The sequence below is a fragment of the Candidatus Poseidonia alphae genome (assembly GCF_943787815.1).
Classification (GTDB): Archaea; Thermoplasmatota; Poseidoniia; order Poseidoniales; family Poseidoniaceae; genus Poseidonia; species Poseidonia alphae.
On record NZ_CALSNW010000006.1, the window covers coordinates 1 to 57671 of the forward strand.

56 protein-coding genes (1 of these 56 running past the window's edge) are annotated in these 57671 nt (G+C 49.5%); 21 read left to right on the forward strand and 35 right to left on the reverse strand.

From position 1 onward, the window contains the following. The first annotated feature begins 146 nt into the window (after positions 1 to 146). From AAA857_RS08350 to AAA857_RS08360, 3 genes are all read left to right on the forward strand, one after another. Positions 147 to 2585 (forward strand): hypothetical protein, encoded by a 2439-nt coding sequence (locus AAA857_RS08350; protein ID WP_338174504.1) that lies wholly within the window; start codon positions 147 to 149, stop codon positions 2583 to 2585. A 303-nt stretch (positions 2586 to 2888) separates the two neighbouring features. Further along, positions 2889 to 3518, forward strand: a complete 630-nt coding sequence (locus AAA857_RS08355) for a PmeII family type II restriction endonuclease (protein WP_338174505.1) — start codon at positions 2889 to 2891, stop codon at positions 3516 to 3518. 318 nt (positions 3519 to 3836) lie between these two features. Then, the gene (locus AAA857_RS08360) at positions 3837 to 4325 is read left to right on the forward strand and encodes a hypothetical protein (RefSeq protein ID WP_338174506.1); all 489 of its coding nucleotides are present in this window, start codon (positions 3837 to 3839) and stop codon (positions 4323 to 4325) included. A gap of 135 nt (positions 4326 to 4460) precedes the next feature. Here AAA857_RS08360 and AAA857_RS08365 read toward each other — a convergent pair whose 3' ends face one another. Next, a complete protein-coding gene (locus AAA857_RS08365) occupies positions 4461 to 5576 on the reverse strand; it encodes a DUF1996 domain-containing protein (protein ID WP_338174507.1) in 1116 nt (371 codons plus the stop codon). Between the two features lie 838 nt (positions 5577 to 6414). Between AAA857_RS08365 and AAA857_RS08370 the strand changes: the two genes are divergently transcribed. After that, positions 6415 to 6666, forward strand: a complete 252-nt coding sequence (locus AAA857_RS08370; protein WP_338174508.1) for a hypothetical protein — start codon at positions 6415 to 6417, stop codon at positions 6664 to 6666. Then, on the forward strand, positions 6641 to 8566 hold the full coding sequence (locus AAA857_RS08375) for a hypothetical protein (RefSeq protein WP_338174509.1): 1926 nt from the start codon (positions 6641 to 6643) through the stop codon (positions 8564 to 8566). Before AAA857_RS08370 ends, AAA857_RS08375 begins: the two co-directional genes overlap by 26 nt. A 69-nt stretch (positions 8567 to 8635) precedes the next feature. Here AAA857_RS08375 and AAA857_RS08380 read toward each other — a convergent pair whose 3' ends face one another. Next, the gene (locus AAA857_RS08380; RefSeq protein ID WP_338174510.1) at positions 8636 to 8782 is read right to left on the reverse strand and encodes a hypothetical protein; all 147 of its coding nucleotides are present in this window, start codon (positions 8780 to 8782) and stop codon (positions 8636 to 8638) included. A gap of 178 nt (positions 8783 to 8960) precedes the next feature. Here AAA857_RS08380 and AAA857_RS08385 point away from each other — a divergent pair, with 178 nt between their 5' ends. Continuing rightward, entirely contained in the window at positions 8961 to 9887 is a 927-nt protein-coding gene (locus tag AAA857_RS08385; protein WP_338170829.1) for a transcription initiation factor IIB, read from the forward strand. Between the two features lie 38 nt (positions 9888 to 9925). Continuing rightward, the gene (locus tag AAA857_RS08390; RefSeq protein WP_338174512.1) at positions 9926 to 11407 is read left to right on the forward strand and encodes a hypothetical protein; all 1482 of its coding nucleotides are present in this window, start codon (positions 9926 to 9928) and stop codon (positions 11405 to 11407) included. On the opposite strand, the gene AAA857_RS08395 is transcribed toward AAA857_RS08390, so the two are convergent. After that, a complete protein-coding gene (locus AAA857_RS08395; protein ID WP_338174513.1) occupies positions 11408 to 11827 on the reverse strand; it encodes a hypothetical protein in 420 nt (139 codons plus the stop codon). Between the two features lie 52 nt (positions 11828 to 11879). Here AAA857_RS08395 and AAA857_RS08400 point away from each other — a divergent pair, with 52 nt between their 5' ends. Further along, positions 11880 to 12743 carry a sugar phosphate nucleotidyltransferase gene (locus AAA857_RS08400; protein ID WP_338174514.1) on the forward strand — a complete coding sequence of 288 codons (864 nt, stop codon included), beginning with the start codon at positions 11880 to 11882 and terminating at the stop codon, positions 12741 to 12743. Here AAA857_RS08400 and AAA857_RS08405 read toward each other — a convergent pair. From AAA857_RS08405 to AAA857_RS08435, 7 genes are all read right to left on the reverse strand, one after another. Continuing rightward, a complete protein-coding gene (locus tag AAA857_RS08405) occupies positions 12740 to 13279 on the reverse strand; it encodes an RNase H family protein (protein ID WP_338174515.1) in 540 nt (179 codons plus the stop codon). The genes AAA857_RS08400 and AAA857_RS08405 overlap by 4 nt on opposite strands. Positions 13280 to 13284: 5 nt before the next feature. Then, entirely contained in the window at positions 13285 to 13668 is a 384-nt protein-coding gene (gene gcvH, locus AAA857_RS08410; protein WP_338174517.1) for a glycine cleavage system protein GcvH, read from the reverse strand. A 60-nt stretch (positions 13669 to 13728) separates the two neighbouring features. Next, positions 13729 to 14070 carry a hypothetical protein gene (locus AAA857_RS08415; RefSeq protein WP_338174518.1) on the reverse strand — a complete coding sequence of 114 codons (342 nt, stop codon included), beginning with the start codon at positions 14068 to 14070 and terminating at the stop codon, positions 13729 to 13731. 51 nt (positions 14071 to 14121) lie between these two features. Next, complete coding sequence (locus tag AAA857_RS08420; protein WP_338174519.1) at positions 14122 to 14703, reverse strand: nucleoside-triphosphatase; 582 nt, start codon at positions 14701 to 14703, stop codon at positions 14122 to 14124. Between the two features lie 109 nt (positions 14704 to 14812). Further along, entirely contained in the window at positions 14813 to 16819 is a 2007-nt protein-coding gene (locus AAA857_RS08425) for a hypothetical protein (protein WP_338174520.1), read from the reverse strand. Between the two features lie 68 nt (positions 16820 to 16887). Further along, the gene (locus AAA857_RS08430; protein WP_338174521.1) at positions 16888 to 17304 is read right to left on the reverse strand and encodes a hypothetical protein; all 417 of its coding nucleotides are present in this window, start codon (positions 17302 to 17304) and stop codon (positions 16888 to 16890) included. A gap of 3 nt (positions 17305 to 17307) precedes the next feature. Then, positions 17308 to 17739, reverse strand: coding sequence for a TerB family tellurite resistance protein (locus tag AAA857_RS08435; RefSeq protein ID WP_338174522.1), 432 nt, complete (start codon positions 17737 to 17739; stop codon positions 17308 to 17310). Between the two features lie 94 nt (positions 17740 to 17833). Between AAA857_RS08435 and AAA857_RS08440 the strand changes: the two genes are divergently transcribed. Then, entirely contained in the window at positions 17834 to 18166 is a 333-nt protein-coding gene (locus tag AAA857_RS08440) for a glutaredoxin domain-containing protein (RefSeq protein ID WP_338174523.1), read from the forward strand. 45 nt (positions 18167 to 18211) lie between these two features. Beyond that, the gene (locus AAA857_RS08445) at positions 18212 to 18574 is read left to right on the forward strand and encodes a DUF2237 domain-containing protein (protein ID WP_338174524.1); all 363 of its coding nucleotides are present in this window, start codon (positions 18212 to 18214) and stop codon (positions 18572 to 18574) included. On the opposite strand, the gene AAA857_RS08450 is transcribed toward AAA857_RS08445, so the two are convergent. The 7 genes from AAA857_RS08450 to AAA857_RS08480 are packed head-to-tail and all read right to left on the reverse strand — an operon-like array spanning position 18562 to position 23002. Then, positions 18562 to 19011: a hypothetical protein gene (locus AAA857_RS08450; RefSeq protein WP_338174525.1), complete on the reverse strand. Its 450-nt coding sequence runs from the start codon at positions 19009 to 19011 to the stop codon at positions 18562 to 18564. The two genes, AAA857_RS08445 and AAA857_RS08450, sit on opposite strands and share 13 nt — an antisense overlap. Beyond that, a complete protein-coding gene (locus tag AAA857_RS08455; protein ID WP_338174526.1) occupies positions 19001 to 19825 on the reverse strand; it encodes a hypothetical protein in 825 nt (274 codons plus the stop codon). Before AAA857_RS08455 ends, AAA857_RS08450 begins: the two co-directional genes overlap by 11 nt. A 12-nt stretch (positions 19826 to 19837) precedes the next feature. Then, on the reverse strand, positions 19838 to 20584 hold the full coding sequence (locus tag AAA857_RS08460; protein ID WP_338174527.1) for a sugar phosphate nucleotidyltransferase: 747 nt from the start codon (positions 20582 to 20584) through the stop codon (positions 19838 to 19840). A 45-nt stretch (positions 20585 to 20629) separates the two neighbouring features. Continuing rightward, the gene (locus AAA857_RS08465; RefSeq protein ID WP_338174528.1) at positions 20630 to 21316 is read right to left on the reverse strand and encodes a hypothetical protein; all 687 of its coding nucleotides are present in this window, start codon (positions 21314 to 21316) and stop codon (positions 20630 to 20632) included. A 9-nt stretch (positions 21317 to 21325) separates the two neighbouring features. Next, positions 21326 to 21634 carry a hypothetical protein gene (locus tag AAA857_RS08470; protein WP_338174529.1) on the reverse strand — a complete coding sequence of 103 codons (309 nt, stop codon included), beginning with the start codon at positions 21632 to 21634 and terminating at the stop codon, positions 21326 to 21328. Positions 21635 to 21662: 28 nt separating this feature from the next. Further along, positions 21663 to 22289: a hypothetical protein gene (locus tag AAA857_RS08475; protein ID WP_338174530.1), complete on the reverse strand. Its 627-nt coding sequence runs from the start codon at positions 22287 to 22289 to the stop codon at positions 21663 to 21665. A gap of 59 nt (positions 22290 to 22348) precedes the next feature. Further along, positions 22349 to 23002 carry a hypothetical protein gene (locus AAA857_RS08480; protein WP_338174532.1) on the reverse strand — a complete coding sequence of 218 codons (654 nt, stop codon included), beginning with the start codon at positions 23000 to 23002 and terminating at the stop codon, positions 22349 to 22351. A 198-nt stretch (positions 23003 to 23200) separates the two neighbouring features. On the opposite strand from AAA857_RS08480, the gene AAA857_RS08485 reads away from it, so the two are divergent. After that, on the forward strand, positions 23201 to 24385 hold the full coding sequence (locus AAA857_RS08485) for an isocitrate/isopropylmalate family dehydrogenase (protein ID WP_338174533.1): 1185 nt from the start codon (positions 23201 to 23203) through the stop codon (positions 24383 to 24385). Positions 24386 to 24400: 15 nt separating this feature from the next. Here the strand turns inward: AAA857_RS08485 and AAA857_RS08490 are convergent, their stop codons facing one another. Continuing rightward, positions 24401 to 25150 carry a phosphopantothenate/pantothenate synthetase gene (locus tag AAA857_RS08490; RefSeq protein ID WP_338174534.1) on the reverse strand — a complete coding sequence of 250 codons (750 nt, stop codon included), beginning with the start codon at positions 25148 to 25150 and terminating at the stop codon, positions 24401 to 24403. A 9-nt stretch (positions 25151 to 25159) separates the two neighbouring features. After that, positions 25160 to 26101 (reverse strand): hypothetical protein, encoded by a 942-nt coding sequence (locus AAA857_RS08495; protein ID WP_338174535.1) that lies wholly within the window; start codon positions 26099 to 26101, stop codon positions 25160 to 25162. A gap of 78 nt (positions 26102 to 26179) precedes the next feature. Between AAA857_RS08495 and AAA857_RS08500 the strand changes: the two genes are divergently transcribed. Together AAA857_RS08500 and AAA857_RS08505 are read left to right on the forward strand one after the other, a co-directional pair. Then, entirely contained in the window at positions 26180 to 27280 is a 1101-nt protein-coding gene (locus AAA857_RS08500; RefSeq protein WP_338174536.1) for an FAD-binding oxidoreductase, read from the forward strand. 33 nt (positions 27281 to 27313) lie between these two features. Continuing rightward, a complete protein-coding gene (locus AAA857_RS08505; protein WP_338174537.1) occupies positions 27314 to 28093 on the forward strand; it encodes an exodeoxyribonuclease III in 780 nt (259 codons plus the stop codon). Positions 28094 to 28098: 5 nt separating this feature from the next. On the opposite strand, the gene AAA857_RS08510 is transcribed toward AAA857_RS08505, so the two are convergent. Continuing rightward, entirely contained in the window at positions 28099 to 28449 is a 351-nt protein-coding gene (locus AAA857_RS08510) for a DCC1-like thiol-disulfide oxidoreductase family protein (protein ID WP_338174538.1), read from the reverse strand. Between the two features lies 1 nt (position 28450). Then, complete coding sequence (locus AAA857_RS08515) at positions 28451 to 28684, reverse strand: hypothetical protein (RefSeq protein ID WP_338174539.1); 234 nt, start codon at positions 28682 to 28684, stop codon at positions 28451 to 28453. A gap of 48 nt (positions 28685 to 28732) precedes the next feature. Between AAA857_RS08515 and AAA857_RS08520 the strand changes: the two genes are divergently transcribed. Then, positions 28733 to 30139: a GTPase gene (locus AAA857_RS08520; protein WP_338174540.1), complete on the forward strand. Its 1407-nt coding sequence runs from the start codon at positions 28733 to 28735 to the stop codon at positions 30137 to 30139. 20 nt (positions 30140 to 30159) lie between these two features. After that, positions 30160 to 31047 carry a carboxypeptidase-like regulatory domain-containing protein gene (locus AAA857_RS08525; protein ID WP_338174541.1) on the forward strand — a complete coding sequence of 296 codons (888 nt, stop codon included), beginning with the start codon at positions 30160 to 30162 and terminating at the stop codon, positions 31045 to 31047. A gap of 8 nt (positions 31048 to 31055) precedes the next feature. Here the strand turns inward: AAA857_RS08525 and AAA857_RS08530 are convergent, their stop codons facing one another. Then, positions 31056 to 31553 carry a carbonic anhydrase gene (locus AAA857_RS08530; protein ID WP_338174542.1) on the reverse strand — a complete coding sequence of 166 codons (498 nt, stop codon included), beginning with the start codon at positions 31551 to 31553 and terminating at the stop codon, positions 31056 to 31058. 128 nt (positions 31554 to 31681) lie between these two features. Here AAA857_RS08530 and AAA857_RS08535 point away from each other — a divergent pair, with 128 nt between their 5' ends. Continuing rightward, a complete protein-coding gene (locus tag AAA857_RS08535) occupies positions 31682 to 32764 on the forward strand; it encodes a PQQ-binding-like beta-propeller repeat protein (RefSeq protein WP_338174543.1) in 1083 nt (360 codons plus the stop codon). Positions 32765 to 32791: 27 nt separating this feature from the next. On the opposite strand, the gene AAA857_RS08540 is transcribed toward AAA857_RS08535, so the two are convergent. The 8 genes from AAA857_RS08540 to AAA857_RS08575 form a co-directional block, all read right to left on the reverse strand. Continuing rightward, positions 32792 to 33421 (reverse strand): biotin transporter BioY, encoded by a 630-nt coding sequence (locus AAA857_RS08540; protein ID WP_338174544.1) that lies wholly within the window; start codon positions 33419 to 33421, stop codon positions 32792 to 32794. Between the two features lie 127 nt (positions 33422 to 33548). Further along, positions 33549 to 33830, reverse strand: a complete 282-nt coding sequence (locus AAA857_RS08545) for a hypothetical protein (protein ID WP_338174545.1) — start codon at positions 33828 to 33830, stop codon at positions 33549 to 33551. Between the two features lie 231 nt (positions 33831 to 34061). Continuing rightward, positions 34062 to 34256 carry a hypothetical protein gene (locus AAA857_RS08550; RefSeq protein ID WP_338174546.1) on the reverse strand — a complete coding sequence of 65 codons (195 nt, stop codon included), beginning with the start codon at positions 34254 to 34256 and terminating at the stop codon, positions 34062 to 34064. Between the two features lie 223 nt (positions 34257 to 34479). Further along, positions 34480 to 34791, reverse strand: a complete 312-nt coding sequence (locus tag AAA857_RS08555; protein ID WP_338174547.1) for a transglutaminase domain-containing protein — start codon at positions 34789 to 34791, stop codon at positions 34480 to 34482. Between the two features lie 24 nt (positions 34792 to 34815). Then, positions 34816 to 35064, reverse strand: a complete 249-nt coding sequence (locus AAA857_RS08560; protein WP_338174548.1) for a DUF2892 domain-containing protein — start codon at positions 35062 to 35064, stop codon at positions 34816 to 34818. A gap of 164 nt (positions 35065 to 35228) precedes the next feature. Next, the gene (gene fumC, locus AAA857_RS08565) at positions 35229 to 36620 is read right to left on the reverse strand and encodes a class II fumarate hydratase (RefSeq protein WP_338174549.1); all 1392 of its coding nucleotides are present in this window, start codon (positions 36618 to 36620) and stop codon (positions 35229 to 35231) included. Between the two features lie 43 nt (positions 36621 to 36663). Next, on the reverse strand, positions 36664 to 37830 hold the full coding sequence (locus tag AAA857_RS08570) for a hypothetical protein (protein ID WP_338174550.1): 1167 nt from the start codon (positions 37828 to 37830) through the stop codon (positions 36664 to 36666). Positions 37831 to 37908: 78 nt separating this feature from the next. Further along, the gene (locus AAA857_RS08575) at positions 37909 to 38397 is read right to left on the reverse strand and encodes a peptidylprolyl isomerase (protein ID WP_338174551.1); all 489 of its coding nucleotides are present in this window, start codon (positions 38395 to 38397) and stop codon (positions 37909 to 37911) included. Positions 38398 to 38485: 88 nt separating this feature from the next. On the opposite strand from AAA857_RS08575, the gene AAA857_RS08580 reads away from it, so the two are divergent. Together AAA857_RS08580 and AAA857_RS08585 are read left to right on the forward strand one after the other, a co-directional pair. Beyond that, on the forward strand, positions 38486 to 38938 hold the full coding sequence (locus AAA857_RS08580) for a glutathione peroxidase (protein ID WP_338174552.1): 453 nt from the start codon (positions 38486 to 38488) through the stop codon (positions 38936 to 38938). A gap of 39 nt (positions 38939 to 38977) precedes the next feature. Continuing rightward, a complete protein-coding gene (locus tag AAA857_RS08585; protein WP_338174553.1) occupies positions 38978 to 40522 on the forward strand; it encodes a hypothetical protein in 1545 nt (514 codons plus the stop codon). 7 nt (positions 40523 to 40529) lie between these two features. Here the strand turns inward: AAA857_RS08585 and pckA are convergent, their stop codons facing one another. Further along, positions 40530 to 42176, reverse strand: a complete 1647-nt coding sequence (gene pckA / locus AAA857_RS08590) for a phosphoenolpyruvate carboxykinase (ATP) (protein WP_338174554.1) — start codon at positions 42174 to 42176, stop codon at positions 40530 to 40532. Between the two features lie 145 nt (positions 42177 to 42321). On the opposite strand from pckA, the gene AAA857_RS08595 reads away from it, so the two are divergent. After that, the gene (locus AAA857_RS08595) at positions 42322 to 46149 is read left to right on the forward strand and encodes a hypothetical protein (RefSeq protein ID WP_338174555.1); all 3828 of its coding nucleotides are present in this window, start codon (positions 42322 to 42324) and stop codon (positions 46147 to 46149) included. A 3-nt stretch (positions 46150 to 46152) separates the two neighbouring features. On the opposite strand, the gene AAA857_RS08600 is transcribed toward AAA857_RS08595, so the two are convergent. The 4 genes from AAA857_RS08600 to AAA857_RS08615 all read right to left on the reverse strand — a co-directional run bounded on the left by AAA857_RS08600 (position 46153) and on the right by AAA857_RS08615 (position 49818). Next, complete coding sequence (locus AAA857_RS08600; protein WP_338174557.1) at positions 46153 to 47781, reverse strand: hypothetical protein; 1629 nt, start codon at positions 47779 to 47781, stop codon at positions 46153 to 46155. Positions 47782 to 47791: 10 nt separating this feature from the next. Continuing rightward, positions 47792 to 48469, reverse strand: a complete 678-nt coding sequence (locus AAA857_RS08605) for a hypothetical protein (RefSeq protein WP_338174558.1) — start codon at positions 48467 to 48469, stop codon at positions 47792 to 47794. 42 nt (positions 48470 to 48511) lie between these two features. Continuing rightward, on the reverse strand, positions 48512 to 48763 hold the full coding sequence (locus AAA857_RS08610; RefSeq protein ID WP_338171911.1) for a hypothetical protein: 252 nt from the start codon (positions 48761 to 48763) through the stop codon (positions 48512 to 48514). Positions 48764 to 48930: 167 nt separating this feature from the next. After that, the gene (locus AAA857_RS08615; protein WP_338174560.1) at positions 48931 to 49818 is read right to left on the reverse strand and encodes a hypothetical protein; all 888 of its coding nucleotides are present in this window, start codon (positions 49816 to 49818) and stop codon (positions 48931 to 48933) included. A gap of 474 nt (positions 49819 to 50292) precedes the next feature. Between AAA857_RS08615 and AAA857_RS08620 the strand changes: the two genes are divergently transcribed. Both AAA857_RS08620 and AAA857_RS08625 read left to right on the forward strand, forming a co-directional pair. Further along, positions 50293 to 50985: a hypothetical protein gene (locus AAA857_RS08620; protein ID WP_338174561.1), complete on the forward strand. Its 693-nt coding sequence runs from the start codon at positions 50293 to 50295 to the stop codon at positions 50983 to 50985. Between the two features lie 64 nt (positions 50986 to 51049). Then, a protein-coding gene (locus AAA857_RS08625) for a hypothetical protein (protein ID WP_338174562.1) crosses the window boundary here: on the forward strand, positions 51050 to 57671 show its 5' portion. 5333 nt of this gene lie beyond the right edge of the window; only the first 6622 of its 11955 coding nucleotides appear in the window; its start codon is at positions 51050 to 51052; its stop codon lies off the right edge, out of view.

Sequence of the window (57671 nt, forward strand, 5' to 3'; positions counted from 1 at the left end):
AGTCCACGACCTTCGCAGCGCAGTCCCTGTAATAAGCAAGGTAGTTGTAACCGAGAAACGAAGTCCCATAGAGGGGGTGGAGATGTATTAGATTACATTAAAGGCGATAGAATAAATTTCTATACTGGTGGGATAAAAGACAATTCATGGACATGATGAAATGTCACTTTTTGTTGTTCTTGATTCTTACTATGCCTATGGCTGGTTGCCTTGGAGGTGAGACAAGCCAACCCGATCTCCTCTACGAAACGGAACTGGAATCTAAAAACGAAACAATCCTAATCATTCAATACGAATTAGAGGAATCTTTGTCCTTCATTGAATCCCTCCAAAATGGATGGGAGGAAACAAATCAATCCTTGTTAAACGCTGTCAATACAGCAGATTTGGCTCAAATAGAAATCTTGGAACTCCAGATGGGCTGGCAGAGCGCAAACCAAACTTTGCTGCAATTTGAGAAGGAATGGGCCGCTTACAATTCCTCCATCAACGAATACCTCCTTGAGTGGAGTCAAGCAAACGGTACAATTGTAGAACTTGAAAACAACTTGCGAGACGCAAATCAAACCATAATTAATCTTCAAACAGGTTGGGATGCAACCAACCAAACTTTGAGGAGTTTCAATCTCGGATGGGATAATGCAAATGCAACGATTGCATCCTTTAGGAATGGATGGTACGTTACAAACCAAACCTTACAAGACCTACAGTACCAATGGCTAACCATGAATGAATCGTTGATACCATCCATGCCGGGCTTGATCGGTTCTTGGACAAATCCGATTTTCAGCAGCGATCCAAATAGAACAAATCTGTACAGCTGCCAGGACAATATAGGTTGGAAATCAGCGGATGGAAACAACACCTTGAACGCTTTAACAAATACTTCGCAAAACCTCTACCTTTACACCATCAAAGCCAAGGTTGCAAATTCGTCTGATTGTGAATGGCAGAATTTTGATCGGTTATTGAGTGCGTTTGACAACAGTACTGAGGAAATTACAACGATGACGGTCTTCAGAGACAGTTTGAATCTGACAACATATTTGGCGCAGATTAACAATACCAAAGAACGAGCGCTGGTTTACAACAAAGATATTGGTATAACAGTCGATGACTTTCATGAAGCCTTGCAATCTCCAACCACGCTTTACAACGATTCTGGTTTGAATGTAAGCGATGTCACACAGATGCGCGATACTGCCCATGTTGCATCATCTAACCAAAGCCCCATTGATTTCATGCCGTACATACCCGCTGAGGCTCTTCCGATTTACTATGCAAATGATGGAATTATGATGGGTACCGCGGGTTGTAACTCAAACCATTGCTCGCTGACGGATGGAACGGTTGGTGTGGATGGAGATTTCTACCTTTATCCCGAAGATACGCTCGAGATGAACATGACATTTGACACGCCACCTCAATTTGCCAATTTACAAGCAAATCTTTCGTTTATCATCCAAGAAATGTTGATGTCTGTACCCTACACCATGGATCTTGTGATTGAGGTAAACGGTCAACAAGTAGGTGTGCATTCTATGGCCAACGCCCAAGGAGATGAGTCAACGATTTTTGAGGTAAAGTTTTCCACTCCAATCTTGCCTGAATCAGGTACAAACCACATCAAATTCAGTATAGACACTGGAACTTCTTCGGTTACAAAGTATACTGAAAAAGTGGCATATATGTGGGATTTTCGTTTGGGGGATCAAGGACAGGACGGTGATCGAGTTGAGTTGTCGAACCTCAGTGCAACAATTGACCGTGGAGTTGTACAAAACAGACCTGTGCACTCTACCGATTCTTTCATTGCACAAACCAATGAAAATTGGACTATCACACATATTGTAGACGGTATTTTGTTCAAGTATCCTCAACGAGAAGGCCATTATGATCCAGATTTACAAGATAGATATGTCTCCTCAATTTGTGAAATTGCACATGGTTTAGGGCAAACTTGCATGGAAGTATTTTGGGCAAACGATCAATGGACAGGCGATGTCGTAGGCTCAGTTGATACACCAGATATCACCCCCTATCTCGATAACGCTGCGAGATACACCGATGGAATTATTTTCTGGGCACTCGACCTCAATCTTTACGACAGAAACCTTGGAAAATACTCCATCCGGGACCCATGGACCTCAGGTTTTGAAACCGCAGTTGGCTTTCCTGCAACGGTTAGTCCACAACCTAATTATTACCACCGATGGCAGCTTGATGTGCCCAAAACCTGCAATTACACCGTCGATTGGAATATTGAAACGAATCTTGGTCCTGGGAAGGTTGTACATATTGTGAAAATTAATGGGTTTCAAGTATCTTACTTTGATGTTGATGAAGGAGATCATAGGGTCTATCTCCACAACCTTAGCCGGAACTCAAATCTAGAACTTGAGATTAAACTTATTGATGGCTATTCATCTCGAGCTTATGCAAGTCAATTTTACATCAGCGATGATTGTGGTGATCGTCTAGACCTTGGTGAAGCAGCGCACACGACAGGACTCAGCACTAGTACGGAATTGATGTACATTCAATTTACTGAACGAATGATACTCTCTCGGATGTATGATTCATAGTGGAATTGAATAAGGGTCACACTCGCTATCTAAGTGTATCGAAAATTGATTTAGATGAACACTCACTGAACCCTGTTGTGCCTAACGTTGAGATGAACCGTGAATATATGGGGGCCCCTTGCGAACACCCGCATTCGGAAGGGTAGCGTTGTGAATAGGACCCACTGCAGAACCCATGTGAATCTAATTTATGTACAAGGGTGTTAGCATGACCCCCTGTGAACATATGCTATTCATTTATCCCCTTCACTAAATTACTTTATTTTGATGCCTAAGGTGTGGAGAAGATGATAAATAGTAATTATGCAAGCCCCTTTTATGCCTAAATTTAGCAAAGGGACATCTGATAAAATCATCAAAATTCTTGCAGAACTAGAAGAAGGCCTTCATAAAAAAATTGAAAATATTACAGTTGACATTATCAACAACAAACCAGTAGATGAAGCATTATATTTTGGAAGAAAGAATGAACAAATCTTTTATCGAGTGGTGCAAACGGTTTCAACCTCTTTTTCCACGAGACTAGGTCAAAAAATGGAAGAAATTGCATTATGTGTTCTTGAGGCTGGCGGTAGTACTGATATCAAAACCAAAAAAGAGGCAAAGCCAGTTGATCTTAAGTTTACTCATCCCGACGGGCACGAGTATTGGATTGAGATGAAATCGATTTTCGGCCAAAATAAAAGTAATAATGCCACAATAGAAAAAGAGAAGAAAAAGGCAAAGAAAGCAGGAAAAAAATTTCTTCTGTGTGTGTACAACGAAGACAAAGAGGACGGTGATGAAACTAAATCCGGACGGGACTTTTGGAATTTCATTGGCCATGACGATGATACATGGGCTAATTTATCAAAAATCCTTACAGATGAAGGGGAAAGGTTCAATCTAAGCGAGATTATCCGAAATAAAATTGATGAGTTAACAAAACCTTGATGACAAAAATAGAGGGATGTATTGTCTATTATACACAAGGGGGCCCCTCGTGTATGTATGTGCCTTCATGGGTAGCCATGAATAGGACGGACTGAGAACCCTTGTCAACGGACTAATTGTGTACAAGGGTGTTCAGCGATACCCGTTGTGTATATATGTAAATCACTTATTCGCTTGACAAGGCTTGATTAAATGGATTGAGTACATTTCAATATGGCCCACTGCGAACCCTTGTGAATTTCCTATCCATACACGAGGACTACGATGAAGCCTTTGTGAACTTGGTGAATTGAACTGGATAGAATTAAATAACAATGAATGAATCCAACAAACATGTTTAGCGACCCCCATCACGACCACATTGTTCACAACATCGACAACCAGAATCATCTCATTGCCTGTTTTGAAGATGCGATGATGAATAATCTAGATATTGAGAATTGTTTTGGAAACTATGGACAGGAAGTAGCCGTTTGGGCTGATGGGCACCACTATGGGCACTGCTGTCAAACCCTCGTCATTAAAGCAGATTTTTGGTGGAATTATCATATGCACCCACAGCATTTAGTTCATCAAATTAGGGATTACATCAGAAATTGTCCAGCCGTTGAGAGAATAATTGTACAAGGGTCCGAATTTTCCATGAAATCCATGAAATTAATCACAAGCAAGGGACGAATTGATTCCAAATTTTCAGCGTTTATTGCAGGCATCAACGTGCTCAAAGGACCGCCAGTTGTTTTGACTTGTATGACCTTACGAGGAGCAGGCCCTACTCAACACGTAGTAACTGATCACTGTATTTGATAAATATTGTAAAACTGTCTGAAAGGGGTGCCGTTGTGCACGCATACGATGCCATGGGTACCCATGTGAATGCAGACGTGCATAAGGGGGCCCGTTGTGTATAATGTTTGAATTTGACAATCTGGGATTGATATCTCACTCTACTTCTTGAAGTCGTGTGCCGTCTCCAAGAAGGCCAACACTGCAATCGTACCCGGGATTAATGCAATTGTTGATGATGAGGTCCATGATGTCCGGGTCCCATCCATTCATCCAGTCGCCATGCAAAGATGAGCCGCTCGGGTGTGATGCATTCATGTCTGATGAGAGATACCATGTGTCCGATGGACCGGTCTCTTCCGTGACCCAGAATGCAAATTTGTACGATATTTCAGGAATGGCTACGGGGTGTGAGTCCGGGCAATATCCCGTGCCTGTGTTTGGTGCCTCAGCGAGGATAGGATAGGACATGTGGCTGCGCTGATTTTCTGAGGTGAGATTTTGTCCATCCCAACATTGTGGAAAAACGACCCTAAACTCGAGTAATTCACCTGGTTGACATTCAGGCAAATACGGCACATGATCCATTGGATCTCCCTCATCGAATTGAGGAGAAGGAGCCTCCCAATGTTCGCAACGATACTTCGCACTTATCACGTCTTGCGGTTCTGGTCTGTCATGACCTGCAATCATCACCAAGCCTTCAGGTGGGGCTTGAATAAGCTCCGCAGGAATATGGTAGCCGCTTTTGTAGTAAAAGAGAGGTTCAACATATTCCAGCCTGGTTCCATCTGCTGAAAACAATGATGGCACCCAATAAGCGGCTTGATTCAAAGCCACTCCTTCGCAAGTCGTTTGATCTGTTGCGTTCCTCAGTTGTTCCGTCGTGGTGTTTGCATCCGTTTCAGGGAACCCAAAGAAAACATGCTCGTGAGCAGCCCCTGTTTGTCCGGGATATACGAGAGGGTCGTCATTGTTGACATGGGATTCTGTGCAGTGTGTACGAAAATTCCCGGTTCCGTCTTCGTTGATGTAGATGTTTTCATCAGAATAAATTCTGCCTGGCTGTAGGTCGATCTCAGGAGGAGGGTTCGTCTTTACGAGATCGCTTTCATCCTCACCATCTTCGTCTCCCTCAAACCAATCGAAGGCATCAATGGCGATGATGCTTGCAACAATCATTAGAAGAATAGAAAAGGACGTGATTTTGGTGCCGAAGAACTTCGCTGACGTAGCAACATCGACTTCTCGGAAATTCTCAGTTTCCTCCACGAGGCTCTCTCGTGTTGGTTATTGATAAGGTATCGTACATCTTGATTTCAGAATCAAGGAAATCAAAATTCCAACATAAGTTTCATGAAAATTGTTCATTAGCATAATCCCGATATTGAGGATTTTCATTTGCCAATCTCCAAGGGCCTCTTCACTGACCCACGGAGATAAGATTCGAATTCACAAGGGTTCGCAGTGGGCCGTATTCGTGCGTACCAATAGCAACGACGCCATATACAAGGGGCTCCCTTGTGTATACCCCTCTCTATTCTGTTAGAAATTCTGGTTCCCAGAAAATGACAAATCCGGCAAGCAAATAGAATCCGATTTCGACATAGAGAAAGAATCGAGTCTCGGGTTTCAATTCCTCCATTTCCCCCTTGAACCACTTCAGCAGTGTCCTCAAGATTGTTAACATTGTGCTCCCTCATTTACGGCAATCATTCGATACCTTGCCGATTGCAACTGCCAAACAATAACATGATCAATCTTCATGAACAGGCCTATTCATTCAAATGAATAAACTAATCCCAAGAATAAGTGGTTATGGAGATTACACAAGGGTTTATGCTCAAACCCATGTGTTCAAAGTTGGTGTTCATAAGGTCTTTCAGTGGGTGCTATTCGTCGCTACCCTTGCAACTTGAAAACATTCGCGAAATAGATGACAGCATCAGCGTCACAATTGTGTTGTTTTCGGAATCAGGAAAGATGGTTGCAAACAAACATCGATGAATTTTTCATCGTTGTTCGGGAGAATGAAATCGATGTGGAAACCTTGCGCAACTTCATTTGAGGACCGCAACAACAACAACCTCAACCCAAACCGTTTGAAACAATGGACAGGGAGTTGATTGACGTTGACGCCTTTGAGCGGTGGTTTCTGTTCGCTCCAATGGTGGTGTTGATTTTTGCATGGTTGCAATTGAATCTCATTCTCCTTGGTTACAATTCATCGGTCTTTTCTGCTCTGCTTTTGTTGCCTTTGAGTTTGTTCATTGTTCAACGGTTTGCCCCAAAGGCATCAAGAGAATCCACCTCATCCCATCTGGTACTTCTTACGCTTGTCAGTCGTCATCGTCATCTGTGAACTGATCCGGCCCGCAAAAGGCTATCCTGTCCACTACGATGGCGCTTACCATATTCTGCAGGCGTCAACCTATGCTAATATCTTGGATTTCGATGCCTTCAGTAATCGAATTTTTCGACCTCCGTTGCTGCCAGTGCTCCTTAGTACTGCACTTGCTTTTGACGAAGGAGGCTCGCTATCGTTAGTTTTGATGCGTTTCATCGTGTTGCTCTTTGGCTTACAGACGTATGTTCTCGGTAAAAGACTGGGAGCATCAACGGTTTCAGCCACGCTTTTTGCCGTTGCTGCCATCACTTCGCCGGTTGTCATTGATTGGGGTCCAAAATACTATCATGGAATCTTTGCAGCTATGTTGGCGACTACGGTTATGAATCTCCTCTTGAATATTGATTGGAAAAAACCCTCACCGATATTGATGCTCTTCATTGGCTTTTCATCGGGAGGCGTGGCCCTGGCTAGGTATTCATTCACCTATTTGTTAGGCGTTGTTGGATTTTCAGGATTGATGGCTAGAAGGGTGAAGCCGATGATGTGGTTCCTTCTCGCATGGTCATTAGCCGTTCTTCCCTTTATGCTCAACGATTGGATGGAGACAGGCGACGTGTTGGCTTCTTTACGACCTCAAATCAATGCACCAGTGGACCGTGCGTTGGACCCCGTGGAGGGAGTTGGATGGTCTGCAGAAAAATTTTCTGTGCTTGGCTATTTGGACTTCAGGCTGGACCTTCTCTCGGACGGAATCTGGTTTCTTGCTCTTGGAGGAATCGCCTTGCTCATTCGGGATAAAAAATGGAGCGAACTCGCAGTCATTTCGGCCATAGCAGTCCCTCACATTTTGATTTACAGTTTACTCCTTGGATATGGAGAAGCGCGTTATATGATCTTGGTGATCCCCCTGTTCTGTGCACTGGCTGCGCGCTCTTTTGATCCTGTCATTAACTGGGTGAACCAACTGATTCACCCACAGCCCGAATCATGTATTGGCTCCCCTGAGGGTGGCGGCGGGAAAGGAAGGATGAATGAAGCTGGCCAAAATCGGTTTGATTCGGCCGTTCGTCCGGCGCTTTCTTTCATGGTGGTCGTGTTGACCATAGTTGCTCCATTTGCCGGCCATCTTATTGAAACCGATGACTATCACTCGAGGACGAGTGAATGGGTGTACATGATGCGCTCAATTGCAGATGAAGTACCTGAAGATGCAACGGTCGTAGCATCGTCAAAAGACCTTCAGATGAAATGGCTCAGCAAAGAACATTCGAAAGAACCACCCCATTCATTGGATTCCCTTCGCTCTTGGATGAGCGACCGTGATGCCAGCCATATTATCACAAGAAACCGAGGGACTCCGGAGCCCTGTGCCCGAGACGTTACTTTGTGCATTGAAGCGCCTTGGTTGGTTCCGGTTGCCGGTGTGAGTGAGGTTAACGGATGGATGGTTCTGTGGGAATTCGACGACACTGCAGGAGAGTACCAGCCCAGCGAACTTTCGATTGAACCCTTTGTCAAAGTTAACGATCAATGGCACGGGCATGAAGTTGGTACAACCGACCTTATTCGTAACGACCTGTTGGTAGTGAGGCATTACGATGATAGCATAACATTGAATCCTTCTGCATTTAATTCGAGTTCAATTGAGATCGATATCGTGGTATTCAGATTTGATGCGTGGCCCGATGCTGCAATTGACCTCGAATACGGAACAATCGAAGACCTTAGTGCGGACAACAGGTTCTATGCCGCTTCTTGGAACGGAACATCATTTGCCCACAGCGGTCCTTTCGCCGACCAAAACGGTCCACCGGGAACCTTGAATGACCCGTTCACCTTTAGCCCCTCTGAGTATGGCCACGGGGGTGCCTCAGGAGTTCATTATATCCGATTGCGGACCGTAAACTCTTGATGTCCTGTTCAACACCGTTTGCACTGAAGCTCAGGAAAGCACAGCGGCGAGGGGCCTTGAGTTGGGTTCTCAATTTCCGCAGCCGCAGCCACGAGTTTGGCAGGAAGGGTCATCTGCTTTGGCGACGACTTCCTCCTGGGGCTCTTTTTTGGGCTGACGGCGGAGTACGGTTGGAATCCGAATTTTTCTCTGATTTTGAGAGGTGCGGCGGTTCATGTTTCCCCCACGGGGGTGTAGATAATAACCGTTATTGAATAGTTAATAACCAGTGCTGGCCCATATATTTACCAAACTGTGGGCGAAACACGACATCTATTGCATTTGGAAAATTTTAAATATGAAATCAAAAAGGCCTTATATAGATTCACTAGATTAGTGGGTTGGAGTGGAAATTATGGATGATCAACAAGTAGAAGATATTGTCAAGTGCAGCGACTGTGGAAGTCGTTCACTATCGAGGGACGAAACACGTGGCGAAGTGGTTTGCGACGACTGTGGATTGGTGTTGGAAGACAACGTCATCGACCAAGGTGCTGAATGGCGTGTCTTTTCGCCCGAACAAGGCGATCAGCGTGCTCGTACCGGCGCTCCAATGACCGTCATGCTCCACGACAAAGGTCTCTCAACGGACATTGACTGGCAAAACAAAGACTACTCTGGAAAGACCATCAATTCCCGATACCGTTCACAATTTTACCGTATGCGAAAGTGGCAGAAGCGAAGCAGAGTCAGCAACGCTACCGAGCGAAACCTGGCCATGGCTCTCGCTGAATTGGACCGAATGGCCAGCCGCCTTGAACTTCCTAAATCCGTCCGAGAGGCTGCAGCTGTTAACTACAAGAAAGCCGTTGACAAGCGTTTGATCCGCGGTCGTTCCATCGAAGGTGTCGCAGCAGCATCACTCTACGCAGCTTGCCGACAATGTGGGGTTCCCCGAACCCTTGATGAAATCGGACAAGCATCTCGTACAGGACGCAAAGAAATCGGCCGTACATACCGATTCATGGTCCGTGAACTCAAGATGAAAATCATGCCGACAGGCCCTGAAGATTATATCTCACGATTCTGTTCTGGACTTGGTTTGGATGCAGAAGTTGAAGCTAAAGCATACGAACTCATCAAGGCCGCCCAAGAGAAGGAATTGACCAGTGGCCGAGGCCCGACTGGAATTGCAGCCTCAATCATCTACATTGCATCGGTTTTGTGCGGAAAGCGCCGGACTCAACGTGAAGTTGCTGAAGTTGCTGGAGTGACAGAAGTCACCATCCGTAACCGGTACAAAGAACTCATTCAGAACTTGAACATTGAGCTTGACATTTGAGGATTGCATCCTTAGGAAATGTGTAGGAGGGTTTGTGCGTGAGCAAGATTCGTAAGAAAATTTCAAACCAAGCGTTTGAACTGGTTGCGACCGGTTTGGTTGAAGCATTGGAACGCGGAACCATCGCATGGCCCCTTCCTTCTCCGCCGATGAGCGACCCGGATTTCCCCGCCATCCCTCCCACGTCACCGCACGTGTTGTTTGAGCAAGGCCTTGGAATTCTCAACGTTGACCGGGGCATGTTTGACCGACACCTCAATTCAGTTGTCGACCTCATTGTGCCTCACAGGATGAACCTCAGTGACGATCCCTTTGAAATTCATGAGCGATGGCTAAAACGCCGTATGAGTGATGTTTCAAATCGCCTTTTGTTTTGTATAGCCACAGATTGGTTGGCTCAAGCCTTTGACCCCCATGCACCCAATACGGACCGCTGGTGGCTTAGCATCGCTTTGCTCAACGGGCTTTCAATCGCCCCTCACGGCCAGCCCGTTCATCAAGGGTACCACCTCGTCGAATCCATCGCTCTCGCAGAACGCCCTGGAACATGGCATACTCAGCCCGATGCTGGACCCCAACATATGGATTGGAACCCTACCGCCGTTGTCCCAAGGATGTCAACCGTCGTTGTCGCTCACACACAGGGCGTTGAAGCGGCAGTTTGGCTTCTTGAACGCCTTGAGAACAGCGACTCCCCAAGACGTCTTCTTTTGATGCAATGGGTCCGTTTGTTGATGGAACGAAAACCTTTGATCGACCCGTTAGGACTGAAAGAAATTCTTTTGAGAAGGGCGGCTGATGAAGACCCTGAGATTGCGGCTCAAGTCACACTTTGTTTGGCGAAATCGGTTGAAGCCGACCGTGATTTTGGCCTCGAACTCACGCACCGACTTCATTCCAGAGAGGAGCCTTTGGTCCAACGCGGTTTAGCGGATGTGTTGACTCGTCTGTTCCGCCGACTCGGTGAAGACGCCATCCCGTTTCTCAACGATATGCTTGATTCAGAAGACGAAAGTGTGTTGGCTGCAGCAAGTTCAACCGTTGGTGACTTGAAGTATCTCGACAAGGATCAATGGGCTGACCGTTTAGCAACCCTCGCTCACCACCCCTTGGCCATAGTACGGCGAAATCTTGTTCCAAACCTTAGAGAGTACATTGAGTTTGATTCTACCGACCAACGGGGACTTCTTCACCAACTTTGGTGCGACGGCGATGAAGTTGTGCGAACGCGACTCCGAGAACTGCTCATTCGCATGGAAGAGGTTGACTCTGACCAATTTGCTCAACGAATCACAGGGCTCAACGAGCAGAACTCTGACCTCGAACCGCTGTGGGAAATTCTTGCCCTCCGACGCCCTGAGCGGTGTGAATCATGGAAAACATGGCTTTCCCAGGGCGGCTCTCACCCCACAACCCTTCAGAAACCCCTTCCACAATCAACGATGGAAGAACCAGGGGAACTTCCTGAATTGGGCGATGCGCTCGATGTCCTTGACCAAGAACTTGGTTTCCTTGACTGATCACTCTTCTTCGTCCAGAGCAAGTGGCCCCTTGGTAATGGACCAAACATAGAGTCCATTAAACAAGGCAAGGGAGCCAATCAAAGCAAGAATCAACCCTGCCGGTTCCGGAGCAACGCCACCCGCATCAAACAATGAGAGCAAGCGAGTCACAACCAAGCAAACCAAGCCGAAGACTACGACTGACAACCACGTATCTTCAGGGGTCTTCCATCGGTCAACTGTAGGGGCAATTCCAAATTGACCAAATGTACGCTCGTACCACGCCAGATACAGGAAGCTAAGGCCTGCTAATCCGAGAACACCGCGGGTAAAAGAGGCAGAATCCCAAGGCCCCGAAGGGGCGACATCGAGGAAGGTCTGTAGGACAAGCCCCGTCCCTGCTACTGCGAGGGAGAGCGAGATGGTTTTTGCCTCCATGCTCCTCCCGTAGTGGGCCACGCTTGAAAGCCTGTGCCTTTGTCGCAGTGCCATGCAGCATGTTCGTGACGCCCTGATCGTGGCCGGCGGCTTGGGAACTCGGATGTTTCCGGTAAGCGCCATTCAACCCAAGGAAACCCTCCCTCTCGTTGACGTTCCTTTGCTTACACACTTGGTTATGGAAGCCAAGAATGCAGGAGCAACCCGCCTCCATATCATTCTCTCACCGCGAAAAAATCTCGGTGATTTTCTCGCCGATCGTTCTGACTTGGCTACGATGAGGCCGGAACTTGATGCATCTCTGTTTAACATCACAAAAGACATCGAGGTATTCACTCACATTCAACATGAAGCCAAAGGTATTGGAAATGCGCTACAGTGCGCTCTACACGCCGTTGAAGGGCCCATGCTGGTTTTGCTTGGGGACAATGTCCTGATGGACATCCACAGCCCAACAACTGCCTTTGCATCATCAACGGCTTCACGTCGGTTGGTTGAACAATTCAACGAGCACGGGCAAGCAACCGTTGGATTGATGGAAGTTCCAGAGGACCAAGTGAGCCATTACGGGATTGTTTCAATGACAGGGAGCGTTATCACCGGAATGGTTGAGAAACCGTCATTGTCAGAAGCGCCAAGCCGGATGGCGATGTGCGGGCGATACGTCTTCCCAGCCACAACCCAAGCCTTGTTGGAGAACTATTCCTTTGAACGATGTGGGGATTTGCAAACCATTGCTCTTCAGGAGCACTGGATGAACGAAGGGGCTCTTCATGGGGTTCTCCTGGATGGAATGCAGTGGTATGATTCAGGTTCACCGCTTTTGTGGCTTCAAGCCCAAGTCGACCATGCGCTACGCCGGCCAGAATATTCGCAACCTATGCGGGCCTGGCTTCAAGAGCGACTGAATGACTAACGCTGTCCGGGTTTCCAAAAGGTCAGGGGCTCCGGTTGGTCACCCTGTGCGCGACGTAGAGCGAGGTGGTCGGCCCGTTCGTTCCAACGATGGCCACGATGCGCTTTCACATGCGACCATGTCAGCGGCCGCAAGCCTGCAACTTCCCTCCAAAGCAATTGCACTTGGCGAACCAATTCTTTGTTGGCTTTGGCCTTCCAAGCTCCGCTTGCAAGGTTGCCAGCGTATTGGGAATCGGCACGAATCACAGCAGCTTCTTCCCCTCCTTCCACGAGAAGCCAGCGAAGAGCAGCCGCAAACCCGCACAACTCAGCCGTGTTGTTTGAGCCCACCTCGGCCCCAATAAAACCGTCAACCTCAGGGTCAGTGATCACTCGGCCCGATGTTTCCTCAACGATTTCACCTGTTCCACGGCCCAGCCCCGAATCGCCTTTGACAGCAACCAATGCCCAGGCGGCGGGCGTTTGGGCGTCTACATTTTGATTCCCAAGACAGGAGCCATCAACATAGAGGCTCCAGACGGGAGATGCACTCAAACAGCTCACTCGCCGATTTCAGCCTTGTAACCAGCAGCGTCCATTAACTCTGAAACGCCTTCCGGGTTATCGAGCGTCATTTTGACAATCCATCCCTCATCGTAAGGAGATGTATTCATCAATTCGGGTGCATCATCAAGGTCCATATTGACGGCCGTGATGGTTCCGGCAAGCGGTGCGAAAATTGGCGAAGCAGACTTGACCGACTCAACCACAGCGAATTCACCCATGACGCCCATGACGTCGCCTTCAGCAGGAAGTTCAATGTAAACAATGTCGGTCAGCATTTCTTGAGCATGGTCGGTAATTCCGATGGTGACTGTGTTTCCATCAAGTTTCAACCATTCGTGTTCTTTGGTATAGTACAGGTCTTCGGGGATTTCACTCATGGTGCTGCCTCAATTGCCTCACAAGGAGGACCCTCATGAATCCACCGATTTCTGGTTTGTTCATTCCTCTTCATTCAATTCGCTGGTCAGAACCTTGGTTTCAAGTTCAGCCCATGCATTGTTGACGTCTTCGGAGCGCTGCACGTCTTCGATATCATCCCGGACTCGAGCCGCCATTGCCTCATCGTTTTCACTGGAGAACTGTGAAGAAAGAGGCCCCTTTCCATTGGAAAGTTGCCAGCCAAGAACAAAACAAACCAACGCGACAATCGCAAATCCATGAAATGCGCCGATCGTAGTCAGCGATGCCCGCCCTTCTTGCATCGCAAAACCAACGCCGAGGAACAACCCCACGCCGGCTCCCATAAGGAGTCGGGAAACAGCAACTGCAGGGGGGTGCATGAACGTTCCAAGAACTTCTTACGGATGAATCAACCGATGAGCGAGGTATGCTCAGTAGGTTTCCCGCATCAACTTGTGAATCTTGTAGGGCAACAAGGCTCGATTAACCGGAGTCACTTCGAGAATTCGACCGTCGTCACGGCGGCGAATGTCTTGCAAGAGCGGATGACGGCTCTTTTTGTGCAGGGTTAGTAGGGTGGGCATGTCAACTTCCAGAGCACTGCGGACTGCACTGACAAAGGCTTCGGACTCAACAGAGAATTTACCGATTTCATCGATGACCAAAACCTCACAGTTGTGTTGGGCGTAATCAATGGCCGGGATGGCAACACGGTTCAGTTCTTCAACATCGATTCCATACCCCAGTACTCGGAGTCTGGAGTCGATGCTCTTGTGGGCGATGATGCCTTCTTCACCGGTGACAACGTCAATGATTTTGTATCCTAGACGTTCGCCGTTTTCTAAAAGTGGTTCTGTTCGAAGACCGCCCAAAATTGGCTTTTCAACGGTGCCTCCGCGCATTTTTATTTCTCTCGTGCGTTCATCTACCAGCATTTTGAGAACTTTTTCCATCACTGCAGACTTCCCACTTCGCGGCAAGCCGGTGATTCCGATTTTTGGATGAATGCCCATTGAATTGCGTCCTCCGAAAGTCGTACAACCTTTTCCAACGGGTTATGTGATATAAAATCTAGGGCTGCCAAGGAGGATTTTCGGAAATTAAATTCGCCAAACCATACAATCAGTTGGTAATAGTGCTGATTTGCGGAAAAGCCTCCGGCAATTCCAACGGAAGCATTTCCAATTCGTAATTGTTGACGTTGTTGTTTGCTGCCCAGGCACGAGCCCACTCGTCGAGATCGTCGTTGTTGAGGTGTTCGCACAACCAATGCAGGCCTGTTTCAAGGCTTTCATGCTCGGATACGAGTCGGTCTTGTATTTCTTGATGGAGTTCAATGTGGTTCACACTGTTGCCCAGCACGCTTCCTTCGGGAATAACCGCCCAACGCAGTCGTCGCTCTTGGTGGGCGTTGACGATGGCCTGGCAGGCAAGCCGAGGGCCGAAGCGGGGATGGTGGTCTCCGACCCACATGGCGAGTTGCCTTTCACTGGCTCGCGAAGGGATATCGGTTCTGAAAGCAGGGTGGCGAATGAAGACTTCACCGTCTTCATTTTCCGAAAAGTGCACGCCACGAATGAAGGGGCGACTTCGTTTTCCTTTGACCCAAGTTTCAATGAATTTCGCATGAGCAGTTTGGTCAATTTCACCAACGCGAACACGGACTTGACGCTCGTTGGTGGTCAGCGGGTGAGTAGCATCGCTCAGGCGCGGGAGTAAAGCCAATCGGTCCAGGACCTCAAGGGTGTACTTGCGCTCAATGCGGTCCCTAGGAAGTCGGGGTACTGCCCACGTGTTTCGGGCCCACGAAGTCCATCGCTCATCCTTCAGTTCAAAGACAGGCACGCGACTTGACAATCCTTCACCATCTCGGCGGAGGTCGGACCGGGTGATGGGTCCGTGAATCATGAGGTTGGTTCGGTTACCGTCAGCGGTAATGCCCAAGACGACAACGCCTTGAGTCATGCCGGGGAACAGCAAGTTTGCCTCTTCGATAGCCCATACCTGTGTCCAAGCATGTTCCTTGACCAACAACTCTCGCAAAGGATGAGATGATTGTTCACGCAACAAACTGTCCGGTGCAACCATTCGCAATCGTCCACCTTCTTCCAATATTTGCAAACTGCGTTCAATGAAAAGTCGGTAGAGGTTAACGTTACCCCGCATGGTTGAGAATCGAGGCTTGTTGTTGTCTTGCAAAGCGCGGAGTTGCTCTCCGAGCTCCTTGCGAAGACGGCTTCCGTCCTCCATGCCGCGGAACCGGTCTTTGATTCGGAGCCAAGGAGGGTTGGTGAGGACCAAACGGGGTTGTTGCGACCACGGCCACTCGCCTTGAAGAGCGTCACCTTGCTGGACCCCTTCATCAAGTAGGGTTTCCATTTCTTTTCTGGAAATTTTGCCGGGAGTCTCTGGTCCGAAACTGACCAGTTCGTGCCGGATGGATTCAAGAAGAAGGCGAGCCTTTGTGCTTTGAACGACCAAAGGGTCAATGTCCAAAAGTTGGATGTTGCTGAAGAAACGACGGGTATCCTCTTTCTTGATCTCAGCGTCTGCCTCATCGTGGGCATCAGCGTGGCGGCGAATGAGGCGGGCGTGGAACAAACCGCCGCCGGTAGCGGTATCTGCTACGGGGAGCGGGATTCCGCTGAGGGTGCGGAGACCTTCTTCGACCGCTTCTGCTTCTGCTTCGTTGTCCACTTCGTTTTCTTGAGAAGCAACGGGTAGGTTGAGTTGTTCAACATGTTGTCTAAAGCCAGGTGGAAGATTGCTCATAAGGAAATTTGATTGCTGTACAGGTTTCTTCGGATTGATGAGGGTTTCACGCATTTCGGATGCAATGACGGCGTCGGCCAGACGAGGAGGAGTTGGGTGGGCGCCCCGAGGAGAGCGACCATCCGATTCAGCATCGTGCCGAGCCAAAAGATGGTCAAGCACATGGCCCGGGTCGGTGAGAAGATTTGCCGGAAGTGTTGGCCAATCTTCAGGGAGAAGTGCGGCAATGGGTTGGAACGATTTGAGGGACTGCTCCCATGTGCTGAGCCAGATGTCAATCTGTTGATTGCGGTCAGCAAGACATCGATCTAGGCGCGCATACCATCCGCTGACTCCGTTTTGCATCATCCCCACCACTCCAAGCGGGTCGGCTTTCTATCTTTGAATGTGACTCTTCCCGCAAGGCTCGAAATTTATCGTTTTGTTCACAGAAGTTTTGAAAACTCTTGATACCAATTCCAACCGTCTCCAACCCAATCAAGGACGGAGGACAGATCTTCTTTACTGACCTCTCCAGCCTTTGCAATAGCCTTCAGTGCTTTGATTTCTTTCGGGTCGTAGTTTCCATCGATTGCTGCAACAAAGGCAGCATCTCTAAGAATAAACCGGATGAGGCCATGTTCTAAATCCACGAGCGACTGTTCGAGCGGGACGGGGTGCTCAAATCCAGAACGGATGTCCACCCGAACTTCGGGATGTATCATACAACGCCCCATCATTGCTTCAATCACAGCAATTTCTTCTCTAACGAGTTCGCCGTCAGCAGCAGCAATGTAGACCAAAACCTCAGCATACTTGCGCAATTCCTGTGGTGAGCGATGGCTCAAACCATCAGGAAACATGGTTCATTCCTCGAGGTTATCCAAAATATCGTAGCCGTCTTTCATCCACTTGTAGCCCTTAACGGTCCATTGAAGCAGTTGGTCAACGGCATCTTCCTTGAGGCCCAAGATCTCGGAAATGTCTTCGAGTGCGTCGCGCTCATCCTCGTCGACCTTCCCATCAGCTGCGGCCATCATGACCGCGTCCCGCAGGGCGAGACGACCGGCTTCTCCGGACAAATTCTCCATACACTCTTCGAGAGAGGGCGGGTTCCTCAAATCATCCCGAATACTTTCGCGCTGGTTGGGTGAAAGCAATGCGGTTCCGAGGCGCTGTTCAAACATCGCCATCTCATCAATGGTCAATTCATCATCAATTCGAGCGATGTAAGCGAGGAGTCGCGCATAGGCAAACCGTTCTTCTCGGGGTAATTTGTGAACCGTATCAGGTAGCATCAAGTCCCCACGAACGCTTCTTCCCCATGAACTCAACGGTTGGAAACCCATGTGTGAGGGCTATCTTCAAACCCCATAGCCATCACCGAAGGGTGTGGGTGCGAAGGCCAAACCAGACGTCGTCATCTGGACCAACAAGGGTTGTGGTGCTTGTGTTCGTGCAAAGCAATTGTTCGAGAACAAACAGGTGGAGGTTATCGAGCGCCGCCTGAAGAACTCTCCGGCAATTCAGCGTGCATTCAGCATGGCGTCACGAGGTGCGAAAACAGTCCCCCAGATTCTTATTGATGGCACATTAGTCGGTGGTTTCGACCATCTTCTCATTCTTGAAAAGTCAGGAGAATTGGACGTGATGCTCGGCTTATCGGATTCCCTTCCAGAGAGAACGGCGTGGCAGAGGTTTCGGGCTTGGGCTGGGTTGGGCTAACATCCAAGGCAAGTCTTGAAAGACGATGGAACATTTAGATTGTGCATGGACCCTAGTATCAATGTGCTTGGAGGGCCACTCCAAACGTGCTCAAACGAACCGCTGACCGGCTGGTATCGGGACGGTTGCTGCAATACCGATTCGAACGACCGTGGCTCCCACACAGTATGCTGTGTTCTCAATGAAAGTTTTCTTCAATTTGCAAAAGGCCAAGGAAATGATTTGATAACGCCCGCCCCGCAATTCAACTTCCCAGGGCTAAAACCTGGCGACTCATGGTGCGTATGCGCCCGAACCTGGCTTGACGCAGTCAATGCTGGCCAAGCCTGCCCGGTCGATCTAGAAGCGACCCATGAACATGCGCTGGAGGTCATTCCGCTTGGGGTTCTCGAAACTCATGCCGTTTGAGGACGAGATTCTTCATCCTTGTATTGGAAGACCAAAACCCGCATAGTAAGCCAAACAACGAAGCCCCAGGCGAGCATGTTGAGAACCGATAACCACCTCAGGTTGGCCGGATACATTTCCGATAGCACCCCGATAGTATAGCTCGAGCCAACGAGGCTGATGACATAGGTTGGAATGGAAGTTGCAAAAGTCCACTTGACGGGTTTTCTTGAATCAAAGGTGTAGGCGCGATGAACGAAATGGGCCATAACTCCAGTTAGGCCCCACGCAGTACCCCACAAGATGCGAACATCCGTGCCTGACAACGTGATCAAAAACACTTCCCAGACGATAAAAAATGCAAGACTGTTGAAACTGCCTGCGATTCCAAATCGTAGCAAGGAGCCCCGCGGCGCGAAGCGAGTTAAAACCGATGATTCAACCATATCAATCGTCATTGGTGATAACATCACTTGGTTTGCCGGTAAGGATGCCGCGCAACTGTGCATTATCATGCTGAATTGCATCCATAAGGGCGTATTTGACGCCTAATTCTTCAGCCAGCACGCCGAGTGCCAGGCTGTCTTTTGGAAGGCATTTGCCCCCAAAACCTCGGTTTAATCCGAAAATAGGGTCGAGATGGGAGGGGCCAATAGGCTGCGCTTGCTCTGCCGTGATGATGTCCCGAATACCGTACCAATCTTCGCCCATGGCCTGACATATGTCGTAAAGTTGGTTGGCGAAGGTCACCTTGACGGCGTAGAACGTATTCTTGGTGTACTTCACCAATTCAGCCTGAGTCGGCGTCACATGAAACAATTGCTCTCTACGAAGTACTCCCGCTTCCTTGTGTTGCTCAAACACCCGTTGCACAACGTCTTCATGATGAGAGCCGACAACCAAAATATCTTGGTTAGCAAAATCCTCCAACCGTTGTCGTTCAACCAAAAATTCTGGCGAATAAGCGATTTTCAGATGGGGGTAACGTTCGTGATAGAGCTGTGTTGTCCCCGGAACAACCGTGCTCTTGATGACGGCCGTGAAGCCTTCAGGTAGGGCGTCCAGAACATCCTCAACAATTCGCGTATCACAAGCTCCAGTCACTGGGTGTGGAGGCGTTGGTACGGCGATGTAAGCGAAATCCACATGGGCAATAACATCCTCAAGGGACGTCCCTCGTGCGGGGTCGTGAATGAAGAGTTCATGAGCATCTGAAAAGCAATGCTCAATGGCGCCTCCGACCATGCCCGCTCCAATAATTCCAATTTTCACAACATCTCCTCCTCATCGGTGCGGCGTCGGGTCCAGCTTGCCTTCCTTAGCCATCATCGAGGCCTTAAGCAACGTTTCTGGTGTTCCACAATCGACCCATGTCTCTTCACCTACAGAAATCAATTCAGCCTCTTTTTGGTTGACATAAAAGCGGTTCACATCAGAAATCGAGGTCTTGACTCCATGGATGCTTTCCGCTTGATCCAGATACGTCCAAAAGCGCTCATCAAAAAGATAGATGCCACCAATGGCTAGATTTGAGGGGGGGTGCTCAGGCTTCTCCACAATATCGACCAAATTCCCCTCTTCGTCCAGAACTCCAACACCAAATGCTTCAGGATGGCGTTCTTCCCTCGCCATCAGGATGCAACCCGGCGGCAATTCTGCATCGGAAAAGTTGGCTACGATTTCGTCCAACTCCATGGTGGTGATGTTATCTGAGAAGTAGATCAAAAGACGGACTTTGTCGTTGTATGGGCGGGCAAGTTTCAGTGCTTCTGCAACACCACGGGGCTCTTCTTCGATGACGTAATGAATCCGTTCGCCTTCAAGTCCTTGACCAACGTGGCGGGTTATTTGTCCAATAAATTGGTTCGATACAATGGTGATGTCCTTGATTCCGGCACGGCGAATCGTTCCAAGCGCATAATCAATGACAGGACGGTCATACAACGGAAGCATCGTCTTTTGGACATAGTGGGTGAAGGGGTAGAGGCGACTTCCGTGGCCTCCGGCGATAAGAATGGCCTTTACCTCCATGAAGATACCACGAGGCGACCCTGTATTGAAACTGCCCCACCTTGGTTATTGAGTATCGTCCGATTTCATCACTTCAGAAACGGCCCCGTCCCGTGCATTTTTTTCGAACCATTCAGTTGCTACCAGATCCCCCAAGCGCTCCACTCCCGCTTCGATGAGGTCGCTGTCCCCTGCTTCAGCAACCCTCCATCGTTCTTCTGCTTGTTTTGCATAGACAAGGTCAGCATCTCGCAATAGGTGCTCACTGTGTCGCAGAGGTCCTTCTAAGCCTTCGTATTCGTTCTCATGGAGGGCAGGGTCTACGCGCCCTCGTTCTTTGTTGAACTCATCCATGTGCTCAGAAAACGCTGGTCCCTTTTCATCGCTACCCCGACCTCTTTTTTCATCGGAGTTTGTGTGCTCCATACCTGAAAACTTGGCGGCGATGAAGGCCTGATGGAGCCGCCCCATGGATTCTTCATCAACATCCAAGTCAGCCAACACATCCCAATCAAATTCGATTGCATCAATAAATCTGAGCAGACGCGCTTCGCTCAGAGAACGATAGTTGCGCCTCAACCCCTCACTACCAAGGGTGATGACCGCAGAAACGGCCCCCAAGTATTGCAGGGGCGGTGGCAAGAACAATAAAACTGAAAAAACTCCAAGAAGGAAATTGCTTCCTTTCCATCGAAGCAACGAGGCGTCCTCGTCAGCGAAGTAATCCGAAAACGGGTCAAGTTCGCTGGCCACATCAAACCCTCACAAATCCAAGAGATTGTTCAGCCGCTCCATGCATGCATCATCAAGTTCGGTATCTTCCTTCCATCCCAGCGCCTTCAGCCCCTGAACTTGGCTCGAACGGATGCTCGTACCCATTCGTTCCAAGGAAAATTGCATCAAGAGTCCAAAAACAAGCAAGGCGGCGAGACCAAATTGCCACCTCGTGAGGAAGGTGATTCCTAAGGCAAGGCCAATTCCAACGATACCAGCAACTGTTGCTCGGTTTTTCATTCGGGAGTTTGAGACTTGAGCGTCAAGGATTCGCCGAGCCCCTTCCTTCTTCGTCATGGCCGCCATGACAAAGCCAAAACGCTGTTCAAGGTGAAGATACCGCTTCTCGCTTGAGCCATTCGTTGATTTCTCTGAGCGCCTCTGCACCACGATGTTGGTTTCTTACTTCCGAGGGGGCAGCGGTCATGTCTTGAACCAGTACGCTGTCCTGCATGGTGACATTGCCTCGTGGTTGAAGGGCAATTTGTTGGAGAAGGTCGCCCATGGTTTGCTGCATGTTGGCCGTTTGTTCTGCCTGGAATGAAAGCAACCTCTCCATACTCTCCAGAACGATGTTGCTTCGCTCTTGTCGACTGTCAAGGGCGCGCGAAGCAGCCTTCATGGCTTCCTCTTGCCGCTTGAGAAGTTCTCTTGCTGCGGGGCTTCCGACCGCATCACGTCTTCGAAGCTCTTCAATGGCGGTATTGAGTTCTACATGACGGCGCGTGAGAGCGGTTTCCAAACCCTCAATGTGGACGTTTGCCTCTCTGAGGTGTCCAACCATTTCACGGTGGCGATGGTGCATGGTTAGCATCTTACTGTGATACTGGGCGGCTTCTGAAAAAAAGGCCATCATGATGGAGAGGGTTAGAGCGAGTTGTGGATGGAAGAAAAGCATGGTGGCGGTGATCCATGTCAGCGTTGCAACGGAGAGTGAGCGCAGTATTCCCATACAATGTACTCTGTGTCCGAACATAAAGAGGATGACTTGGGACTTTTGTGGGACCCCGCTTATTGAGGGAATAATATGAAGCAATTATCATCGATCTCAATCAATCCGCCAATGGAAAGGAGATGGTCAAGGGCTTCATCTGTCTCGTCATCTTCAATGTTGCATGAGCGGGTTCCTTTGAAAATCGCTTCAAGGGTAGCAACAGGTTCACCACGAGCAAGTTCAGATTCTACCGTGATCAACACGGTCTGACATGCAATAGCAAGCAGCGGGTCGTCAGTATTGTCATTCGGCATGAGGTCAATGAAGACGCTCGAGGGATGCGGTTCTTGACCTTGGTTCACCGTCTCAACTTTCTTACTTGGCTCAACGGCCCGTTGCCCTAAACCCCGCAATGGGTGCTCTTCATTGATGTCAAAGCAATCAAACAAGTTTCGCTGGTGAGGGTCATCCGCGTCGTCTTTACGAGCCACTCCTTCAATCCTACGACCGAGGTCATCCAATCGTTGAAGCCGCTGTTCAATTGCCATTTTTTCATGAAGTAAATCAACCGTCAAGAGGTCCATGGAATTAGAGGCCTGCATCACCAGCCAATCATGAACGTTCCAATCAGGGTTGACGCCGAGCATGACGTCCGCTAATTGCCGAACCTCTACAGGCATGTCGGCGAGGGAGACACGGCTTTCTTGTTCCTTTTGTCCCTCATCCGCCATGACAGTGCTTGTGACATGACAGCCTATGAAGCATGCCCTTGATGGTGAACCATAGTTTCCAATGGAGACCGTTTACAGTGTCGGCACTGAATGGAAAAAGGCGCGTTACCGGAAAGCAGGGTACCCGTTTGGCCGCGCGTGGTTACGCCTTTTTCTATCGGGGGTTTTGTTCATGTATGGGCGCCCTGTCCCGACATCATGGGTGACCACCGCATCACAGTACTGCCGGGCGATGGAACAGGGCGCGAAGTCGCCTTGGAAGCCCAACGAATTCTTGATACAATCCAAGCAAATACCAACCATGGTTTTGACCAAACGGTCATTCCATGCGGCGGCCAGCACTACCTTTCAACCGGCGAAGAATGGGCGCCAGGGTCATTTGAATTCTGCCGAGACGAAACGGATGCAATCTTCCTCGGAGCCATTGGTCAACCCGGAGCACTTCTGCCTAACGGCGATCTTGCCGGAGGGTCGGTCATCCTCGGTCTTCGTAGCGGCTTGGATTTGTATGCGAATGTTCGTCCGATCAAACTCTATGAAGGCGTACCACACAAGATTCACGGCGGCTTCCGTCAAATTTGGGAACCCGGAATGGTCGACATGACCATTCTTCGTGAGAACACCGAAGGACTCTACCACGCTCTTCTCCGCCGAAGTGCAGACCGAGCCCAAGGTCGCCCAGAATACGAACCAGAGCCCATGACCTTCCCCGGTTTGGAAGGCGAAGTGGCCTACGACCCACGCCCGATTTCACGAGCCGGCTCTCAGCGATTGATTGAGATGGGCTTTGATGTTGCAGCAACTCGGAACGGCGCCCCAAGCGACGGGCAACGTCGTGTATCATGCATTGACAAGTCCAACGTTACCCGCGGATGTCAGTTGTTCCGAAAGACATTCGAGTCCGTTGCAGAGAAGCACCCCGATACGGAAGCCGATTACGGCTATATCGACGCCTTCATGCAGTGGCTAACCCGCTCACCTGAGCACTACGACGTCGTCGTAACATCCAACATGTTCGGAGATATTTCGACGGACTTGGGAGCGGTCTTGCAAGGTGGAATGGGTATGGCAGCATCCGGCAACATCGGTGACCAACATGCATTCTTTGAGCCCGTTCACGGCTCTGCCCCCAAGCACGCAGGCCTCAACAAGGTCAACCCCATCGCCTCCATCAATTCCATTCAGATGATGATGGACTACCTTGGTCGTAAAAACGGTGAAGACGAATTGATTGAAATTGCCCGTTTGATCGACGATAGCGTTGCAGACCACCTTCGGGATGGAAAGCTTGTCACCTATGACATCGGCGGAAGTGCTACTTGTTCCGGCGTCGGGTCGGCTATTGCGGACCGCTTGGCTCACAAATTGAGCGAGCGTTTCTGAATTTGGAAACAAGGTTCACTCGCGCTTGAGTGTATTGAACATCCATTCCAATGCGCGGTCCAATGTTGCATTGTTGTCATAATTTACATCAACAACAACTGCGGCCTTATCCTCCAGCATCGCAACCATGTTCTTCAGCGTCCTGGACAATTCGTCAACGATGGTGATGGTTCCTTCCCGAGCCGACCTTGAGCGTGGATTCAGGTCGATCACAATGACCGTTTTCCCCATCTCCATCAAGGCGCGACATCGGTCTCCGTCCTCAAGCGGGACGAGAATTACATCGCTGTCCAAGATGCCTTCTTTGTGACAAGCTGCTCGAGGTCCCTCGAGCCCAGGTATTCGTGCATTCGGCGCATGACCCAAGACTTCAACTTCCAACCCGAGGACTCGTTTTCTCTCGGAGATGTGTCCAAGAATGGCTTCCATACGCTCGGGGGTTCTGTAGAAGATATTGACTTCTAAAGGACACCCGAGTTCAGATGCTAAAATTATCATCTCATCGCTAGCAAGAGCGGCAACGTTTCCGTTTACACTGAGGACCGTTCGCTTTCCTTGAATCATTGAAGCAAGAGCGTGGCGCGTTGCTTCAAGGGCGCTGGGAGTGGTTACTTCTCCGAGAAGGTAGTCAAACGCTTCTCCGCGACCGTGTGCAATCATTGCACTGGCCGCCAGCATTCCCTTCTTTTCAGCTTCTTCCAAACGGTGCCTCATCAGCAATGAAGCATAACGTGGATGACTGGGGTCTGCCGCGATTTCATCCATGCCATCACCTTACACGCCTTGAGCAAGCATACTGAGGTCCATCGGTTTGACGCCCCGATTGATAGCACTGGTGGAGACAACATCAAGTCCACATTCACGCCATTCGTCAAGACCTTCGAAGGTAACTCCACCACTTGCTTCCAACACCACATGTTGACGAAGGTCCTGTTCAATCATCTGTTCAGATACGGACTTGCATGCCTCTGGAGCGAAGTTATCGAGCATGATGACGAGACGGTCAACACCTTCTGCCTTTCTTCCGGCCCAAACCATAGCGGCCATCATCGCTTCTTTTTCCGTGCGAACTTCAACCTCGAGAAAAGCCCCTACATCCGACATGTCAACGGTTTGCAAAAAGGCAACGAGACGATGTTCGTGCGAATCCAATTCTTGGTGCATGCTTGCAAGGTCGTTTTCCTTGATCATGAGAGCGTCTGTTTTGGAGAGTCGATGCGATAAACCCCCACCCATGTGAACCGCCCATTTGTCCAAGAGCCCCCACACGGTTTTACGAGTACAAGCAATTTGTTTGGGAGCGATGGCGGACCAGCGTTTTGCGTTGGTTGCAATTCCTGAAAGCTGCCCCAACAGGTTGAGAATTGGTCGCTCAATGATGAGAAGACTGTCTCGGTCTCCAGACAAACTGGCGATTTCGTCACCTTCTGAGACCCGCTTCCCATCGCCGGCAAACCAAGAGATTCGGACGGATGGCGCCCAAATCTGAAGCATGTAATCAACAGCGGCACAACCGACAATCAATCCGTCCTGGCGTGCAACGATGGTAGCATCTACCTGTTCTGAACGACTTGAAAGAGGCATATCGATGCCGTCATCGCCGACCATAGCACTGACCCAGCGGTCAATGCTTGCTAGCAATTTACGACTTGCCCCACCCTCAACCGTCCACAGTTCGTGTCCGCGGTCGTGTGGTACGGGTTGCTCATCGGCCATGAATAACGGAATGCGAACCTTCACTTCAAGCCAACCCTTGAACGCACATCTTTTCATGAGCGACCCTGAGCCGATGGTATGGCTCGCGTTACGGTGATCGGTGCAGGCCTTTCTGGGTTGACCGCTGCCCTTTACGCTACAACGGCGGGGCACCACGTGGTGATTCTTGACCGCGGGGAACATCTCGGTGGGCGCGGTACTTCAGAATCTCTTGATGGAATTCCATTCGGGTTTGGCCCCCATCTCTTGCAGTCGAACGGGCCCCTGGCAAAGGTTACAAAAAAAGTCAGTCGCCTGAAAATGGTGCTCGGAAGGCTTCGCATGGACCGCCTGCATGTTACCGGCGTTGGGCCACTTCGCCCGCGTGGGAATGTGAAGCAGGCTTCCGTACTTCGAAGGTTATTGAAGGCTAACGACCGAACACATCCCGCGGTTAGCGGTGCGCGTTTCCTAAGCGATATGGGTGCTTCAGATGGCCCCATCTCGCGGTTCCAGGCATTGCAGAAAGGAAATTTATGTGTGGTTGGTGAAGGATGGTCTGGCGTTGTCGGTCGAATGGCTTCGGCGTTGGACGAAGTTGGCGTGCTGATTGAAGCGGGCTGCGATGTGGTATCAATTGAACATGGAACCGTCCATCTCGCGGACAAACGGGAATTGGAAACCGATGTCATCATTGTGGCATGTGGATGGAAACGGGCTAAGAAATTGCTCTCCCCGCATTGGAGCGAAGAAGAACCGAACTTGCAACCGATGCTTGCGAGTACGGTTGACGCCGCTCTTACCTCTCGTCCTTTGTCACAGCGTCACGGGATCATTGACGAAGAAAGCGGGGTTGTGATTTTGGATTATGCGAACATCCAGCCTCGAATGAAATTGGAAGGAGCATTTCTTTCGTCAGTGGCGTTTGAACGAGAAGGGGAGTCTCACGAAACCCGCCTCCAACGGCTGAATGAAGCGCTTGACCATCATGCCCCCGGATGGCGCCGTCATTTGATCAACGAACGCCAACAGCGAACGATTACAATCCAAACGGTCGGCGAAAAACCAGCGTTTGACGACCTATCTGACAAGGGAATGCTTCTCGCAGGCGAGTGGGTGGCCAGCAACCATGCTTTAGCAGACGCAGCAGCGCAAACGGGCAAAGATGCTGGCCAACATGTGTCATCAGCCCTTGATTGAATCCTTATTCACCCTCGGCCCTACGAAGGAATCATGCGCTTTGTTTCTTGGAACGTGAACGGTTTACGTGCGGCCATCCGAAAAGGGATTGATGCCTATTTTGAGGAACTTGATGCAGACGTTACGATGCTTCAGGAGACCAGAACGCTTGAGGAACAACTCCCAAAAAACTGGAACTGGCCAGAAGGTTGGCAAGTCACCCTGCATCCTGCAGAAAAAAAAGGATATTCCGGAGTTGCAACGGCTACGAAACAACCCCATACTGTCCTTCAAACAGGACATGGTGGAAGTCAAGACCCACTGGACAGTGAAGGGCGCGTTTTGGTCTGCGAAGTGAACGGCCTTACCTGCATCAATACCTACCTCCCCAGCGGCTCAAATAAGGAAGAACGTCAACAGTTCAAAGAAGCCTGGATGGAACAATGGCGAACGTTTCTACTCCCGTACCTTGAGGACGAACGACCCGTAATCGTGTGCGGCGACCTCAACATTGCCCATACTGAGGATGACATTTGGAACCCAAAGGGAAATGCAAAATCCTCTGGGTTTCTGCCGCATGAACGAGTTTGGTTCACCGGTTTGCTCAACGATGGATGGACCGATGCGTTCCGTCATATCGCGGGTGAAGGCAACAAGATCTACTCTTGGTGGTCAAACCGCGGTCAAGCCCGAGTCAAAGACCGAGGGTGGCGAATTGATTATTTTCTTTTGAATAAGGCCGCAACTCGAGCGTTGAAAGATTGCTTCATCGTTCGCCAAGGGGGAATCGACGTCTCTGACCACGCACCCGTTGTTTTGGACTTGGATTTGTGAAGGATTCATTCGCCAAACAATCGATGACGGTACCTCGACACCATCCGGTAAATTCCATCTCGCAACGGTAGCGGAAAGAGCCACACAAAGGGATACCACATGGCGTAATACCAACGCATGTAAAGCAATAAGCGGATGCTCGCAGCTGAGCGAATATAGGGTTGCCCTGCCCGAATCAGATACATTGAATCGGCCTCTTTGAGCGACTCGGGTAAGCCTTCAATGACGTTCAAACCTTCTTCAGAATCAATTCCGCGGATGTTGAGTCCTCCCTTCTTGGAACAGCGTTTCGTGAGAAATGCTCCAAGACGGTTGCACAGAACACAATGAGTATCAATGAACAGGACATCCGCCACGTCAATCGCTCCGTTCGTCCTCGCTTTCTACAGTGTCAAAGGATACCAGAAGAGCGTCAACGGTGTCACGCAGTTGTTGCAAATCGGTTTCAACAACGATGACGGTGAGTACCACCGAGGCCCGACCATCGATCGGTTTGATTTCACATGAATGCGGGCCGGCTAATCCAGCCAAGCGGTGAGCGGTTTCAAGGTCCCCGGTCCATGTCAGGGCCATCTGGTGGCGTTCCGCCATAACGAGGTCTTGGGGTGGGCTGATATGAGGCTAATCCCCCCACCGTCCATGGCCCAACCGCCCGAGGACCCCTTTGTCGTTGCCGGGAGCGGAGGTGTCGTCTTGGGAGAGGCACGGACCAACCACGAGGGGCGTCACGCGCTGCTCTTGGTCCGCGGTGAAGAAGACACGTCTGAGTTTGAGGCATTGGTCGCTACCATGGGCATTTCTGTGGTTGAAAAAATAGAACAAAAAGGGAATTCAGACCCTCGAAGTTACTTCGGAAAAGGGCGTTTGCAAGACGTAGCGGACGAGCGAAAAAGCGCCATCAAAGAACACCCGTGGGCGAAGGTTGACCTCGTTCTCATTCACACCAATGCAACCCCTCGCCAACTGGTTAACATCAGCCAAACCATCGGCCTCGAACTTTGGGACCGAGTACGACTCTTGTTGTCACTCTTTACTTCTCACGCCTCGTCAGTTGAGGCAAGAACACAGGTACGAATCGCTCAGTTGCAATCGGACCGAACCGTACTTCGAGAACTCATGCATCAGCAAACTACGGGCGAGCGAGCAGGATACGGTGGCGGTGGTGTGACGGCGCTTCAAAACGTGCTTGCAAACGTAGGGCGAGAATTAGCCAACCTGCGCCGAAGGCAGGTCAGGCAAACCAATGCACAGCGAGAACATCGCCGCCAACGGGTTCGCAGTGGAGCGGTTACGGTTGGTTTAATCGGTTACACAAACGCTGGAAAATCTTCCCTTTTCCGACTTTTATCGGGGAAAAAAGTGCTGGTTGAGGACCAATTGTTTTCCACACTAGAGACCACCGTGGGCCGCATGGAGGATAGCCCCCGCGTTCTTCTTGCCGACACCATCGGATTTATTGATAACATTCCAAACGCCACTCTATCGGCATTTAAAGCAACTCTCGCTGAGGCGTTAGAAGCCGATTTAACTCTTGTTTTGGCTGATGCCTCAGACTCCCCCCTTGAACTTGAACGAAAACTTCTGACCACCAGGCGAGAAGTGTTTGAACGACTTTACGGCGAGCCGGTTGACGATGAATTTCCGTGGAACGATGCCATGGACCCATACCACCATTCCATGCAGGTCGTATTGACAAAAATCGACCAAGCAGACGAGCACATGCTGGATGAAGCACATGCTACCGTTGCTGGACTTGGCTTCCCTCCTGCACTTGGTATCTCAGCGCATTCTGGCGATGGAATTGATGCATTAAAGCGAGCCATCCTCCGACATTTGTTTGGTTCACCGTCAACGGTTCATGTGCATCCTTCTGTCGACAGTAACGGCGATGCAGTAGAACGAATCGTTTCCGATATTTACGACCAAGGGATGGTCACGTCAAACGAACGCGATCCAAACGGAACGGTCTCGCTCACGGTTTGGCTCACACACGCAGCCCTTGAGAAATTGAAGGCTCGCTGGAACGAGCGCATTGAAGTCAAGTAGGGCCACCTCTACCGTCAAACATGGCGGATGAAACGGAGGAAGAAGCCCCGTATCTCGATGAAATGATCGAAGAGACGCCGCTTTTGTTTGCCTCTTCCGGTGCTGTGCTGACGATTGAAGACCCCAATCTTCACCCCATGGGTCGAGCAACAGCAGTCTTCTTGCTCTTTATTTGTGCACTTGGTTTTCTCAACGGGTTGGATTTCGCATCTCCCGATGATGGTTTGATTCGGCCCGATGAATTCGTCTATCGTTTAGCACAAAGTGCACCAGCCGAAACCGCTACTTTTCGCGGAACTGTCATGGATGAAGCGGGGCAACCTCTCACTGGAGCGACCGTTTACCTCTCTTGGTTAGAACGCGGCACTCAGACATGGCTATCGGTGGAAAATACCACTGGGGAAAACGGAGGATTTGAATTTGAAAAACTCACTCCTGGACTGATACGCGCAGACATCATCGTGGAACGAGACGGTCACCGAGATGTTTACTCGAACCGCGTCCTTCTTTCTCCACCAGCGTTGATTGAACCCATCGGTTTTACCACACTTTCATTCGATGTGCCTTCGTCAGAAACCTTCGCCAAGCAACCCTGTGACGACCCGGAAGTGACCGATTGTGAGATTCGCGAAATTGACATGACACCGACACAAATGGATCATCCTTTGATGGACCCGAGTGCGTCTGCAACCTACGTATTGGTCGGATTTGGATTCATGGGCCTCGCTCTCATTGCAGCAGGATTCAGCGTTTGGGCTCTAAAAAACGGCTCTATTGGGTTATTGAGGACCGCAGCAGGCCTTTCCGTGTTTACAATGGGCCACTATTACTCGGCTTGTATCCTTGGTTTGCTAGCCTTCGTTCTCACGTTCGCTGTCCCTCGGCGACGGATACCCTTGACGGATTGAACTGAGGTTCAGCAAATCCAGTTGACCTTTCCTGAATCAACATCGTAAATGGCGCCCCGTACCTGAACATCGTTCTTCAGTAACGGGTTTGCCAGCAAGGTTGCAACATCTCTACGCAACTTCTCCTCTTGATTTTCAATCATTCTCGGCTCAAATGTAGAGAAATCAAGCCCGCTTAGCCGCCCCAATGTTTCCTTGACATCGGTAACACTCAAACTGGCCATAGCACATCGCGTGTGGGCCATGATGACGATGTTATCGCAGTCCAAAAGATAGCTTCCGAGGACGATATCACGTTCAACTTCAGCGTTCAATTGGCCTCCGGCGTTTCGGATGACTTTCATGTCGCCAACTTCCAATCCAAAAACATCATGCGGGACGATGCGGGAATCCATGCAAGTCAGCAATAAAAGATGGACGGCAGCCCTTCCAGGGACATCATGAGCGTCGAAAGATTTGACAAAAGCCTCGTTGGAATCGCTGAGTCGATCGGTGAACGAAGTCATGGTGCTCAATCCCTAACGCACGGAGGTAGCATTTTGTTCTTGTCCGTCGTTCCCCATTTAGGATGGAACCTCATTTATTCCAATCAATCAAGCGACCTCCTTATGGCGGAGAACTTCTGGCTTCAAACATGGACCTCAGGGGCGCTACTTGGATGGTACGCTCTCTTGGCGAAAGCGTTTCGATGGTCCACGTCATGGAAAACGGAGACGTTTTCGCCGGAGGATGGGACGGCCATCTGATTCGTTGGGACGAAGAAGGAAACGTTCGTTGGACTGCTCAAACGGGAAACAGAATCAGTGCTCTTGCTGTGAACGAGCAGGCGGTTGTTGTGACCAGCGGATTGCATTTGGTCGCTTTGGACCCAGGCACGGGCGAACAACGTTGGAAGGTTGCCCTCGAAGGAAGTGCTGACGATGTCCGATGGTGGAACGATGCTCTTCTTGCCGTCTCTTCGGTCTACGATATCGAGCACAATGATTTCATTGAATCCGCTCTTTGGAAGTTTGATGTTGACGGTGAATGTCTTTGGGTCGAACGAATGGATGAACGACCTTGGTCTGTGCTTGAGCTTGGAGATGAGTGCTACGCAGGCCTTGGAAGACCTCGTTGCGGTTGGTTAACGCTCTCGGACGAGCCTCCGTTTGAACATCATCTCCCTCCTACTTCGTATCCTGTAATGAGCGGCGTATCAGGGCGTGAGCGTCTTTTGTTCGGTCAAACAGACGGTTCCGTTGTGGATCACAAATCCACCGTGTTGAGTACTGAGTCGGGAGCAGTTGAACATCTTAACCTGCTATCACAAGGCTTTGCTGCGTCAACCGATGAAGGACATCTTGCCGTTCGTAGCGATGAAGGGAAATTGCGATGGGAATCAAAAGGCGACCCAATTACCGCACAACACCGAGGCCTTATCGCAGACGAAACGAATCTTTTCTGGGTCGCTAGAGCCTCGGAAGTTACGGGCCAACTGTCGGTTTACGATTCAGGCGACGGCTCTATACTCGCTAGCACAGCACTCTCTCGAGTTCGTAGTATTTCCAGCACCGAGACACGGACAGCGGTTGGGTGCGATGATGGAGAAGTACTCGTGTGGGATTCAACCCTTTTCGCCAGACGATTGAACCAAGAAAGCACGTCAAACGACGAACCGGTGAGTGACCGAAAGGCTGCCTTACAGGCCAAACTTCTTGCTCTTCGCCAATCCAAGTGACGCTCCTAGTCCGGAGAAAGATTGGCCTCATTCGCCTGCAGTTTCTTCATCACGTGGAGTATAAGCCCACACCTTTGTGGTGACCAGCGCTAATGCGACAATTTTCATAGCATCCCACAGGAGAAACGGTTTCGTTCCTGCATTAAAGGCGGCTTCCATTGACCAATCAAGCGAGTGCGCAAGCCACAACGTTCCAAACACATACACGGGAATCATGGCCAACGTCCAACAGACCAGTTGAGATTTCAAATCCGCATGTCCGGCTTTGCGTGAGCGGTCCAACCCTTCAGCTACCAATGCTGATGCGATCGGAAATGACAGCAAGTAACCGCCCTGGTAAAACAGTGCACCCTCAACAAAGAGGTAATCTCCACCACCAGCAAATACAGGCAAACCAAATGCTCCGAGTACGAGGTAAAGACTTCCCGCCACGAAAGCATCGTTACGTCTTAGATAGACGCCAGTGGCCATCACTGCAAAAGTTTGCAGCGTGAATGGAACGGGTGAAATCGGAAGATAGAGAATGAATTGAGCACAGAGAGCGGTAAGTGCTGTGAAAAAGCCGATAGCAATTCCACGCTCCAATACGGTCATCTTGTCTGAACTTAAGTCAAGATGCCACTGTTGAGGCCTTTCCCATGCAACGTGCTGAAACATATTCGTTCCATTCTAAGAGCGTATTTAGTCATTCCATCCCTTTTGAGGGCCCTGCGTCTTTTTTGAACAGGGAGCCGGGCGTTGTGACATTGATTCAGAGACGCATTCAGTCCCTTGACGGGCAGGTTCAAATTGACCAAATAACCGGTCCATCCCTTTGTTCTGGAGGAGCGGTGAAGAACTCTGCAAAACCACCCATAATTCCTACAACCAGAGGTGCGGCTTCGATAAAACTCTCTTTGGAGTCATAGACTGCCAAACCTACAGCTTCTCCTTCACCGGTTTGAATGAAGGTCACCGATTGCAGTCCAGGAAGTCCCTTCATTGCATCTTCAAGTTGTTCTGCCTTCGCAACAAAAGCATCCATTTGTTCAGGTTTTATTTGTGCTATGCTCACTCTGTGGTACATACTGTCGCCTCTTAGATTAGGAATATAATCTTTAGTTAAAGTTTCATTTGAATTCAAGAGTGCGGTATACAACAGATGCTGGCTCCTATTTTTCACAGGCATACAAGGGTAGCGATACAAACGACCCACTGCGAACCCTTACAACCTATTTTTAGAGTTGAATGGGTAATGAGATAACCCCTCGTAACATGTCCGAATTGATTGGTTGATGGTTCAAACAGGAAGGCTTTTTCATGCCTCTCCACCCATAATTCCAATCAATTCTGCGGCTCCAAATGAACTGTCAGAGCTAAAAACTTTGAACAGGATGAAGAGGATGACAGTACCAATCACAAGAGGGTAAAAAAGACGGCTGACGAGGGCATAACCATGATTTGCAAGACGAGTAAGCAAGGTATCGTCTGGAGAGGGTGCTTCATCATCCATGCTGAGAAGTCCGACATTCCGATATCTAAATGTAACTCACCGTACTAAATCATTCAATGATTCGAGAGGGGACCCCTTCCGAATGTTTTTGTTTGAAAGGGTAGGGACGAACACGACCCACTGAGAGCCCATATGAACAGAATAATTGTGCACAAGGGTGTTTTGGATCTACCCTCGTGCTTCTAGGTAGTGGTTTATCCATTTATTATCGGTTTGTAGGAACTCATTCGACGTCATAGAATCCATGGTTTTGCACATCATACCATGGGTTTTGACCAATCATTGAGGAGCCATCATAGTGAGCCGTCGCTTCAACGAAATAATATGGTACATCGGACTTTGAGCCGAATCCATACCAACCATCACCAGAATGGTCAGGAATGAAAATGACTGCCCACGCATGACCGCCCCATTCTTCATCGGAACTTGATTTAACTTCACCAATCATTAACGCTGAATCGTAACCGATACTTTCAGTCAGGCTGATGTAAAGAAGTGCTGCATCCTCGCAATCACCATTCTGTTCCCAAAGCATTTCAATAGGGAATTTGGGGTATTCCTAATCTTTAATTTCAGGAAGCGCACAAGTATTGATGCCGAGTGCGCGATAAATGTAGCAATTACCTGAAATCGCATTGAAAATAAGAACACCTGCAACCCCAAGACCAAATAATGCAACGGTATTCGTTGCACTTGATGAAACAAAGAAGTAGGCCAAAATCAAAACTGCAGCTATAACAACTCTAATTGTTCGGTCTTTATTGCTCTGATTTGTAATTAAAATTTTGAAGTCCGATTCTTCACTCATATCCAATGTTCACCCCATATCGTACTTGTAGTTCTGTAATGTTTTTTACTTCATAGTGTTGATTTGGTGGTGGAAACAATCACTGCACCAATTTTGTATGCGCCTCCATTAGAAGCAGGTCCGAGGTCCTTTCCGTGTCGGCCTATGGTTCCCTTTAATGTTCGTCACGAAGGGCCCGTCATGTCCTCAGGACGGACCCATTGGTCAAATTCTTCGTTGGTCAAGTATCCAAGTTCCAAAGCCGATTCCCGAAGAGTGGTCCCTTTTTCATGAGCGTTCTTCGCAATCTTAGCTGATTTGTCGTATCCAATATGGTTGTTGAGAGCCGTCACCAGCATGAGCGAGTTCTCAAGATTGGACTGAATGTTGGCACGAACGGGTTCAAGACCTTCTACACAACGGGTTCTGAAGGTGCGGCAAGCATCGGTGAGAAGGTCCACTGAATGCAAGAAGTTGTGAATCATCATCGGTTTGAAGACGTTTAACTCAAAGTTTCCTTGGCTTCCCCCGATGGTTATGGCCGTGTGGTTCCCCATGACCTGACAGCAAACCATCGTCAATGCTTCAGATTGTGTGGGGTTGACCTTTCCAGGCATGATCGAGGAACCCGGTTCGTTTGCTGGTAGAGCCAGTTCACCAAGGCCACAACGTGGCCCAGAACCAAGCCATCGGACATCGTTGGCGATTTTCATTAATGATACTGCGAGCGTATTCAATGCTCCAGACGCTGCAACTATGGCGTCGTGGGCAGCGAGCTGTGCGAATTTATTCTCTGCTGAACAAAAGGTCAATCCGGTGATGTTGGCGATTTCATCCGCAACCATTTGCGCAAAGAGTGGATGAGCGTTGAGGCCAGTTCCGACTGCGGTTCCTCCAAGAGCCAATTCAAAGAGGTCGTCCAGCGCAAAGTCCAAGCGACGCAAGTCAGCATCCAACTGAGCAACCCATCCAGACGCTTCTTGACCGAGGGTGAGCGGTACAGCGTCCATCAAGTGTGTTCTGCCGATCTTGACAATGTCCGTCCAAGCCTTGGCTTTAGCGTCCAACGCATCTCGAAGGGCGCGAACACTCGGTAACAAGCGATGCGTGAAGGCTTCAGCACCAGCAATGTGCATGGCGGTGGGGAAGGTATCGTTCGAAGATTGACCGCGATTGACATGGTCGTTTGGATGCACGGGATGCTTTGAGCCCATTTCGCCTCCAGCGATTTCAATGGCTCGGTTCGCGATGACCTCATTGGAATTCATGTTGGATTGCGTGCCGCTTCCAGTCTGCCATACACGGAGTGGAAAGTGATCGTTGAGGTGCCCGTCAATGACTTCTTGGGCAGCCGCTATGACGAGGTCGCCCACCTCAGGGTCAAGTTGTTCAAGCGCAACATTTGTTTTTGCAGCAGCCTGTTTGAGAATACCAAACGCACGAACAACACCGACGGGCATGGTGTCTCCCCCGATATCAAAGTTCAACAACGAACGAGCTGTTTGACATCCATAGTAGCGGTCAACCGGCACTTCGAGTTCGCCCATCGTGTCCTTCTCAATTCGCATCTCGCCCATACCATAATGCTGGAACGGCCATCCTAAGAAGATAAGTGCCGCTTCAAATCGTTTTCAAGAGCCGGAGCGTTGCACTTTCCTCTTGAGAAAGGCCCTGTATTTTCCGTTCAGAATCAACACTTTCCCACGCATCTCCGAGGGTTCCCTCCATCCAGGCATCCATAAACCACGGATGAATGTAGGACGAGCGGCATACAGCACGAGTGTTGCCCAAATCACTTGCGACCGTATCGATAACAGCGAGCATCACCTTGGTACGCTGCGCTTCGGATTCTGGACACTTCCATTCTCCCTCAGTCCAAATGTTGCCCATTGACTCTACGTCAGGCAGGGTTTTCAACCATTTTTTCATGGCTTGTGGGGTTTGGGTTTTGGACAGGAATGCAAGACGTTCAGCGCAACGGGAAGTTGCAGCCCAGGTACGGAAATTTTTCGCAGTGAACCCTTCTCCACTGCTGGCGCGAATGTATTGATTGATGTGCTCGGCCTTGAGGTCAACTTCGTTGCCGGCTTCCGAAATGTACATGAATAAATCAGCGTCCTTTGCTCCGAGACGATTGGTTCGTAAAATGAGGTCAACCAAACGGTCGTCCTCGACTTTAATTTCCCACTCTTTGTTGGACTTTCCTGTGAACGTGAAGACGACGTCGTGCTTCCCTTCCGCCTTTGCTCCACGAATGTGCTTGACGTGCATTGATTTGAGGGTGGTGAGCCCATAGGATTCGTTCAAGCGGGCATATTCATCACTGCCAACCCGAATATTGTAGAGGTCAATAAGCCTGACCACGAGTGCAGAAACGGTCTCAAGGGACATCGTCTGTTCCTCCAAATCCCGATCAATCTGTCTTCGAAGACGGGGCAATTGTGATGCAAAATAGACAACGTCGTCGTATTTCATTTCCGCAGTAATTTCTATCCAGTCCGGGTGGTAGCGGTATTGAAGTCGATTTTTTGTATCCTTTCCAGTGGCTTGAATGTGCCCTCTTGGATTTGGACAAATCCAAACATCAACCCATCCTGGCGGAAGGGCCATAGAATTCCATCGGACTACGATGTCTTCTTCCGTGATCGGCTCTCCATTTGATGAGAAATAGTTCCAGTCGTATTCACCTTCAACATCAGAGCCATTTTCACGGGTAACGCCACGTAAGGAGGGGTCGCTTCTTATCAGCGTAGCACGCAGAAGCGCTTCACTTGCGTCAACAGCCATGGCCCTCCCTTTGGTTATGGGTCAAGAACCTACGGGCAGTATTCTATGCGTGCCGTAGGTTCGATCTTAGTCAAAAGATTACGAGTCATCAATGACAGAGCAGCGGACGATTTGCTGCGGTTGTTGAGGACGGTCTCCAGGAAGCTTTGCACAGTTTTCAATGGTTTTGACAACGTCCATGCCTTCAGACACTTCGCCAAAGACAGCGTGGTTTCCATTCAACCAAGGAGTCGCCACGGTGGTGAGGAAAAATTGGGAGCCGCCAGTATTTCGTCCTGCGTTAGCCATGGAAAGGACTCCTGGCTTGTCATGCTTGAGAGCGAGAGCAGAAGGCTCACAGGGGATTTGCCAGCCAGGTCCGCCAGTACCGGCGCGTCGGTGCATCGGGTCTTTGGAATGAGGGCAGCCGCCTTGAATCATGAAGTCCTCAATGACGCGGTGAAAGTGGAGGCCATCGTAGTGCCCCATGTTGACGAGTTTCACGAAGTTGGCCACAGTATCGGGGGCGCTGCCGTGAAAGAGGTCAATCGTAATGTTTCCTGCACTGGTTTCCATGAGAACTTGCATGGTCGGGCGACAAGGCGGGGATTGAAGAGGCTTTGGTTGGTTCAGCCACGAACCACATCTTCATAACGCCCAAGTTGAAGGAGAACTTATGTCCGAAGCACTCGATACCAACATCACCACAATGGAAGGAACACAAACCACCTTGAGGGAACTTGGTGGAACCCGTTGGCTCGTTGTCAATGTTGCAAGCGCATGCGGGGCAACCCCGCAATACCAAGGGCTTCAAGAGATTCATTCAGGAAACGAAAACATCACAGTGGTTGGTTTCCCTTGCAATCAATTTGGAGCACAAGAGCCTGGAACTCACGCTGAAATATGTGAATTTACGGCTGAAAAGTATGACGTGGATTTCCCTTTAATGGCCAAAATTGATGTCAAAGGAGACGGAAAAACAGGACTCTATTCCATTTTAAGCGAAGTTGCTGATGCTGACGGATATTCAGGCGACATCCGGTGGAATTTCGAGAAGTTCCTCATTGAATCTGACGGTACCATCCAACGCTTTTCTACTCGAGTAACGCCCGAAAGCATTTCACTTTGAAGCAGTAAGAACCATGCCCTTGTTGCTGAAGCATCATCCATGGGCCAAGCATGGGTGGTGGATTCGAACTGTTTTATCCACTTGGGGCAAAAAGCAAAAGACAAGGTTGTTGAAGACCTCAAAATTGCATTAAACGGGGCAAAATTACTCATTACTCCTGGTGTAAGAGACGAGGTCGCCACGGTGAGCATGCGCAAGATACCTGGCCGCCCAAACCTCTTGGTGTTGTTTGACACACTCTTGCACTCCGCTCCCGTAGATGAAGAAGATGTCCGAAAACTCGCCATCAAAATTGGGGAGCGAGCAGCCCCTCAAGATGTCGATTTATCCCTGATGGTTCTCGCAGACCAGTTGGGTAGTGACGGGGCAGAGGTGATTCTCGTTTCGGATGATTTCAAAATGACGACAACCGCCGAATCCGCGGGTCTTGCCTTCACCACATGCCCCCCTTCGACCTTCATTGAACGGCTCATTGACGGAGGTATTGAAGAAGGGCGAGACGAACGATTACGCAGTTTGTCAAGGCAAGTGAGAGCCTCAGAAATGAAGTACGCCATCAGCCGTCGAGATCAATACGACGTGCAGAAAAAACTGACTTGGATGGTGGACTCGCTTCTCGCTTCTGCTCACGCTATGGCCGATGAAACCGAATCGGATGAGGTCGAGATTGATGAAAGCCGCCTGATTGCAGACTTGACTCGTACCATCCGCGGATACAGCATCAAACCTAAACGGCTTGAGGCCCTTGGCGACCTTCCCACCATTTGTCAACCCGTCCAACGATTGGACGAGCACCTCTCTTCTTTGCGTACATCCGCTGAAGATGACATACCAACAACCCTCAGAGCAACCAAGGCCCTTCTGACCGACGTCATGGAACAGGTCGGTTTGGGCCTGGCTCCACTTGACGAGGCCAAGGCAGAAATCGCCCACAGAGCGATGGCTGGAAGTTTACTCCGAACAGAATCCGCCCTCGGCGTCCTGGAAGGAATGGAAGGAGAAATGGAGCAGGCTCGCAGCCATCTTGTTCGTGCGCTTCATCTTGCTACACTGGTCGACGATGTTGGTTCAGAACGCAAGGCGATGCGAAGGCTGGGAGTATTAGCGCTCTACGAAGGCAACCTGCAGCGTTCGTTTGACCTGCTTGCTGCAGCGACCAACCAACCAACATCAAATCCGGTAGATACCATACCTTCGCTTGTCCTTTCAGCCATTGTTGCGATGCTCCTTGAACAACAAGCAGAGGCGCAAAACCGTGTTCAACAAGCCTCAGCCCTTCTCTCAACCTCGCCGGTTGAAGGCGCAGCTTCATTGGACAGGTTGGGCAGTATATTGCTCGCCATTGACCGCCCAGAATTGGCTGTTGAATTGTTTGATGAAGCGATGGAACTTGCGCTCATTGGAAACGATGAGACTCATCTTGAAGCCATCGCTCAACGACTGCTTCAGGCCGAAAAAGCACTGTTAGAAAACGACCATCCAGACGCTTCTTCACTGCGGTCCTTACTTGACGGACTGACTCCGATCGACCAAGGTAAAGGCAAAAATGAAGCGATGCTTCAAGCCTCATCAAACGATGCTTGATGCCCTTTCATTCAACAGGAGCCGGTGCTGCGGCATTCACGGCAGGCGAAACGCCTGCTTCATAGCGCTTGAAGTTGTCATTGAACATTTCAGCGAGTTGGTTTGCAGTAGCATCGTAAGCCTCACCATCGGTCCATGTGGTTCGCGGTTGGAGGACTTCGGATGGCACGCCAGGACAACTGGTTGGGACTTCAAATCCAAATCGTCCGTCGGTGATGTAATCAACAGCGTCCAGATCACCATCAAGGGCAGCATTGAGCATGGCCCTGGTGTACTTGATTTTCATTCGGTTCCCTTCACCGTAAGCACCACCAGACCAACCGGTATTGATGAGCCAAGCAGTGGAACCGTGTTCGGCCATCTTGTCGGATAGAAGGTCGGCGTAAACACCAGGGTGCATGGGCATGAAAGGCTCTCCAAAGCAAGCGGAGAAGGTTGCTTGAGGTTCCTTGACTCCGATTTCTGTTCCAGCAACTTTAGCCGTGTAGCCCGATATGAAATGGTATGCGGCCTGAGAGGGTGTTAGTCGGGAGATTGGAGGTAGAACTCCGAAGGCATCACAGGTGAGGAAAATCACGTTTTGAGGGTGGCCACCCTTTGAGTCTCCTGTTCGGTTATCGATGAATTCAATCGGGTAGGATCCACGCGTATTTTGCGTCTTTGAAGTATCGTGGAAGTCCGGTACGCCTTCCGAGTCCAACACCACGTTTTCCAAAACCGTTCCAAATCGGCGGGTCGTTCCAAAGATAGCAGGCTCGTCTTCTTCGGAAAGGTCGATGAGTTTTGCATAGCATCCTCCTTCAAAATTAAACACACCGTTGGTGCCCCAGCCGTGCTCATCGTCACCGATGAGTGCTCGTTTGGGGTCTGCGGAGAGAGTTGTTTTTCCAGTTCCTGAAAGTCCAAAGAAAATTGCTGTGTTTTCACCGGTCGTGTTTGCAGAGCAATGCATTGGAAGAATGCCTTTCTTAGGAAGAATGAGGTTCATGACCGAGAAGATGGACTTCTTAATTTCTCCAGCATAGCGTGTCCCGCCAATAATCACTTCTTTTGCAGCGTAATTCACGATGACGAAACACTGTGAATTCAGTCCGTCAGCCTCAGCATCTGCTTCGAAATGCGGTGCGTGAAGAACGGTAAATTCAGGCGTGTGGTCAGCCATTTGGGCTTCATCGGGCCGAATGAACATGTTGCGCGCAAAGGTGTTGTGCCATGCGTTATGGTTGATGACGCGAATGGGGAGCGCTTCTGAGAAGTCAGCCCCACAATACAGGTCCTGAACAAAAAGAGCGTCCTGGGCTGAGAGGTAATCAACCACCTTTGCTCGCATCCGCTCGAAGGTTTCAAGGTTGGTTGAGACGTTCACATCGCCCCAATTGATGTCGTCGGAAACCGTTGGTTCATCAACGATGAATTTGTCGTTTGGTGACCGCCCTGTGCGCTCCCCAGTTTCAGTAACTAAAGCACCGTGGGCGCTTAAATTTCCTTCGCTACGAGATACTGCGAGGTTGATTAAATCGCCAGCAGCGAGGTTCCAATAAACCTCTCCTGATGGTGTAATGCCGTATTTTCCGAGGTCCCCTGAAGGGGTGCCGTGGACGCCGCCCATGCCGACCGTTTCTGCCGCCCCTCTTTGTCCCTTTTGGCTGTTCATTCCTCTTCCTTGAGCATTTTTTCTGATCTTCCACCCCCCCGGTTTCATAAAAACCATGCCGACATAACGGCGATGTACGACGATTTGAACCGTTTCCCTGACAAACAACGGGCATATTCAAGGCGACGAGGCCTCACCAAGTCCCATGGACGACCGAAGCGGAACCCAAACGGGTCCTGCGGGGGAAGATGAAGTCTTGCGCAAGAAGGAGTTTGGGCGCGCACGTGGATTGAATCTTGGAACGTTCATGGTGGCTTCTGAAGACACAGAACCCATCGAGAAAACTCCCGAAGATGACGTGAAGGTCGGAGAGCAAGAAATTGATGCCGCTGTCGGAACGTTGAATGAAATGTTCACCGCCGATTTGGAACCCTCCGATGATGATCATGAAGCGACAGACTCCGTCACTCAAATTGCCGTGCACGGCGAACAACAAATCAGTCGGGCCATGATGGTGATGATGGTCCTCATATGGACCGCAATCGGGGCGCTGGTGGGGACCGTATTCCCTCCTCTCCTCAGCGCTCTTGGTCTTCTTTCAATGGCTCTTTTTGGTTTTGCCTTGGGTGAGCGATGGATTCCACGGCCATCCATGCACCTACTCGGAATCACCTGGGTCATCATCTCAATGAAGTTGCTTTACGGATTGGCTCTTGACGCTTGGAGCTGGGGTTGGTTCGATTCCAGCCCAATCGGAAGCAGTGAAACTCTAGGCATCGCAATGTTGGGCCTGGTGGGTCTCAACGTCGCCGTTGCTTTTCGCCACGATGAAGACGCCATCGCCGCACAGTCCGCGCTGGTCCTTTTTGCGGTTGGGAGTTCTGCAGGAGCCGTCTTTGGTGGCGCAGGAGTGGCCGTCTTCATTCTGCTCGCCATGGCGTTGATGCACGTCCTTGCTCTGTTACGCTCATCAGGAAATTTGGCGAGCCTCGGCATATCCATTTCTTATCTGTGGGTAGGGGTTCACGCACTGTCAAACGATTGGTCCGTTCTTTCCTTGACCCTGATTCCAATTGAGAATGACCTCACACTTTTCCTCCTTTTAGCAGTGGTCAGTGCTGCGAATGCGGCCATGGCTGCGGTTTTCGTTCATCATGAGAATTGGCTCAGTTCTGCTGCTAACGCCCTTGGATTGGGCAAACCCGGCCTCTGGGCGGTGTCCGTATCGATTGGTATGATCGGCGCACTCATGGCCATCGCCGCTCACCGTTCCGAAACAGGGTATGCCCTTGCCCAATTGATGCTTATCGCTACAGCGTTCAGTGCGTCCTATCTTGTGGTTCGAGGCGTTCCTTGGACGACGTTGATGCCCTATGTTCTTGGCCCCACGCCGTTCTTACTGGCTGGATTGGCGTTGATGGTTACGGGCACCGTGTCCATCGAATGGCCGTTTGGTCTCGAAGCATATTCCATCTTTGCCTCATTGTTGGCTGGATTAACCGTCATTGTTCTTCTGCAGCATCAGACCAGTGTATCCGACCATGTGCTTTGGGTTGGAGGCATTGCCGTGGTGATTTTGCTCACCTTGCTGATCCCTGCCGAAGACGGTGGAACGAATTCGAGAATCCTTCTCGCTACACAAGGAATTGTGTGGTTGGGACTGGCAGGGCTTGCATTGCTTCGGCGCTCGCCAAGCATAGCGGGTGTGGCTGTGTTGACGCCTTATCTCTGGTTGCTTGTTTTTGCCACAGACTTCGAATCACGGCTTGTGAGTTCGGACGTGCTTCCGATCGTTCTTGCGGAGCAGGACATAGCGGTTTGGATGGCCCTGTTGGTGGTTCAACAAGTCGGCGTGAACATGTCACTCGGTAGTTCAAACCTCAACCTTGCTGGGCGCCTTGGGGGCTTTTCTGAAATCAGTGCACGGCTACGAGATTCGAAAGCCCTGAACCTCTGGAACCTTAGTTTTGTATTGGCCGTGTTGACCTTCGTTTCGATGGCTCGCCCGGGCAGCCTCACTGCATTGGGACTCTTTGGCGGCATGTCGCTGCTGATCCTCTCCCATGCTTTCCTTGTGCTACAAGACGTTCACAGAGGAAAACCGCGAACGCTGTTTACCGTATGGTGCGTAGCCGCCATGACCCTCTCATGGAAATTTGGCCAGGAAGCAATTTGGTCCCTGATTCTCGTTCTTGCAAGCGTGCTCCTCCTCCTCGCAGCAGAGCGACGCCAAAAAGAAGGGAGAACAAAAGAAGAGTTGGAGCGATTGGAAGCACTTCCTGGGCGACTGCTCACCCTCCATCTTGGTATCATCACCAGCCTGTTTCTCATCATAGGACTTGAGCCCCAACGGCAGGCGGTTCTCACCGGTCAAGATGGATGGCTGAACGATGTCGAAAACCTTCGCATGTTAACGGTCCTTGGAGCAATCTCTCTGGTCATCTACATGAATCGCATATTGAAGATTGAATCGTTACTCACACCGACCATAGGTGCACTTGGGCTGTTGGTCAGCATGGCGCTAGCCGGTCAAGGGATGGACCAAGCAGAAATCCAACTTGCAGCCTTGGTACTCTTCGTCCTCACCGGTGCTTACTTGGCTCTTCAAGGAGAAGTGCGGTCGGGATTGAAAGCACTTGCAGCCCAAGAACAACGGCGAGAAGAGTTTGATGAGAAACGGGAACGTCTTCGCCACTTGGTAGCCGAAGAAATGACTTCAGACAAGACAACCTCGGTTCAACTCAAGCACCTGGATGCGGAGATGTTACGTCTTGCTGAGGCACAACGAAAGCGGTCCAAACGAACCGATACAGGCTCCGCAGACGACCTCATCATCGGAGATATTCATTACCGCCCGGTGATCATTCTCATGTTCCTTGGAGTGGCCTTCTTGGGAGCTGCATGGGTTTCTTTTGCAACAGACGGTGGGCTGCAAGCCCTCATGTTTAGCGCAGTCCTTTCGGTTCTCATGGTCGGCCTTTCTCGATTGCGTGCGAATTCCATCGGGCTACGCCTTCCCGACATTGCAGGAGTGGAATCTCCCATCGCGTTCTGTATGACAGGGTTGGTCGTTGTTCACCTTGCTGGACGCATGACCACCGGTGTTCTTGATGGAGAGGATGCGTTCCACCTCTTCGTTCTCATGGGCTCAATCGGTTTCCTTGGTGGAATGGGATTGATTGGACGCAATGATCTGGGACTTCGTTTACCCAGTGCACTTGAAGCCGTTGTCGGCCTTTTTGCCGTTGACCGCGTCCTTGCACTGGTTGTTGGAGGAGAGGTTCCAGTCCCGTTTTCCTTCAACCCCCTGGAAGGAGATACCATGCAGTGGGTTCTACCACTGATCGGTGTTGAACTTGTTCTTCTTGTTCTTGTTCTGTTGTTTGACTGGGTTGAAGGCGAGCGCCTTCGGCGGGACCTCGACGACCACCGGGGTGCTTTAGGACGAAGCGCATGGCTCGCTTGTTGCGTTCTCCTGTCGTTTGGACCCGCCAGTCTTGTCGTGGTTCTGTTCGCAGCTCGGCGAAGCATTGCATGGGCGCAGCCTGCTGTGATGTTGGCCGTAATCGCTGCCCTACCGTTTGCGTTACAATCGTTCAATCCATGGGCCCTCACACCAGCAGGAATGACGCTTGAACCTGTTCTTTCAGCGTCCATTGTCGGAATCGGATGCATGGTTTGGACTGCCTCCATTGTTGCTCAAGAGCATGGCTCTTGGCTCTCAAGTGCATTATGGGGGGTTCACATCATGCTCTATCCTGCCGCCTTGCTTGGACAATCGCTTCCTCTGATGGTGTTTGCAGGTCTCGCCGCATCGGCAACTGCATGGATTTCTGGCATTTTCACCCTCCGCAAATCATGGCGCGTCATCGGCGCTGTAGACCTGGGCATCGCCTGGCTGTTTGCTGCTGTCTCGTTTGTTGCTGGTGCTCAAGTCGGGTACCTTCTTGCAATGCTTGCAGCCTCAGCCGTTCTTCTCTTCGCAGTAACAGCCCTGACTCAAGGCCGTCAAGAAGCACTTGCTGAGGATTGAAGCCTATTGCAGGGCCTCGGTCAACACACGCTCGATGTCCTCAAGTAAGGGAAGGAAGGTCTCTGCGTTCAACTCAGGAGAAAGACGCAAGGAAAGACTCGTCTTTGCTTGAGTTCCGCTGTTGCGAATACCAAACGAGAGCGTACCTTCTAACCCATCACCGTGAACGAGGAGGAGATTTTCTTCCCCCTCAATGGTTCGTGTTCCGGCTTCAATGCCTTTGTCCTTGAGCGTCGTTAAGATCTTGTCAGAGACAGTTTCTTGCAGCGCATTCCCTCGCTGCCAGCGTTCACGGTGGCTCTCTTTCACCGAGACTCTTCGCTTCCATCCGCGATTGAAGGAACGAGAATTGGAACCGTCTTGGGCCAGTAAAAAGGCGCAGAGTGAAGCAGCACCGTCACCAACGAGACTCCAATCTCCTTCACGGCCAGGGTGCGATGCCGGCATGACAAGATGCCCCGAATCTTCAACTCCAAGCCGGAGAGGCATGGAATCGCTGACCATCAATCCGTCAGGGTGGCGTAATCCAACCGAGAGCCAACGGTCACCAACAGCTGTTTCGAGGCACTGTGTATCTGGGTGGAACTGTGAAACAAATCCTGTTAATGCAACGTCAGATTCGATGCTTGCGGCAAAACGCCACGGCCCCTGTTGCTGTCCTGCTTCGACCAACATTGCAGCCATGGCGTCTCCGTCAATTACTTTGTAACCCTCTTCTGTTGACTCGATCAATAAACACCGGTCGCCATCACCGTCCAATGCGGCTCCAACCAGAGTTCCAATAGGTGCTGGTTTCAGGTTTGAAAGGAGTGCATGAGAGGACGAAGCAGCTTCCTCAACCGTCCATGTTTGTGTTGGAGAGAAATCCCCAGCACCACAGTTTGCATTGAGGGCGAGCGCGCTCCCACTCACTTCGCGTGTTTCTATGCCACGCTTTGTGAGAACGTCCGAGAGCCATGAAGCCCCTGAACCGTGGGCGCAATCGAGGAGGAACGGAGTAGCAATTCTTCCGTTTTGAACAGAAGTCGTGCATCCTCCAAATACGCCTTCAAAGTCTGCCCAACGAGCTTCAAGCCAGGCTTGATGGAAGGTTTGAGCCCATTCCTCACTCATCCGAACCGCAGGCTCGCTCAGTCGCTTTTGTTCATCCAAGTTGACTTCACGCTCTTCGCTTGCTAGAGCCAACAAGGTTCGACTGATTTCCTGTTCCTGTTCAGGCGTTGTTTTGAAACCATGAGCGTCAAAGACTTTGATTCCAGAATCTGAAACGGGATTGTGACTTGCGGTAATCATGCATCCCATTCTCGCATTGTTGTGCAGAACTGCCGCGTGAAGCGTTGGTGTAGCACACAAACCAATGTGAACAACGTTGCTTCCACTGAGCTGAAGTCCAAGGGTTAGCGCTTCAACGATGGCTTCGTTATGCGGCCGGTCATCCCATCCGACCACGACCGTATGGCCTTGCCCCGGGAACAGAGATTGAACGTGGCTTAACGCCTCTCCTAACACCCGCATCAACGAAGGATGAAGCGTCCTTTTCTCTGTGAGAGCAAGAATTGCTTCCTCTTCATCCACCTTCTCAAGCGAGGTTTCCCCACGGATTCCATCGGTTCCGAAATACGAGAACGTCATACGGTCCACCTCAGCGATGTTCAACGTCAGGGCCGTGGATTCCGGTAACGGTTGCGTTAGGCCACACCACATTGTTACAGCCCAAGACAACTCCGGGGTTGGTGACACTGTTGCACCCAAGGGCACAACCTTCCCCTAACACGGCGCCAAATTTCCTCAACCCGCTTCCGATTCGTTTTCCGTCAATTCGAACATGGACTTCGTTTCCGTCATTTCGTAGGTTGCTCAGTTTGGTTCCAGCGCCAAGATTGACGTTTGCTCCAAGAATTGAATCTCCTACGTAGTTGAAGTGCGGCGCTTTGGCACCTGGTAGCAAGATGGAATGCTTCACTTCCGTGGCGTGTCCGACTACGGCATCGGCGCAAATCCACGAGTATTCACGGACATAAGCGCCGCTTCGAATAACAGCTCTAGGGCCAATGTAGCACGGGCCGATGATGTAAGCACCGGCCTCAACCGTTGCAGTAGCGTCGATGATGATGCCTTCTCCCCCCGTAAAGAATCCAGGGTTTTCACAATCAATTGTTCCAGAAAGTTGGCTCATTTGGGATTTGATGCCCATTGGATGAGCTGGGTCAAGAATTCGCCAAGCCGGTTCTCCTGCTGGAAATTGAGGGACTGCTCCGTCTTCATTACCGCTGAATGAAGGAAACAACGCCTCAGGTTGGGCAGAGGTTGGCCAGTTCATGTGTTGGCGCACCAAGCACCTCAGCATGAATGTGGTGCTTCATCAAGCGACCAAATGATAGATTCGCTTTCCAGTAGAGGAATCCAGGTGAAATCCAATCAGTTCGGAGAGGTGACGTGGGATGAACAATCCAACCTTTCTGGTTGTCAAACCATGATTTCGCATTTTACGATCGTTTGATAGAAAACTAACGATGTCCGCCGCAGATGCGCCCGGCGATGTGCCTACGTAATCGATGATTTCGTTCTTCAGTCGTTCCAGCCGAGCCTTTTTTTGTGAGCCTTTTCCTCGCATTGTATTCTCATGTTATACTCTGTTGAGGAAGTACATCAACCGTGGTTGGGTTCGCCCGGGGGTCCCACTTTTTGATGGCACTAGCAAACGGCAATTCAACTGCATGATGCATGGCGGGCGATTTTGCATTGTAGGTTCGGACTCATAAGGATTCCATAAGGCTTAATCTAATATGGGTTCCTTGTGGAAAAAAACTCTTCATTTTGAGATAACCACTCATTAATTTCAGTATGATCCCGAAATCCCAATAATGCTGTATTTGCTTCAATTCTTTGTTGCTCTCTTTCAAATTTATTGTTAACACTGTCGATCATTCTTGTGTATTTGTTGACATTAGAGAATTCGTCGAGCGAACGATTGAAAAATAGAATAAAAAAACCAACTAAGGCCAGATAGAGAAAGCACCATTTCTCAAAAAAGTCTTCAATGCCAGTGTTATTAAAGAGAATCATTCCACTGAATACCACTGTTATCGTTCCAATAATGTAGCCAATTCCCTTTTTCCAACTCTTACTCATTCTGTCAGTATATTTTTGATAATCCCTATCTCTTTCTATTTTGCGTTCAACCGTAGAATGAACCAAACTAAGAGTCTCTTCGATTGTTGACATGTTGGCCATTCCTTGAGAGTAAAACGTATACTCCGAAGTGATTTTTCGGGAATGCTTTGTTGCAATTTTCCGCATTTGGATTTCAATTTTTGCGGCTGTTTCTCTTGCAAGACGAATGTCTTCAATCTGACTAAGATATCGATTAAAATAATCATTTGATGCGATTATTCTGAACATGTGTTCGCAATAGTAGTATGAGTATAACGGGAATTTATCACTCAAATTACAAATGTTTCTAAATTCAAATTCAATATCAATTAGTTGTTGTCTTGCTTGCCTTTCTAAATCATCTCGCCTGTTTTTTTGTTTTTCCAAGTGAACCAATTCGGATTGCACATTTAGTTGAGCTTGCATTATCGCAGACTGGGCTGCAAGCATTCTGGCCTGTTGGAATTGTGCGGCAGTATTTGCCAAGTTGACTGAATTATCAACCCCACCCGTCATATGTTTTGGTGTGAGTGCAATCTAAATCAACTTTCCAGTTGTTTGATATTATTCATGTTCCATTCGTTTCGTAGGTTTAGACTCACCAAACTCCCCCGTTGGTTATAAACCCCCCACCAACCGTTACGGAAAGATTGCAAGAAGGGTTTAGACTCACAAGTGCCTAGAATCATCTCTAATCCATGTTTGTCAACAAGGCTAAACACGGAACCCCATGGTTGGAGACGTTCCTAGTTTACCTGGACGTTCGGTTTGGTGGTGCTTGCTCAACAATCGGCCAGCATCGGCGTCGAGCTTGCGTTGCTGAAGGTCTTTTTCACCGGTTTAGCAGCGCTGACCGTCCCGCATATGATTCTAGTGGATGGATTCCTAAACTACGAAACCTCTGCTGGACAGGCTACTGATGGGATTCAATTTTTTCTGGCAGTCCCCACATCCGAAACGGATATTAGTTAATCCAATACATGGTATCGCATGACCCAGAGGGCTGTACTGTCTTTTGCGGTCGCATCATCGGTCATGATACCCTTTGTCCATGATGCCTCAGGTCTCTCCCCCCCGCTCTTGTTTTCAGCCTTAGCCTTCCTTTTGGTTTGGATTCAAGAGGCTTGGATTATTCAGCATCATTACCGTTCAGAAAACATAGCATTTTCACGCAGATTTCTTGCAAAATATTCGAATTTCCCTCTTTCCTTAGTCCGCTATTCTCACATCTTTCTCGCTTCCGTTTTGGTGAGTTTAATTATCATTCGTTTGGGTTATGTGCCGGGATTAGAGGGCAGGTTGATTTTGTGTTTCGTATTTTTGTGTCTCGTTCGTCTTTTCGATCCGATTCTTGGTTGTCTTGCTCAGCCGACATCAATCTCTTGGAGTAGCCTCGTCGGCTATTTTGTGGTGTTTACCTTTGCTGTTTCATCGACGTTAAATCCAGAGAGGTTGGATTTCTATGGTTTACCCATTGAATTCTCCCAAGGTATTCTCTTTGGTCTTGTTGCTTATACTGTACTCAACCTACGCATCGCATACTACGAGAAATTTTGCTTCTTGCACGAACAAAGTCTCGAATCACAATTGAGGCTTGTGCTCCTCCCTCTCCTCATTTTATCCATCCATCAGGTGCTATCAATCATAGAATCTACCGATTTATCTGCAATATTTTCGAGGTGATCTCCTGAAGAAGAGACAAGCGCTAACCCTCGTTATCCTACTTTTCGGGACATTGCTTCTCCCAATGATAAATGTCTCAGGGAATGCATCTGTAGCAACGTCGGTCTCTGTTGACTCAGACTACCACGGGAGTGTATCCAACGGAGGGTTTGTCTATACATCTGCAAATCCAATCTTATCTCTAAGCGTTGACAATCCCAACAATGTATCCCTGTTTTCAACTGTTTACCGGCTTACGTCGAGTACATCAAATCAGACATTTGTTTACAACGGTAGTTTCACGATTAACCAGAACCACTCAAACAATTACACTTTGAATTACAGAACCAACTCTTCAGCAGGTCTCGAGACTTGGAACACTCTTTCCATAAGTGTTGATGCAGACCCTCCTGAACTTTCCATTTCCTCGAACAATCAATCCCCTGAGAGGTACATTTACAATTCAAGTTCGTATGTTATTTCTGCATCAAACCCTCTCAACATTGGTTGCTCGGACAATCTCTCTGGAGTACAATATTTACAATATTCACTCGGAAATCAATCTGCACAGGTGAACTCCAGCTCTGTTAACATCACTTCCTCCATTCTCAACCAGTCCACCACAAACGGACATGGGCAACTAAATATTTCCTGTAGTGACAGGGTGGGCAATTCCTACAACATGACGTTCTCTTTGGTGTTGGATGATGAAGTTCCCCTTCTTTCCGTCGTGGAATCCGGCACGCGATCAGGGTTTTGTGTTGGGGCTTCCTGGAAAATTACCCCTACATCCAGTGACAATCACTCCACATCAAGTGTTCAACAACTTCAACAATCGACATGGATCTCCGCTCCTCAATCAATCAGCCCTGCCTCTTCGGGGAATTCGACAATCATACTTCGAGCGCTGGATTCAGCCGGTCATTTTAGCTTTCAACAACAATGGTCCGTATACCTCGACTCATCTCTCCCCCAAATTCAAACGGTAATCAACAGCACGACAGTCTCAGTGAATGTAAGCGATGATTGCGGCTTTAGCCATGCTTTTGTGCAGTGGGAAACATTGGCTGGTCAAACGAGTGGGTGGTCATCTTCGCTTAATTCCCAATTCTCAATGTCAACTTCGTTTAACGGAAGTGTTGTCAGGGCCAATATCAGGGCTTTTGATTCTGTAGGGAACCAAAAAACATCATCGACAGGATGGATAAACACACCCGGTGCAGCCCCACAAAGTTCTGTAGCCCTGCTTAATGATCATGTGGGAAATTACACCAACAACTCTCTTTCTGTCATGTTTACACCAATTGGAATGAACTCTACTGTAAACTACACGTTGCTCATCAACAATCAAACAACGCTTTCTGGACAAAATAATTCCAGATCATACATCAACCAAACCTTGAATCATAGCGATGTTGTTAGACTTATACTCAACACATCAAATGGTCAAGGAGGTTATTCCGTTCAGTCTTTCCAATGGACTGCAGACAATCAAAACCTGCAATTTCATCCGGTTAGCATTGCCGGGACATACGTATCCTCTCCCTCTCTCCTTCTTGGTGCAAACGGCAGGCTACTCCCTGGTGTTGCCTCGGACGACCCATCGGGTGTTGGCGGCAGTCATGCGTTGTGTTCGACCGATGGAAACACGTGGTTCCAAGTTTCATCTGGGTCCTCACACGCTCCGACATCCAATCAAGGCAGCGTTGAACCGTTTACGTTCGCCTGTCGAAGTGTTGATCTACTTGGAAACGAAGGTCCGATTACTTGGCTCAACGGTTCGGTTGACCTTCAATCACCAACCCTCACACTCTCTCCAAACGCTGGTGAGACGATTGGGCTGAACAATACGCTGACCCTTAACACATCTGATTCGAACGGTATCGCAGCGACCTCACTTCTGCTCACATGGAGCAACGGTTCCTCCACCTCTTCAACGAACGTCAGCATCAGCACGCTCAACTGGTCCAATTCGATTGGACAACTCTTCACGGGACTGAGCGACGGTACGATTACAGCCTCAGCTTATACCGTTGACCGTCTTGGTAATTCGGCCACCATTGCCAGCCGTACATGGACACTCAACACCTCCAATCCTTTCATCTCAATGAGCCTCGGCGGCACTTATTACGGTCAATTCATCACGAACGATTCGACCGACATCACCTTGTCCTTGCCCTCTGGTGGATGGACGGGGTTGTACACCAACTACACTTTGATAGATGGTTCTGGTGTCGTGTTATCGGGCAATGTTACCAGCAGTATTCAACTTCAACCAACGGATTTCGTCGAGGGTAGAGTTTGGTTGAACACGACCACTGGCGATTCACTTGGTCGGATTCAAGTTCAGGCGTGGATATTTGAGGTTGACCGTTCGAACAATGCGTCGGTTCAGATTGATGTTCGAGGACTGAATGTTTCCTCTCCCTCTCTCCTTCTTGGTGCAAACGGCAGGCTACTCCCTGGTGTTGCCTCGGACGACCCATCGGGTGTTGGCGGCAGTCATGCGTTGTGTTCGACCGATGGAAACACGTGGTTCCAAGTTTCATCTGGGTCCTCACACGCTCCGACATCCAATCAAGGCAGCGTTGAACCGTTTACGTTCGCCTGTCGAAGTGTTGATCTACTTGGAAACGAAGGTCCGATTACTTGGCTCAACGGTTCGGTTGACCTTCAATCACCAACCCTCACACTCTCTCCAAACGCTGGTGAGACGATTGGGCTGAACAATACGCTGACCCTTAACACATCTGATTCGAACGGTATCGCAGCGACCTCACTTCTGCTCACATGGAGCAACGGTTCCTCCACCTCTTCAACGAACGTCAGCATCAGCACGCTCAACTGGTCCAATTCGATTGGACAACTCTTCACGGGACTGAGCGACGGTACGATTACAGCCTCAGCTTATACCGTTGACCGTCTTGGTAATTCGGCCACCATTGCCAGCCGTACATGGACACTCAACACCTCCAATCCTTTCATCTCAATGAGCCTCGGCGGCACTTATTACGGTCAATTCATCACGAACGATTCGACCGACATCACCTTGTCCTTGCCCTCTGGTGGATGGACGGGGTTGTACACCAACTACACTTTGATAGATGGTTCTGGTGTCGTGTTATCGGGCAATGTTACCAGCAGTATTCAACTTCAACCAACGGATTTCGTCGAGGGTAGAGTTTGGTTGAACACGACCACTGGCGATTCACTTGGTCGGATTCAAGTTCAGGCGTGGATATTTGAGGTTGACCGTTCGAACAATGCGTCGGTTCAGATTGATGTTCGAGGACTGAATGTTTCCTCTCCCTCTCTCCTTCTTGGTGCAAACGGCAGGCTACTCCCTGGTGTTGCCTCGGACGACCCATCGGGTGTTGGCGGCAGTCATGCGTTGTGTTCGACCGATGGAAACACGTGGTTCCAAGTTTCATCTGGGTCCTCACACGCTCCGACATCCAATCAAGGCAGCGTTGAACCGTTTACGTTCGCCTGTCGAAGTGTTGATCTACTTGGAAACGAAGGTCCGATTACTTGGCTCAACGGTTCGGTTGACCTTCAATCACCAACCCTCACACTCTCTCCAAACGCTGGTGAGACGATTGGTCTGAACAATACGCTGACCCTTAACACATCTGATTCGAACGGTATCGCAGCGACCTCACTTCTGCTCACATGGAGCAACGGTTCCTCCACCTCTTCAACGAACGTCAGCATCAGCACGCTCAACTGGTCCAATTCGATTGGACAACTCTTCACGGGACTGAGCGACGGTACGATTACAGCCTCAGCTTATACCGTTGACCGTCTTGGTAATTCGGCCACCATTGCCAGCCGTACATGGACACTCAACACCTCCAATCCTTTCATCTCAATGAGCCTCGGCGGCACTTATTACGGTCAATTCATCACGAACGATTCGACCGACATCACCTTGTCCTTGCCCTCTGGTGGATGGACGGGGTTGTACACCAACTACACTTTGATAGATGGTTCTGGTGTCGTGTTATCGGGCAATGTTACCAGCAGTATTCAACTTCAACCAACGGATTTCGTCGAGGGTAGAGTTTGGTTGAACACGACCACTGGCGATTCACTTGGTCGGATTCAAGTTCAGGCGTGGATATTTGAGGTTGACCGTTCGAACAATGCGTCGGTTTTGATTTCTCTTCATGGTCTCAACGCCACGGTTAACGGGCTTCAGTGGGTTGGTCCCCAGTTCAATTTCTCTCTCGGTCAAATTTCAGACGATTCATGGGGTGTTGGTGCTGATGAAGCCAGGTGTTCTTGGAACAACGACTCGTGGTTCAGTGTAATTCTTGGCGATCATGTTTCCCCTTCGTTCCAATCCGGACAGGTTGGAAATGCGACCATTTTCTGTCAAAATGTAGACCGGTTGGGCAATTTGGGTCCAATTTCCACAATCAACGTCAGTATAGATGCAGTTCTCCCGGAAATCACATTACTGCCGAGTTCTGGGGCGATTATTTCTCCACAAACCACCTTGTCGTCGCTGGTTTCAGATAATTTACTCAACGGTTCATATCGAATCTTTTTGCATTACCAATCTGCTGGAGATAACAGACAATATCACAATATCTCTGCCCAGAATTCACAACGCAATTTTTCTGTTGCGAATACCTTCACAAACCTCAATGACGGTACAATCTCAGCCACCGTTTTTGCCGAGGATTTCTTGGGTAATCTCAACCAATCCTCAACATTCGTTTGGACATTGAATACAACCATGCCCTCAACCACGGTATTGCTTAGTGGTCAGTACTATCAAGATTACACGGCAGCATCTAATTTTTCGATTACTCTCGGCCCTTCAACGATTGGAAATCAGGCAAGTTTCTCAAATTACAGCCTAACTCATCAAAATGGTTCCCAAATCAGCAACGGAAATGTATCTTCATCCATAACGATTTCATTTTGTGATGATTGTAATATCACATACCCACTTACAGCAGGCCGATTATACCTCAACATCACAACCTACGATATTTTCAGCCGCCAACAAACTCAGTCCATCATTTTCTTTGTTGATGTTGGTGTCGGAACCGCACCGTCTCTGTCTTACACCGGGCCCTCAACAAGCGTCAACGGGACGGTCGTTTTGGGCTCAGATAGCAGGGTCGAACTGGGTTTGTTATCCGATGACGCAGGGGGCGTAGGTGTATCGACTGCATCTTGCAGCTATGGTGGTTCGACCTGGTTCAACGCAACATCCAACGCATCGTTTTCTCCTCCGTCAAGTGAAAACACTTACTCTGAATTCCAACTGCGATGTAAAATCATTGATATGTTGGGGCATGAGGGGACACTCTCATGGTTGAATGGATCCGTGGATGTGATCACCCCCAGTATCAACTTTTCATTGTTGAACAATGCCGTTGTTTCCCCTTCCACCAGTGTATCAATTGGGTGCATTGACTCAAGTGGTTGTTCTTTGACGCAGATTGCTGCAAAATACCAATCAGGATCAACCATCATATGGTATACCACTAATGTCAGTGGTCCAAGCTTCAGTGGATCGCTTTCGTCATGGATTTCGTCAACAAATTCGGGATACATTGAGTTGTATGCCGTGGCGGAAGACAATGTGGGGAATTTCCTCAACAGTTCTGTTAACGGTATTGTGTTTCTCTACGGACCACCCACATTATCAACTCGAGTAGACAGCACCTCGCACGAACATTACTTACTAAGTAATGCATCATTCACATTCATCCCGTCAACAGGTTGGGTAAGTGGGCTCTTATTGAACATCAGCATAACACATGTCTCAAATGCTAGCCCGTTGTTTTCTGGAATCATCAATCAAACGACAGCATCGGTCACCTACACAAATCTAACAGAGGGAAGTCTTTGGGTAAATTCCACAATATGTGATGCAACCTCTCGATGCACCAACGCTACACAACATTTCATCATTGATTTAACGGGGCCTTCAATGCCCTCAATTTTCTCTGCTGACTCCGTTGCCTTGCAAAACGGTTCCCTCGTTCTTCAATCAGGTGATGACTTAATGTTTTCATCCGGTTCCGATGGAGGTTCGGGAACATCGTTTACTCGATGCAACGGTACCGGCGGCATCATGACATTCTCATCTGCAAACAGTTCAACTGGGGTTCAATCAATTTTGAGTTCAAACACATGGGATGAAATACGCTGTGTTTCTTACGATCACCTCGGAAACTTAGGTTCAGTAAATCAAACTCAAGCCTTCCTTGATACATTAGGGCCTCAACTTTCAACAACGATTGGTGACTTTGACGGCGTGGTTGTTCCACAAACGTGGTTCAATGTATCATGCTCTGATAATTTTATGCAGGGAACTTTGAATCTACGCTTCTTTAATGGCTTATCACTACTGGATGAGTTTAACGGCACATCATCCATTTCTGTGAAGTTTGATGACATCATCAACCTTAACTCAAATCAGAATATTACAACGATTCTTCTGTGCTATGACCTTGCGGGAAACAGCGCCACCCAGCAAGATAGTCTCGAATATCTTCACGGTCTTGAAGCCGGGCAATTAGCACTTGATGTGTTCAACGACGGAAATGTTCTGTTCATCAACAATGCCTCTGTGGTTCAGTTAAGTCACGACCGCAGCGATGTTGACTATCGATACAGAATTCTGTCAAACGGCACATATTCAAGTTGGATTTTATTCACCGGTCAATCTTCAGTCTTGAACT

Bases quoted from the DNA above. Each gene is read 5' to 3' on its own strand.
- AAA857_RS08350 (WP_338174504.1), top strand. From the start codon at position 147: ATGGACATGATGAAATGTCACTTTTTGTTGTTCTTGATTCTTACTATG.
- AAA857_RS08355 (WP_338174505.1), top strand. From the start codon at position 2,889: ATGCAAGCCCCTTTTATGCCTAAATTTAGCAAAGGGACATCTGATAAA.
- AAA857_RS08360 (WP_338174506.1), top strand. From the start codon at position 3,837: ATGAATCCAACAAACATGTTTAGCGACCCCCATCACGACCACATTGTT.
- AAA857_RS08370 (WP_338174508.1), top strand. From the start codon at position 6,415: ATGGACAGGGAGTTGATTGACGTTGACGCCTTTGAGCGGTGGTTTCTG.
- AAA857_RS08380 (WP_338174510.1), bottom strand. From the start codon at position 8,782: ATGAACCGCCGCACCTCTCAAAATCAGAGAAAAATTCGGATTCCAACC.
- AAA857_RS08385 (WP_338170829.1), top strand. From the start codon at position 8,961: ATGGATGATCAACAAGTAGAAGATATTGTCAAGTGCAGCGACTGTGGA.
- AAA857_RS08395 (WP_338174513.1), bottom strand. From the start codon at position 11,827: ATGGAGGCAAAAACCATCTCGCTCTCCCTCGCAGTAGCAGGGACGGGG.
- AAA857_RS08400 (WP_338174514.1), top strand. From the start codon at position 11,880: ATGCAGCATGTTCGTGACGCCCTGATCGTGGCCGGCGGCTTGGGAACT.
- gcvH (WP_338174517.1), bottom strand. From the start codon at position 13,668: ATGAGTGAAATCCCCGAAGACCTGTACTATACCAAAGAACACGAATGG.
- AAA857_RS08415 (WP_338174518.1), bottom strand. From the start codon at position 14,070: ATGCACCCCCCTGCAGTTGCTGTTTCCCGACTCCTTATGGGAGCCGGC.
- AAA857_RS08420 (WP_338174519.1), bottom strand. From the start codon at position 14,703: ATGGGCATTCATCCAAAAATCGGAATCACCGGCTTGCCGCGAAGTGGG.
- AAA857_RS08430 (WP_338174521.1), bottom strand. From the start codon at position 17,304: ATGTTTCCTGATGGTTTGAGCCATCGCTCACCACAGGAATTGCGCAAG.
- AAA857_RS08435 (WP_338174522.1), bottom strand. From the start codon at position 17,739: ATGCTACCTGATACGGTTCACAAATTACCCCGAGAAGAACGGTTTGCC.
- AAA857_RS08445 (WP_338174524.1), top strand. From the start codon at position 18,212: ATGGACCCTAGTATCAATGTGCTTGGAGGGCCACTCCAAACGTGCTCA.
- AAA857_RS08450 (WP_338174525.1), bottom strand. From the start codon at position 19,011: ATGACGATTGATATGGTTGAATCATCGGTTTTAACTCGCTTCGCGCCG.
- AAA857_RS08460 (WP_338174527.1), bottom strand. From the start codon at position 20,584: ATGGAGGTAAAGGCCATTCTTATCGCCGGAGGCCACGGAAGTCGCCTC.
- AAA857_RS08470 (WP_338174529.1), bottom strand. From the start codon at position 21,634: ATGACGAAGAAGGAAGGGGCTCGGCGAATCCTTGACGCTCAAGTCTCA.
- AAA857_RS08475 (WP_338174530.1), bottom strand. From the start codon at position 22,289: ATGGGAATACTGCGCTCACTCTCCGTTGCAACGCTGACATGGATCACC.
- AAA857_RS08480 (WP_338174532.1), bottom strand. From the start codon at position 23,002: ATGGCGGATGAGGGACAAAAGGAACAAGAAAGCCGTGTCTCCCTCGCC.
- AAA857_RS08485 (WP_338174533.1), top strand. From the start codon at position 23,201: ATGGGTGACCACCGCATCACAGTACTGCCGGGCGATGGAACAGGGCGC.
- AAA857_RS08490 (WP_338174534.1), bottom strand. From the start codon at position 25,150: ATGGATGAAATCGCGGCAGACCCCAGTCATCCACGTTATGCTTCATTG.
- AAA857_RS08495 (WP_338174535.1), bottom strand. From the start codon at position 26,101: ATGGCCGATGAGCAACCCGTACCACACGACCGCGGACACGAACTGTGG.
- AAA857_RS08500 (WP_338174536.1), top strand. From the start codon at position 26,180: ATGGCTCGCGTTACGGTGATCGGTGCAGGCCTTTCTGGGTTGACCGCT.
- AAA857_RS08505 (WP_338174537.1), top strand. From the start codon at position 27,314: ATGCGCTTTGTTTCTTGGAACGTGAACGGTTTACGTGCGGCCATCCGA.
- AAA857_RS08515 (WP_338174539.1), bottom strand. From the start codon at position 28,684: ATGGCGGAACGCCACCAGATGGCCCTGACATGGACCGGGGACCTTGAA.
- AAA857_RS08520 (WP_338174540.1), top strand. From the start codon at position 28,733: ATGGCCCAACCGCCCGAGGACCCCTTTGTCGTTGCCGGGAGCGGAGGT.
- AAA857_RS08525 (WP_338174541.1), top strand. From the start codon at position 30,160: ATGGCGGATGAAACGGAGGAAGAAGCCCCGTATCTCGATGAAATGATC.
- AAA857_RS08530 (WP_338174542.1), bottom strand. From the start codon at position 31,553: ATGACTTCGTTCACCGATCGACTCAGCGATTCCAACGAGGCTTTTGTC.
- AAA857_RS08535 (WP_338174543.1), top strand. From the start codon at position 31,682: ATGGACCTCAGGGGCGCTACTTGGATGGTACGCTCTCTTGGCGAAAGC.
- AAA857_RS08540 (WP_338174544.1), bottom strand. From the start codon at position 33,421: ATGTTTCAGCACGTTGCATGGGAAAGGCCTCAACAGTGGCATCTTGAC.
- AAA857_RS08545 (WP_338174545.1), bottom strand. From the start codon at position 33,830: ATGTACCACAGAGTGAGCATAGCACAAATAAAACCTGAACAAATGGAT.
- AAA857_RS08550 (WP_338174546.1), bottom strand. From the start codon at position 34,256: ATGGATGATGAAGCACCCTCTCCAGACGATACCTTGCTTACTCGTCTT.
- AAA857_RS08555 (WP_338174547.1), bottom strand. From the start codon at position 34,791: ATGCTTTGGGAACAGAATGGTGATTGCGAGGATGCAGCACTTCTTTAC.
- AAA857_RS08560 (WP_338174548.1), bottom strand. From the start codon at position 35,064: ATGAGTGAAGAATCGGACTTCAAAATTTTAATTACAAATCAGAGCAAT.
- fumC (WP_338174549.1), bottom strand. From the start codon at position 36,620: ATGGGCGAGATGCGAATTGAGAAGGACACGATGGGCGAACTCGAAGTG.
- AAA857_RS08570 (WP_338174550.1), bottom strand. From the start codon at position 37,830: ATGGCTGTTGACGCAAGTGAAGCGCTTCTGCGTGCTACGCTGATAAGA.
- AAA857_RS08575 (WP_338174551.1), bottom strand. From the start codon at position 38,397: ATGCAAGTTCTCATGGAAACCAGTGCAGGAAACATTACGATTGACCTC.
- AAA857_RS08580 (WP_338174552.1), top strand. From the start codon at position 38,486: ATGTCCGAAGCACTCGATACCAACATCACCACAATGGAAGGAACACAA.
- AAA857_RS08585 (WP_338174553.1), top strand. From the start codon at position 38,978: ATGGGCCAAGCATGGGTGGTGGATTCGAACTGTTTTATCCACTTGGGG.
- pckA (WP_338174554.1), bottom strand. From the start codon at position 42,176: ATGAACAGCCAAAAGGGACAAAGAGGGGCGGCAGAAACGGTCGGCATG.
- AAA857_RS08595 (WP_338174555.1), top strand. From the start codon at position 42,322: ATGGACGACCGAAGCGGAACCCAAACGGGTCCTGCGGGGGAAGATGAA.
- AAA857_RS08600 (WP_338174557.1), bottom strand. From the start codon at position 47,781: ATGACGTTCTCGTATTTCGGAACCGATGGAATCCGTGGGGAAACCTCG.
- AAA857_RS08605 (WP_338174558.1), bottom strand. From the start codon at position 48,469: ATGAACTGGCCAACCTCTGCCCAACCTGAGGCGTTGTTTCCTTCATTC.
- AAA857_RS08610 (WP_338171911.1), bottom strand. From the start codon at position 48,763: ATGCGAGGAAAAGGCTCACAAAAAAAGGCTCGGCTGGAACGACTGAAG.
- AAA857_RS08615 (WP_338174560.1), bottom strand. From the start codon at position 49,818: ATGACGGGTGGGGTTGATAATTCAGTCAACTTGGCAAATACTGCCGCA.
- AAA857_RS08620 (WP_338174561.1), top strand. From the start codon at position 50,293: ATGACCCAGAGGGCTGTACTGTCTTTTGCGGTCGCATCATCGGTCATG.